We start from the raw sequence: 55,516 nt of genomic DNA on the forward strand, positions 1-55,516 counted from the left end.
CGGACGCCGGACGCCGGACGCCGGACGCCGGACGCCGGACGCCGGACGCCGGACGCCGGACGCGGCGACTGCCGCGCGCCGCCGCTCCCCGGAGGGACCCGGCATCGGCACCGGCGTCAGCCGGGGATGCGTGCGACCCCCGCCAGTCCCCAGGCCTGTTCCGGAGGGATGTAGTCGGCGGCGTCGACCACGGGCGAGGGCTCGGTGGTCCAGTCGTCGCAGTGGATCAGGCCGGGCGGGTCGACCAGTTCCAGGCCGGCGAAGAATCGCGCGATCTCCGCGCTGGAACGGGCCCGGCCGGGCGAACTGGTGTTCGCGTAGAACCGCTCCAGGGCGGCCGCGCGGTCGGGGGCGGTCTCGTTCTCGACGTGGCTGATGGCCACATAGGAGCCGGCGGGCAGCCGCTCCACGTAGCGCCGCAGCAGACCGTAGGGGTCCTGGTGGTCCTGCAGGAAGTGCAGTATCGCGACGAGCAGCAGCCCGACCGGGCGGTTCAAGTCGAGGCGGCCGGTCAGCTCGGGGCGGCCGAGGATGCTCTCGGGATCGCGCATGTCGGCCTCGACGACGCCGGTGATCTCCGCGCGGTCGGCCAGCAGCGCCTCGGCGTGCACCCGGACGACCGGGTCGTTGTCGACGTAGACCACCCGGGCCTCGGGAATGCGCCGGCGCACGACCTCGTGCACCGGGTTCTCCGCCGGAAGGCCGGACCCGATGTCCAGGAACTGGTCGATCCCCTGCCGTGCCATGAAGTCCACCGCCCGGCCGAGGAACCGCCGGTTCGCGCTCGCCATCTTCCTTATCTCGGGTATCTGCTGCTCGATCCGCTCGCCGAGTTCGCGGTCCACGGCGAAGTTGTTCTTGCCGCCGAGGTAGTAGTCGTAGAGGCGGGCCGCGCTCGCTACGGTCGGGACGCCGTGGCCCCCTTCAGCGCTGGAATCGGTGCTCATCGAAGTCCGTCTCCTGAGGGGCGAATCGGTCGTGGGGGTGCACATTGTGCATCACATCGCCGGGTCGGCAAGCGCTTTCTGTAGCGTCGGGGCCGCGGGCGCGGTGGCGCTCGTCACAGCGGGCGGCGGGCCGCCGCCGGTGCGTGGCGGCGGACGGGCATTGCGACGGGAGCCGGGCGGGGCCGATGCCGCAGCACAGCGGAGGCGATCGGAGCCGGGACGGCCGACCGGAGCCGCCGCGCCGGGGACGGAGGTCGCCGCCCGCGCCGCCGCGGGCCGGTTGTGGCCGCGCCCGGATCTGGGCGGGCCCGACGCCGTGTTGTACGCGGCCCCGGGCGGTCCGCCCCGACCGGCTTCCGGGGCGGGCGGCCTACCCGGCGCCCTCGCGCGAGCCCAGGCGCACCCTGCCGCCGGTGGCCTTGTAGAGGGCCCTCGGCAGCAATGAGGCCGGAACGCCGGGCAGATCGCGCAGGCGGCGCTCATAGGAGCCGCCCCGGGTGGCCGCGCGCGGAGCCGCCGTAGGCGCGGACGGCGGCGCCTGCCCGGACCCCTCGATGAAGGCCCTGGCCTCTGCGGAGCCGGGAATCGCCGAGACCGACGCGCTGTCGGCGTGTCCTGCCTGCGGGCCCGACGGATGCTCCGCCGGGACGGGCGGCTGCGCGGGCGCCCGCGCAGCCTCCGCGCCCGCTGCCGACGTGGCCGGCGCGCCGCCGGAGACGGCGTATCCCCCCGAAGGTGCCGACGTCGGCGTCCACTGCTGCTGTGCGGACGGCGCACCGGCGGACGGTGCCGGGTGCCGAAACGCCTGCTGCGGACCGGAGGCCGGTTCCCGGCCCGCGGTCCCGGCGGTCTGCGCCCCGGTCCCGCGATACGCCGCAGTGTCGGCCGGTCCGCTCGGCGGGGCAGCGCTGTAGGGCTCCCCGCCCGCCTGGTGCGGGCGCGGGTCCGGCTGCCAGGCCGCCCGGGACGGCTGCGGTCCGCTCGCCGGCCGGTCGCCGCGGGTCTGCCCCCACCCGCCGTGCGGGGTCTGCGGCTGCGGCCCGCCCGCGCTGCCCGCCTGCTGCGCACCGCTGCGGCCTTCCGGCTCGGGTTGCCGCGCGGATGCGGGGCCGTGGGCCGATTCCGCGTCCTGGGGCCGACCGGTGTTCCGCCGGGCCGAATCCGCGAGCCGCGGAGGCCCACTCGCGGGACCGCCCGGATCGTCCGGGCCCGAGTCGTCGACGGGCCGGAGCCGGATGGTCTGCTCCTCCGGCCGCGGCTCCTTCGTTCCACCGGCGCGGTCGGGCAACGGGGACGCGGTGCCGGAGTGGGGCTGTTGCGGTCCGCTCGGCTGCTGGGGTTGTGGCTGGGGCTGCTGTTGGGGTTGGGGGTGGTGGGGCAGGGTGCCCTGGTCGCGGCCGGTCGCCGCAGGGCCGCCGGGCTGGTGAGGGGCTGCGGCCGGACGGGCCGAAACCTCTGCTTCCGTTCCGGGACGGGCCTGCGATGCGGCGGGCGCGCCGGCCTCCCTGGGGCCAGCCGCCGCGGGGCGCGGCTCCTGTGTGGTGTTCGGGTCGTGCGGCTGCCCACCCGCTCGGTAGCCGGGTCCGGTGCCGCCGCTGCCCGGTTCGGCCGTCGGCGGGACGCCGCCGGGCCGGTTGGTGGCCGGGTTCGGGCGCCTGGCGGGGGTCCGCGTGGAGTCCTGCTGCCGCTGGGATGCGGTGCCGGAGTGGGGCTGCTGCGGTCCGCTCGGCTGCTGGGGTTGTGGCTGGGGCTGCTGTTGGGGTTGGGGGTGGTAGGGCGGGGTGCCCTGGTCGCGGCCGGTCGCCGCAGGGCCGCCGGGCTGGTGGGAACCGGCCCCGGGTTGCGTCGCGTATGTTCCGTGCGGACCGCTCGGGTGCTGAGAGCCGGTCGTCGGGGGTTCGGCCGGCGCCTGGGCGGTTCCGGAGGAGGTCTGGGCGCCGTCGGCTGGACCGGACGCGCCGCGGCGCTGCAGCGGGTGCGTCTGGTCCTCGGGCTTCGCCGCCTCGGTGCCGGCGGCCTGCGGCGTACCCGCCGCCGCGCTGGACGGGGCGGTGGGTGGAGTGTCCTGGCGGCCTCCCGGCGCGTGGGTGCCCGGCCGGTACGGCGCCCCGGTGCGGTCGGCGGCCGGGGAGGGAGAACCGCTGTCCGGCGCCGGGGCGGGAGCGGGGCGGTCGGCGCCGCCTTGCGGAGCGCCACCGGCCTGCCCGCGGCCGGTCGCCGGATACGCGGACTGCGGCTCACCGGTCTCGCGCATGCTCTGCCCGGAGCGGGGCGCGCCCTCGCGGGCGCCCTGGGCGTCGCCGCCCTGCTGCCGTCGCGCGGCGGACGGGCGCAGGGAAGGCGGCTGGGTCTGCCCCGCGGGATCGTCGGAGCCCCCGCTCGCCGCGCCTTCCGAGCCGGGGCGCCGCAGCTGGACCGTCTGGTCCTCGGGCCGGGGCCCGCCGTAGGCAGGGGAGCCGCCCGACGGGTCCTGCGGCGATGCGGGATGCCCCGCCCCGGGGCCGTGGGCACCGGTCGCCGGCTGCGGTCCGGTTGCGGGATGGGCGTTGCCTGGGTTTTGCGGCCCGGTGGTCGGATGCGCGGGGCCGGCGCCGGCGCCGGTGGCGGGTCCAGGGCCGGTGTCGTGGGCGGTATAGGGCGCTTGCTGGCCCGTCGCCGGGCGCGCAGGGCCCGCGCCCGCGGCGCTGCTCGGGTCTTGGGGGCCTGTGGTGGGGCGTGCGGGGTTCTGCGGGACGTGCGCGGGGTCCGGGTTCGCGGTCGGGTGGTGCGGTGGGGACTGCGGCATGCCTTCGTGGGGTGCGGCCGCGGTCCGTGCGGGGTCGTTCGGGTTCTGGGGCCCGGTGGTCGGGTGTGCGGCGTTGGGCGTCTGAGGGCCCGTCGCCGGGCGCGCAGGGCCCGCGCCTCCGGTGCTGCCCTGGTTCTGTGGGCCCGCGGGCGGGTGCGCCGCGCCGCTGGCCGCGCCGGTGTGGTGGGGGCCGGTTGCGGGATGGGCGTTGCCGGGGTTCTGCGGTCCGGCGGCCGTGCTGCCGGGGCCAGAGCCGGTGCCGCCGGCTCCGGCGGGGGGCTGGGGGCCTGTCGCGGGAGGTGTGGGGCCGGGGTTGGGGCCGTAGGAGCCGTGCGGGTCTTGCGAACCCGTCGCCGGGCGGGCGGGGGCGGAGCCCGCGGGGTTGGTGCGGCGCTGCTGCGGGTGGGTCTGGTCCTCTGGCTTGGCCTCTGCGGAACCGCCGGGCCCTCCGGCGCTTTCTGCCGCCCACGGGCCGCCCGGTCGCGCGCCGCCCGCGGGAGTGACACCGGCGCCGGTGCCCGCGCCGGTGCCCGCCGGTCCGGCTCCCGCCGCACCGCCGCCGCTCCCCGGAGCGCCGCCCGGCCGCCGGTACGGGTCGGCGCCTCCCGCGTCCCCGTGCGCCGCGGGCCGGCCGCGGACCGGGGCGGAAACGTCGTCCGCGTGTGTCGGCCGCCGTGTCCCCGGCTGCGGGCGGCCACCGCCGTATGGGCCCTGCGGCCCCTGGTAACGGGCATACGGCGGCGGAGGCGCGTCGAAGTCCGCATACGGGGAGGCGCCGCCGTCCGGCTCCTCGGGCGCGCTCGGAGCCGGGGACCGCTCCTGCGGCTCCTCGTTCTCGCCGTACTGCGGGTTCTCTCGGTTCGGCGATCGGTCGGGCATGGTCGGGCACCCCCGGGCGTCGGTTCGGGGCGGCGCCGTCAACGCTCCCCGTCGGACATCGTCACACGGATCGGGCCGGTCGGGCTCCGCCCCGCCGCACCCGACGCACCCGCCTCACAGCGACCGCCGCAGGCACTCCGCGGCGATCCGGGTCGCCGTCGCGTGCGTCGCGGCGGAGATGCGCGAAGGGTCGATGCGCGTGCCCTCCGCGAGGTGGCGGTCGAAGCCGAGCCGGAACACCTCCGCCCCGCTCTCGCGCAGGATCGCCGCCGAGCCCCGGAAGTCGAACGCGCGGTCCTCCCCGCGCGTCTGCTCGGTGAACACCACGACGATCCGGCGCGGCAACGACTCGGCACCGTTGGCGGTCATCCAGTCGAAGGCGCGCCCGATGCTCGCCGCACCCTCCCGGGTCGAGGGCACGACCAGCACGTGCGCGTGCGCGCTCGCCTGCGCGGCGCGGTTGAGCCCGTCCGACACGTCGGCGGCGCGGTCGATCACGGTCAGGCCGAAGAAACGCGTCAGCGGCAGCACGGCGGTCTGGTAGCGGTTGGCGTCCAGCGCCCCTTGCGCGATCTCCTCCTGCAGCCTGGGCAGCAGCCACAGCCCTTCGCCGACCCGCTCCAGGCACTGGGCGACCTCGTTGAAGGAGTCCGACTCGATCGTGGCGCCCGTCAGCCCGGGCGCCCCCGGTTCGGCCGCACCCAGCCGCGGACCCAGCCCGCTGTTTCCCGGCCCCAGGTCCAGTGCCAGCACGCGGTCGTAGCGGTAGTGCGCGAAGGCCAGCGCGAGCAGCGCGGTCACCGTGCTCTCGGCCGCCCAGCCGTGCGGCCGGCTCACCACGACGCGGCGGCCGGTGATCACCGAGCGCTGCAGCTCCCGCCCCAGCCGGACGGGCGCCAGGACGTCCTCGGGCGGCCGAAACGGCCGCGCCGCGCCCCGGCCGACGCGGCGCAGCAGCGAGTCACCGTGCCTGGCGGCGCGGGGCGCGGCCCTGCCGGCGGACGGTTCCGCGCTGTCGTGCATCGTCTGGCCTCCGGGAGAGTGTGCCGACGCTGGGTCGCAAGGGTCAGAACGTGTTGATCAGGCGCTCGAAGGTGCCGAAGGAGCCGATCGCCACCGGGATCAGCACGACGACGGCGACGGCCTCGAACCGGTTGGCGATCCTCCGCAGCCGTGCCCGTGTGTGCTCGGGCTGGTCGAAGGCCAGCACGACGGCCGGGATGAGCAGCACCGCCACCAGGACCCCGATCGCGGGCCACAGCGCCCACGCCGACCGGTCGACCCAGGCGTCCGCCAGGGCGACGACGATCGCCAGCGCCGCCGCCATCAGCGGCGCCTTCTGCAGGATGAGCGGGAACAGCCGCGACCGGCTGCCCACGACGATCGCGAGCAGGCCCGCCAGCGCCGCCGTCCACCCGTTCAGGTCGGCGGCGAGCCCCATCCCGGCCACCCCGGCCGAGACCGCCGCCGCGACCGTGGCGATGGTCATCGTGCGGTGCGCACTCGCCAACGCGGTCATGACGTCGGTGCGCGCCACGGCCGAACCCGAGCCGCGCCGGTCGTCCAGCGCCGTCAGCCCCGACATCCCCATGGCGAAGCGCAGGATGAGGCTGAGGACCACCACGCACACCATCGCCATGACGGCGCCCACCTGCGACAGCTGCAACCCGAAGGCCGAACCGCCGGCCCACATCGCGGTCAGCGACAGCGTGACGGCGCCGCCGATGATTCCGCCGCGCCCCAGCGGGGTCGTCACGCCCAGGCCGATGACCGCGGTTCCGACGATGCCCGCCAGTCCGCACCACAGCACCCAGCCGGGCCAGCCGAAGCCCGCCGCGGCCAGCCACACCGCCTCGCCGGCCAGCGCGCCGCCCGCGATCGCCAGCGCGGTGCCCGCCGGCTCGCGCCAGGTCGCGGCCAGGGTCCAGCCCAGCGCCATCAGCACCGCCGCGCCGCCGCCCAGCGCCAGGGCGCCCGCCGTGCCGCCGGTGCCCGTCCACAGCAGGGAGCCCGCGGCGAGGACGAGCGCGGCAACGGCGAACGTCGCGCTCCACCGCCGCGCCGCGGAATTCCACCGGCCCAGGTCGCCGTCCAGGACGTCCCCGACCGCGTCCGGAACCTCGTGGACGACGGGGGCCGGGACCGGCTCGTCGACGCGTACGAGCCGCAGCACGTCGCCGTCGGAGACGCGGCGCTCGGCCAGCGTGGAGTCGCCGTCGAGGTGCACACCGGAGGCCGTGGCCAGGTGCATGGGCAGGGCGGGGTTGCGCCCCTGGTCGCCCAGCAGCTTGAGCACCTCGGGCATCAGCGCGCCGATCGGCTCCTGAGCCGGGAGGACGGCGTCGACACGGCGGTTCTCACCGACGAGTGTCACGCGGCTCCAAGACGTCATCGAGCCCTTTCCCATCACTACTTCGCTGCGGTGCCCCGCGTCCGGCGCGGGAGCTTGGGGGTGCGGCGCCGCGGTCGCGGCGGCGGTTCAGGCGGGCACCTCGCTCGCCTCGACCCGTTCGAGGTAGCCGTTGCCCAGCAGCCAGCGGATACTCACCAGCGCCGGAGGCTGGATGAAACCGCCGGCCTCGACGGTGAACCTGACGCCTCCGCCCGGGTTGGCGCCCTCGCTGGGGGACAGCGAAGCGTCGACCTTGAAGGGGTGCGTCACACGGTATCGGTGGTACCCGCCGGAGTCCGCGTCCGCGTCCGCGTCCGCGTCCGCTTCGGCGCCGGCGTCCGCGCTCTCCGAGGGTGCGGACGCCGTCGGCGCGGGTGTGCCGGAGGGCGTGGCGTCGGGTGCGGGGCTGGTGTCGGACGGCGCCGAAGGGCGGGCGATCTCGGGCAGGCCGCGCTCACCGAACGGCTGGCCGTCGGGGAAGAGCAGCGAGCCGCTCTCCTGACCGAAGGTGTCCACGAGCATGCCCGGCTTCAGCGTGGCCTTGACGCCGTCGCCGCTGCCCTGGCGGATCTGCGCGCCGACGTCGTCGACGAGCGTGGCGGTCCGCTTCGCGGCCTTGCTCTCCTCGGAGGTGCTGAGGGGCCGGGGATCGGCGTCGACGAGGACGAGCTCGCCGTAGAGCCATCGGGCGGCCTCGTCCTCGGTGGGGAAGTCCGCGCCGGTGCGGCCCTGCTCGTATTCGACGATGCCCGCCGAGAAGCCCCGCTCGTTCTCGGTGATGAGGTAGTAGCTGGTGGCGGTGCCCGTCGCGGGCCGCGGCTCGTCGGGCAGCACGTACAGCTCGGGCGGCACTCCGGCGCTGCCGAGCTGGGCGGCGAGCATGTCCATGGTGACCTCGGCGCCCACCCAGTCGGCTGGCACGGGTGCCGACGGTGCGGGCGGAGGCGGCGACTGGGCCTGCTCCTGGGCCTGGGCGGCGTCCTCCTGGCTGCTGAGCTGGCTCTGCAGGAACGACCAGCCCACGCTGCCCGCGCAGACCACGGCGGAGATGACCAGCCCGGCGATGATCTTGGCGACGTTCTCGTCGAGCCTTCGGCGGGTGCGCTGCGGACCGAACAGGACCGCCTCCCGGAGCCGCTTGCGGCGCACGGCGACAGACTCCAGCAACTGGCTGTCGTAGTCGCGGGCCATCAAGCCTCCTTTGCGGAGCGGGCTGCGGATACGGTCCGTGCTCGCGGGAGGGGCCCGCGTGGCGGCCGCAGGGCGTACGAAGAGGGCACCCGCAAGAGTACGGGGCGGGGGCGCATACCGGGCCGCGCGCCCCTGCGGCGGGTGCGCGCGGCTGAGGCGGTGCCGTGCCGCGCCCGAAGGCTCCGGCGGCCGTCGGTCGGCACGGTGCCGGAGGGGCGCGGCGCTCGGCGCGCCGAGCGCCCCGGAAGGCCGCAGGGGCAGGGGCCGGAGGAGGCTGCGCCGGCGCGCCGCGGCGATCGCCGATGGGCAGGCGCGGGCGCCTGCGCGGTCGGACCTGCAGGTCAGATGCTCTGCACGGCCGTGCTCGCCCTGGACAGCGAGGTCTGGGCGGTCTCGTCGTTGTTCTCCAGGGTCGTGCGCACGAGCCGGATGATCTCACGGACCTCCTCGGCGGCGTCGTGCCACTTCTGCTCCTTGGCGCTGTACTCCTCGTCGACGCCGTCGGCGATGAAGTCCGCCATCGCGGAGGTCACGTCGCCCTGGTGCTCGCCGATCAGGCTCTCCAGGCGGGTCATGACCGTTTGGATGTTGGTCTGCGCCTCGCCCGAGGCGCCCAGGTCGTAGCTGTTGCGTCCCATGCTCATGTGGGGTCCTCCTCAGCCGCTGCCGGGTCAGGCCGTGCGGAACTTGGCGGCGTCGAAGTTCGCCGCGCCCATGTTCTGGTTGGCGTCGTCGGCCATGGTCTGGTTACCGGACATGAAGGCCTGCTGCATGCCGCCCTGGCCCTGGTTGATGTTGGTCAGACCGGCGTTGAGCTCGGCCGTGATCGTGTCGGCGCGGCTCTTGAAGGAGTCGAACGCGGCCTTGCCGGCGCCGTTGAACCGGTTGGCCAGGGGCTCGGCGGCGTCGATCAGCTGGGTGATCAGGCTGCTGAGCTCGTCGCCCGTGCCCGAGGTGTTGCGGGTCAGGGTGGTCAGCGTCTGATCGCCGAAGTCCCAACGTGACATCTGTTCACCTGCTCCTCGGTTACCTGCTGTCTTCCGCGGTTGGACGCCTCCGCCGGGTCGCCGGTTCCGGCGATTAGGCGCAGACGGTAAAGAGGGAGGAACCGCCGCATAATTATATGGGTCATAATGACGATCGGCAGTCGGCTGCCGCCGGTGGGTGAAGCACCGTTTCTGGGGAGCGACCGCATGAAGTTCGAACACCTCGATCCGGCCGAACCGCCCGCTGAGGACGCTTTCGGCGCCCACGGCCGCCCGGGTGGAGAGCCGCCCGAGCCCGTCGCCGACGCTGCGCCCGAGGCGGCGGAGCACGACGAGGGCACCGGCCCCGACGACGAGGCCGAGGCCGGCCGAGAGGCCGACCGGGACCCGCAGGCGCGCCTGAAGGCGTCGACCAGGAGGCTGTCGGCCCAGGTGAAGCTGGGTGCGGCGCAGATCGACGACAGTCTCACCAAGCTGTCGCACCGGGTCGCGGAGCTCCAGATGGCCGAAAGCGGCCAACGACCGGGGAGGCCCCCCTCCATCTTCCGCGCGGACCGCTTCGCCGCAGGTCGGAACGGGAGCCGTGCGGGCGCCGACGGCTCGGGGGCGGCCGCGCGGCCGGTGTCGGCCGAGCCCGGCCGAAGCGCGGGCGGCGGAACGGTGGAACCGAACGCAGACAGTGAGCGCCCAAGCATCCGAGACCGGCGTTGAGAGGACGGGAGGGAACAGGCTCATGAGCGGCTGGGATATCCAGGCCCCCGAGGTGAGCGGCGTCATGCAGACCGTCGGCGGGCATGTCAACGGCGGCGACGGCGAAGGCGGCCTGGTCGCCAAGATCGAGACGTTCGGCGGGCACGTCGGCGATGCCGGGACGGCCGCCGCCAGCGGTCCCATCGGCACCGCGCTGGAGGAGTTCGTCGGCGAGTACGGTCCCTCGCTGGAGGAGATGGTGCTCAAGAGCGGAAGCTGCATCAAGGGCTGCGTCGACGCCACCTCCGCCTACCTCGACGGCAACCTGCAGATGGCCTCCGACGCCCAGGGCAACGCCGGCAGCATCGAGGAACTCGACCTGTAGGGCTGCGGGCGGCCGCCCGCAGGGGCGGCGGGGCCGGGCCCCGCCGCGCGCCGGGTCAGCTGCGAACACCCCCCGCGGCGGTCGACGGCGACCGCCCGAGACGGGCCGCCGAGGTGCCCAACCCGGACGGCCCCCACGAGAACCCCGCCCTCGGATCCGGGGCGTGCTTGCGCCGCAGGTAGTCGCCCTTGTAGCGGAGGCACGCGCGGTGCCACTCCAAGATCCCCGACATCCAGTACTTGAGCCCCTCGGCATGGCCGGTGATGACCGCCCGGGCGCGGTCGTCGAGCTCCCAGGCGTCGAGGAGGTCAGGGAGCCCGGTGGCCAGGATGTGCTCGAACTGCTCCATGCGGGCGCGCGCGAGGTCGACGACGATGTCGCGCGCGGTCTCGCGGCCGACGTCGAGGAAGTTCTCCGTGACCAGGACCATGTTGTGGACCTCGCCCTCGAACTCGATCTCCTTCTGGTAGGAGTACAGATCATTCAGGAAGCACGCGTAGTCCTGCGCGGCGGTTTCGAGTTCGCGCAGCGTACGAGTCTCGTAGATCCCCTCGGGGATCTCCTCGTCGTGCGCGAGGCGCGAGAGTCCGATGGTCATGTCCGAGCCGAAGGTGCGCCGGCGCATCTCGATGTAGTCGACGGGATCGGGTACGCGGTTCAGTGCCTGGTTGTGCAGCTCCCACAGCCAGCTTTCGACCATGACCTGCACCGCGGTGCGGAAGCTGCGGCGCGCCTCGGGCCTCATCGGGCCCGCGGTGCGCAGCCACAGGTCGGCCAGGCCCCGTTCGAGTGGATTGGCGGGCTCGGGGGCGTCGTCCTCCTCGGTGTCCAGCGGCATGAACATCGGCAGCCGCTCGGTCTGGAGCTTGGCGGCTTCGAGGTTCCGGGTGGCGCCGAACCACCGGGGATAGGCGTCGTCGCCGTAGGTGCCCCAGGCCAGCCAGTCGCTGGAGAGGTAGAGCTGCTCCCGCTCGGCGTCGGCGTGGATCATCGACGCGCAGTAGGCGAGGTCGAGGTCGAGGAAGTCCTGCTCGTTCCAGACCGCGCCGGTGCCGGTGCCGGGTACGTGCTCCAGCATGCCCATTTCGCGCGCCCAGCCGACCGCGTAGACGCGGGCGTCGTCCAGGTAGGGGCTGCGGACGAGGGCGAACGGCATGTACATCGGCTCGCACTCCAGCTCGCCGACCTGCGGGAGCAGCGGCTGGGCGTGCTGGCGCGACCTGCGGCGCAGGCCCGGCTCGACCGAGGACAGGGCCGGGCGCGCGGCCGAGGTGCCCAGGCCGGTCGGTCCGCCGAGGCCGCCCGAGCGCGCGGCGGCGCCGTCGTTCATGTACCGGCTGGAGCGGGCGTGCCATTCGTGCCCGCCGGCCTGCCAGTCCTGCAGGCCCTTGGCGAACGCGGCGACGGCCGCCTGCCGGCCGGGCGGCAGTCCGCGCTCGGCCATCAGCGCGGGGGTCTCGACCAGGGCGGTGTCCTCGAACTGCAGCATCCGCGAGGTGAGCAGGTCGTTGACCAGCTCGGCGGCCTCCTGCGTGGAGCAGTCGAAGAACCGCTCCAGGACGAGCACGGCGTTGGAGTTCTCGCCCTCCTCGCGGACCTCGCGCTGGTAGGAGAACAGGTCGTTGCGCAGGTGCACGGCGTCGGCGAAGGTGTCGACGAGCACGGATACCGGCCGCGAGCCCGCAAGCTCCGGCGGGACCTCGGCGCCCGCGGCGACCTCGACCAGGTTGGCCGACCAGGGCGCTCCGCCGACCCGGCGGCGCATCTGGATGTACTCGATCGGGTTGGCCACGCGGTTGCGGTTGATGTTGTCGAGCTCCCACATGGACTCGACCATCAGGTTGTGCGTGCTGAGGATGAAGCGCCGCCGCCAGTCGTCGGACATGTGCGGCACGGTGCGCCGCCAGAGGTCGCGCAGCCCCGCCTCTGCGGCGTTGGCGGGCTCGGGCGGGTCCTCGCCGTCGGCGGTCATGAAGCGTTCGAGGCCGTCGACGTAGTCCTGGCCGCCGGCGAGGTCGCCGGTGTACTTGAACATCTCCAGGAAGTGGTCGTCGAAGAAGAACACCCACACGTACCAGTCGGTGATCAGGTCGAGGGTGAGTCCGTCGCAGTCGGGATGCGTGTAAGCGCACAGCAGCGCGTAGTCCATGACGGCGAGGTCGTGCTCGTCCCACACCAGTCCACCTCGGGGCGCCGGGGTGTCGAGCATGCCCATCCGGCGCGCCCACTCCATCGTGTGCCGGCGGGACCGTTCGACGTGCTGATTGATCCGGGCCGGGTGCGACAGGTAGAAGTCGGGCAGTGTGAACGCGTCCATCCGCGTACCTACTCTCGTCGACCTGCGGGTGCTATTTCACCCTCCGGATCTTATTGGTGGCGTTCGGTCGCATGCGGAGGTGCTGATTCGCGATTGCGCAAGGTGAGGCAGACGTGGCGGCGGAGGAAGCCTGATATGCGTGGAGCAGGCGATTCGCGGCTTTCCCCGGGTGGTGTGCCTCCGCAGGCGAGCGGTGGCATTGCGCGAATGGAACGGAGAATGACGGTGTCTGCGGTAGCGCGGTGGACGACCCGGTGCACCCCCGGGCCGACGGATCGTCGGCCGCGCGCCGGTTCCCTTTCAAGGTGCGTGCGACGTGGGAATCGGCAGACCGCGAACGACGGTATGCGCTGGCCGGAATCGGACGGCCGGTACCGGGAGACCCGGAGCGAATGGTCTCCTGACGACGACCCCCTGCCCTGCGGTCGTGCGCGCGTGAGTGACGAGAATCGGCGAGTTCCGGCGGTGCGGCTTTGAGCGGCGTGATCAATCCAGAAGAGGTGCCCGTCCCCCAGGTCGACTGCGACGCGGTCGAGACAGCGGGGGAGAACCTCAAGGGCGACGGCACCGACGTCTCCCAGGCGGGGCAGGACATCAAGTCCTCCTGGAAGGGACTCGAAGGGATCTACGCCGCCCCGGAGGCGGAGACGCTGTTCGCCGCGATCGACCCCGTGGCCTCGAAGGGCGACGACTTCGACGAGGCGGTCACCAAGGTCGGCACCGCGCTGATCACGTTCGCCGGCGAGGTCCGGCCGATCAAGGCGCGGCTCAAGACCCTGAAGGCCGACGCGGAGTCGTTCGTCTCCGACATCGAGGGCGACGACGACTGGCGCGAGGACGAGGACAAGGTCAACGAGCACAACGACCTGAACAACGACATCCTCCAGGCCCTGTACGAGTACCAGCGCGCCGAGCGCGACTGCGCCAATACGATCACGGCGCTGTTCGGCGGCACCACGTTCGTCGCGCAGGACCCGGGAGGCGGCGGCGACCTGGGGCCCGACGAGGAGGCCTACGGCACGTCCGAGGCGCTGAAGGACGTCGAGACCCCCTGGGCCAAGCCGCAGGAGTACGACGCCCCCTGGTACGAGGACGCGTGGGACGGCGTGAAGGACTTCGGCGTCGGCATCGCCGAGGACCTGGGCAGCCTGGTCGGCCTGTACGGCGAGAACGGCTGGGGCGTCAGCTCGTGGAGCGAGTGGGGCACCAACCTCAAGAACAACTGGGGCGACACCCTCGCCGGCCTGGGCAGCCTGGTCGGGCTTTACGGCGAGGACGGCTGGGGCGTCAGCTCCTGGGGCGAGTGGGGCAGCAACCTCGGCAACGGCTGGAAGGAGTTCGCCCACGCGATCGTGCCCTGGCGCGAGTGGGGCGACCGGCCGGGGTATGTCATCACGCAGAGCGTTCTCAACGTCGGCAGCATGTTCGTGGGCGGCGCCGGCGTGGTCAAGGCGCTGGCCAAGGGGGCGCGCAAGGTCGGGGGCGACGGCTCGCACGACTCCGGCGGCGACTCCAACGGCGACGGTTCCGACCAGCAGCAGGTCAACACCCAGGAGCTGCAGTCGGTCGGCAACCGGCCGGGGCAGCAGAGCACTCAGGACCTGCAGAACCAGCTGGACGACCTCGACATCGACCAGCAGCAGCTCGACGGTATCCAGAACTCGCTGGACGAGGCCGAGGGCTTCGACACCCAGCCGACCCCCGTCGGCGGCGGCGACCCCGTCGACGCCGGCGGGAACCGCCCGGGGGGAGACGGCGGCTCCGGCGGGAACTCCGCACCGGACGGCGACAACACCCCGCTCGACCCGGTGGACACGGACCCGGTGGACGGCGTCGACAACGACGCTCCGGACGGCGACGGGACGCCGGACGGCGACACGGTCCCGGAGGGCGACACCACGCCCGAGGGCGACAGCGTTCCGGAAGGTGACACGGTCCCGGACGGCGACAGCGTTCCGGAAGGCGACACGGTCCCGGAGGGCGACACGGTTCCGGAGGGCGACACGGTTCCGGACGGGGACGGCACTCCCGACGGCGACGGGACACCGGAGGGCGACACCACGCCCGAGGGCGACACGACGCCGGACGGGGACGGCACCCCCGACGGCGAGGGGACACCGGAGGGTGAGACGGTCCCTGAGGGTGACACGACGCCGGACGGGGACGGCACTCCCGACGGCGACGGGACGCCGGAGGGCGACAGCGTTCCAGAGGGTGACAGGGTCCCGGAGGGTGAGGGCGAGACGGCGTCGGAGGGCGACGGCGTTCCGAAGGGCGATGGCGCCCCTGACGACACCGAGTCTCCGAAACACGACGGCGGCGACCAGGACGCGGAGGGTGAGCAGGACCTCGAAACCGCAGCGGACAACGACGGCTCCGCAAACGGGTCGGAAGATCCGCACGATCCGGCAGACGAGCCCGGCGGAGACGAGGATCCCGCCGGCGCGCCGCCGTCCGGACAGGGCACGAACCCGAATTTCTACGAGGACGACGGAACACACGCGGCCCGTTTGGCCGCATGGGAGTTGTACAACAACGTTCCAGCGCACATCCGCGACGCCACCGTCGCCTTCATGCGGCAGGTGCCCAGCGGAGGCATCTCCATCGGTGATGCTCCGCTCACGCAGCTTCCCGGCGGCGATGTCCTCCCACAGGGGACACCGAACGGGTGGCCCGCGGGCTCCTCATTCGACGATGTGGCCGGAGTGTGGGAGCCGCAGTCGCGTCGCCTGCTGATCAGCACATCGCGCGCGTCGGGAAGCACGTCCGTGCCTCTTCACGAGTTCGGCCACGCCGTCGACAATTCGCATGGCTGGCACAGTTCTTCTCAAGAATGGTCCAATATTCAGCAGCAAACCGCCGGTGCCTTGCAGTCCAAGAATACTTTCAATCCCTATTACAATGCACCCAAGGAGTGGTGGGCGGAAAGTTTTGCGGCCTGGTGCAAGGGGTGGGACACAATGGTTAAGCACTCGCTTGACGACCATAAGGTCGCTGGCATATTGTGGGATTACTTTGAGCGCACAATGGGAGGTCCGTAATGGCTCGCTTGGACAGTGACGGGGTGACCGTGCTGGTGCCCACCTGCGGTGAGCTGCCCAACGGCACCCTGTGGGACGGCGTCGAACGCCTGCAGCCGGGAGATGACGGCTACGACGAGGCGCTCGCCGAAGCTCAGCTCCGGGCACGGATCGAGGCCCGGTCACCGCGGACCGAGCCGTCTGAAGAAGAACTGGACGAGGCCATTACAGCGTTCAAGTTCGAATAGTCGGGCAACACGTCTCCCCGGCAGGCCTCGTGCCGCGCCGGCCCGGAGGATTCCGCGGAGCACGGGCATTGCGGCGTCTTGGTACTCCAGTCGTCGATCGCGATCAGGCCGGTGCCTCCCCCTCCGCCCGAGGTCGTCCCGGCCCGCCTGGGCCTGCCTACCCCTCCCCTGGTGCGCCCGGTGGCGATCCGCCAGAATCTGCTGCCATGGTGCGACGAATTCGCGGTGACCCCGATGTCCCGCCCTACGCCGGAAGCCCGGAGCAGCGGGAGGCGAAGCGAAAGCGGGACGAGCGCCAGGAGGCGCACCGCCGCTTCGTGGCGAAGGCGCTGGAGGTCGCCGACTTCACGGGGTTCAGCGAGGCGGGGGACGTGCCGCCGCACATCCGGCGGCTCGCCGAAATGAGTGCCGCGACGATGGCCGATCCGCAGACCATCGCCGAGTGCCTCAACGAAGACGGCCCGTGGGACCCCTTCGAGGTCGTGTCCTGCATCGAGAGCCTGTGGCCGCATTCCGGGTACGCCGACTGGCCCCGGGAACTCGGGACCTATCCCGGCTACCTCGGCGGCCTGCGCGACAGGTTGGGCGGCGGCCCGCCGCGTGCCTCGGCCTCGGTGCGGCTCGCTCCGCGCCGCTTGCAGACCCGGTGCACCCGGTGCGGGGCGCAGTGGCCGTCGGGCTGGCCGGGGACCGAGCGGGAGCCGGCGTACCCGGACGAGCCCGCCACGGGGTGCCCCGACTGCGGCTGCCCGTGGCTGCGTTCCGCCGAGCGAGTACGCGAGCACAGCGTCGTCGACCTGCACTGGATGCTCGACCGATTCGCCCCGGCGGACCCCGGTCCGTGCCCCGTGTGCGGCGCGGAGCGCGTGCTCGCCAACGCCGGCTACGCCTCTTGGGCCGTGATCCGGCAGCTCGACTGGGCCTGCCCCGACGCCGACCCGCTGGCCTGGCCCGATCCCTTCGACCGCACGGGCAGGAAGGCGGCGGCCGCCGAGCATTACCGCGCCGCGGTCGAGCCCGCGGTGTGGGAGTCCGAGGCGGCGCACCACGCCTACTGGCTGGCGGTGGACATGCTGCGGCTCGCCGCCGCGGCGGGTGAAGAGACCGAGCCGCCCCCCGGCGCTGTGTACGAGGCGATCGACGGCAGCGGTGGGCGCTGGGTCCGCGACGAGGCGGGCTGGCGGCCGACGGACGGGGCCGACGGGACCGGATGACCTCCACGCGCGGCGCCGGGCGCGGCTCTCCGGGCGGGTTGTGCCGAGCCCGCGGTAAGGGCGGCAGGAATGCTCCGAGACCCACACGAATGCCGTCACCCCGGAGGCCGCGGCGGCGGGTCTCGGCTCACTGCGAGAGCAAGGCGGCCCGCCGCCGAGCGCGCGGTGCCCTTGTCCGCCGGGGCCGGTCTCGACGGCACCCTGTCGAACCCCCCGGCGCACGCGCGGCCGGGCCCGCCGCTGCGCCGGAGCTCTGCGGGGCACCCGGGGCGAGGGCCTCGGTCTGCCTGTCAGCTGTCGAGTGCCGAGTCCGGGAGCGAGGCGAGGGTCCGGCCCACATCCTCCAGGTCGTCCGCCGACAGGCCGGGCCAGCCGTGGACCGACGCGCGCCAGCGGGGCGGAACCGCCGAGGCGCCCCAGCGGGCGCCGAGGAGGGCGCCGGCGATAGCGGCGACGGTGTCGGTGTCGTCGCCCGCCCGTACGGCGTTCTCCAGTGCGGCCGCGAGGTGGTCCCCGCCCTCGCCCTGTGTCGTGGCGACCGCCGACCAGGCGGCCTGCAGCGCCGGTACCACGAACCCGTTCGGGGAGAACGCGTGCGGCGGCGCCTGCTCCGCCTCGTCCAGCCGGGCCGCCCAGTGGTCGCGGCGCCCGGCCGGGAGCAGGTCCAGGCCGGCGCGCACGCCCGCGAAGCCGCCGCCGCCGACCGCGCGGCGGACGCCCTCGCACCACAGGACGCACGCCTCCTCGGCGAGCGGGTCGGCGTGGGTGAGCCTGCTGACCAGGCGCGCCGCGGCTGCGGTGCGCTGCGGGTCGTCCGGGAAGCACAGCCCGATCGGCCCGGTGCGCATTAGCGACCCGTTGCCGGCGCTGGGCACACCCGCGTCGTAGCGCTCGCGCGCCGCCGCGAGCATCGCTTCGGCCACACCGGGCGATCCGCGCTTCGACGCCGCCGCGCCCAGGACCGCTCGGGTCTGGTTGCCGATGTCGCTGGCTCCCTCGAACATCCAGGTCAGGAAGTTCTCGGCGACGGCGTCGAGCGCCCCGCCGCCGACGGCGCCCGCGCCTTCCGCGGCGCCCGCGTAGGGCGCGCCCGCGAACGCGCGGGCGATGCAGGCCGCCATCTGCGTGTCGTCGCTGTACTCGCCGGGACGGTAGGGGCCCAGCCCGCCGCCGGCCATCTCGGGGCGCGTGTCGGGCCCCAGGCGCGCCGCGAACTCGTAGGGTACGCCCAGCGCATCGCCGCAGGCCGCGCCGAGCAGCACGCCCGCCGACCGGTCGAGCCGCTCCTGCTCCTGCTCTCGTGCGCGGTGGCTGTCGCTCACGCAGATCCTTCCTCGGGGGTTCGGGCCGGGGTGCGGCGGGACCGGACCGGCGCGGGCGCAGCGGGCTCAGCCCGCCCGCCCGGCGCCCTCCGGCTGGAGATGGGCCATCAGCGTGCGGAACGCGTTCCAGGCCTCGGGATCGGTACCGTCGCCGAGCGGATACCACATCGCCGGAGCGCGTTCGGGTCCCACACGCTCCCCCGGAGCGGGGGCGCCTTCGGCGTGGGCGATCCCGATCTCGGCGACCGTCTCCGCCCCGATCGCCATCCCCACCGGCACGGGCACGCCCGACCACACCGGCGGGTAGGTCAGGTCCGCCCGGCCGGCGAACCGCTGGACGGTCATGCTCGTCAGCGCCCCGCGGTCGGCGAACTCCCGGCACACGCCGCGCAGCCGCTCCAGCGCGGGATCCACCCCCTCCGGGTAGCCCACGGCGAAGGTGACGACCTCCTTGACCCCTTCGACGACGCGCGTCGACCGGTGGGTGCCGATGAACGGGCGCTGCGCGGTCCCGGGCCCGGTGAAGACCGTCCACGTCGACTGCGGCGACCGGCGCCGGCACAGCGCCGTCAGCCGCGCGGTGTCCCAGTGCGACAGCGCCGGCTCGCTGGTGCCCCAGCCGGCCGGGTCCGCGCCGCCGAACGCCTGGGCCAGCAGTTCGATCCCCGTACCCAGGACCAGGCCCTCGCGGGCCTTGTGCCGCAGCCGCAGGTCGATCCAGAGCTGGCTGCCGGGTTCCCGGACGGGCCGCATGAACGTGGGCGTGGGGCCGTGCTGCACCCGGTGGCTCTTGCCCACCACGAACCCGGCCCGCCGGTCCCAGGCCAGCGGCACGCCGGAGAACCCGTCGAAGTAGCCGCTGCCGTCGGACTCCTCGACGACCCACCGCGCCTTCGGGTTCTGCAGGACGCTGCGCAGCGGCAGCGTGAGACGCGTATCGGGGGAGGTGAGCACCTGCAGCGACCTGTCGTCGGCGCCGCAGGCGGACAGCGCGTCGGTCAGCCACGACGACAGCGGCACCACGTCGCGGTCCTGCACCACGACGGCGGCCTGCTCGGTGGCGGTGTCGACAGCGGGGTGGTCGGCGACCACGGTCACCCCCTCCCCCCGTCCGCGCCGCCGGCGTCCGCCGCCGCGTCGGCGCCGGCCGCTCCCGGTGCCGGCGGCGCGGACGGGCGCTGCGGCCAGACCGCACCGCCCAGCCGTCCCGCCAGGGCGTCGGCGAACCGGTGGGCCAGCGCGGCCGCGTCGTCGCCCGCCCCCGGCGCGCGGGCCTCCACCCACCAGCACGGGTCGGGCATGTCCGCGGCCGCCCGGGCGCCGAGCAGCCGGGCGACCTCGTCGGGCACCTCGACTTTCTGGCCCGCCTCGATCGCCAGCAGCGAGCGTCCGGAATCGTCGGTGAGCCGGAGGACGGCGCCCTCGCCCGCGCCCACGACCTTCAGATCGGGCCCCGCGTCGACCATGGCGTCCACCAGCGCCCGCACGTCGGGCGCGCGCCGCACCAGCGCGACGACGTCGTATGTCACCGGCTCTCATCTCCCGTCCCGGTATCCGCGTCCAGAATCGCCGTCTGCATGAGACGCGGGGACCGGCCGCGGCGGATCCACCGTCCTCGACCGGGCGGCTGGTAGTTGGCGTAGATCTTGGGGAAGAGCTGCCCCTCGCTGCGGTCGCCCGACATCAGCAGGGAGCTGGCGCCGGTCTCGCGCATGGCCTGCACGAGCGGGTCGTACAGCCCGCGCCCGGCGCCCGCCACGCGGCGGCCGAGAACGAAGTGCAGGCCGATGTCGCGCCCGTTGGACACGAACGGCACGAACGGGGTCAGCGGCTTCTGGCCGGCGGTGGTGAGCAGGTCGTAGTCGTCGACCAGGACGACGATGCGGGGCCCGCCGAGCGTCCCGGTATCGGCCGAATCGGGGTCGGCGTCATCGGGCATGCGCCCTTCCAGCTCCTTGGCCACGCCCCCGGCCAGCCCCTGGCACATCCGCGCGTTGCTGGCGTAGCCGCCCAGATACGCCTCGGGGATGACGTTGCGCAGCGTGCGGCGCGGGTCCATGACCGCGAACACGACCTGGTCGGAGGGGTAGCGGGCGATGAGCCCCTCGGCCACCAGCCGCAGGAGGTTGGTCTTGCCGCATTCACCGTCGCCCAGCACCAGCAGGTTCTGATCGCGGTCGAACAGGTCGAGCAGCACGGGTTCGAGACCCTGCTCGTCGACGCCGATCGGCACCTGGGTGGGCTCGGTCTCGGGGCCGGGCAGCGTCGCCGCGGGCAGCAGGTGCGGCAGGATCCGTACGGGCGGAGCCGTCGTCCCCTTCCACGCGGTGCCGATGGCGCGGCACGTCTTCTCCACGACCTCGCCGAGGTTGTCGTCCTCGGCCAGCGAGTCCACACGCGGCAGCGCGACCTGGCCGAACAGCTTCTGGTCGGTGAGCGCCCGGCCCGGCGTGTCGGCGCCCAGGGTCTCGGCGAGCTTGCGGTCCACCGAGGAGTCGGAGGGGTCGTTGAGGTGCAGCTCCAACTTCTGCCCGAAGTTGGACTGCATGGCGATGCGGACGTCGTTCCAGCGCAGCATGGCCGCCACGACGTGGATGCCGTAGCCGCCGCCGCGCTGGAGCAGGTCCTTGACCGCGTCGTCGATCTCCTCGAAGTCGCTGCGGATCGCGCCGTAGCCGTCGATCAGCAGGACGACGTCGGCGCTGGGCAGATCGGGCACCTCGCCGCGCGCGTGCATGCGGCGCAGCTGCTGGATGGAGTCGATGCCGCGGTCGCGGAACACCTCCTGGCGCCGCTCCAGCATCGCGCGCACCTCCTCGACGGTGCGGCGCACGCGCTCGGCGTCGGTGCGCGCGGCCACCCCGCCGACGTGCGGCAGGTCGGCCAGGGCCTGGAGCCCGCCGCCGACCAGGTCGAGCGCGTAGCAGGAGACCTGGTCGGGGGTGTGCGTCAGCGCCAGTGAAAGCACCATGGTGCGCAGCAGCGTGGTCTTCCCGGTCTGCGGGCCGCCGATGATCGCGAAGTGCCCGCCCGAGGCCGACAGGTCGATGCTCCAGGTGCCCTGCCACTGGCGGGCGGCGTCGTCCAGCAGCCCGACCGGGACCTGCATCGGCCCGGGCGGCTGGGGCAGCCGCATGGCCTCGTCGGCGATGCGCACCGGGCCGGTCACCGCGTCCAGCGTGGTCGCCGACGGCAGCGGCGGCAGCCACACGCTGCGGGTGGGCTCGCCGACCCGGGTCAGCTGGTCGACCATCACGTCCAGCAGGGTGGGGCCCACGGTGCGGTCGGGCAGCGCCGACTCCTCGTCCTCGGAGGAGTCGGCCTGGGCGCCCTGGTGGGCGGCCCCGGCGCCGTTGTAGGCCGTGTAGGGGTACACCGGCGGCGGCCCCTCCCGCTCGTCGGCCTCCTCGGCGGCCACCTGGCCGCGGTAGGCGCCCGACACGTAGCCCGCCTTGAACCGCTGGTAGACGCTGGTGTCGACCTTGAGGTAGCCGAAGCCCGGCAGCGCCGGCAGGTGGAAGGCGTCGGGGGTGTCCAGGACCGTGCGGCTCTCCTCCTCGGAGAACGTGCGCAGGCCCAGCCGGTAGGACAGGTAGGTCTCCAGGCCGCGCAGCTTGCCGCTCTCGATGCGCTGGCTGGACAGCAGCAGGTGGACGCCGATGCTGCGTCCGATGCGGCCGATCGACAAGAAGAGCTGGATGAAGTCGGGGCGCGCGGTCAGCAGCTCGCCGAACTCGTCGATGATCACCAGCAGGTGGGGCAGCGGCGGCAGGCTGGGGTCGTGGGCGCGCTTGTAGTGGTAGTCGCCGATGTTGGCGACGTTGCCCGCGTCGCGCAGCACCTGCTGCCGCCGCTGCACCTCGCCGGAGAGGCTGGAGTAGGCGCGCTCGATCAGCGCGGCGTCGTCCTCCAGGTTGGTGATGACCCCTGCGACGTGCGGCATCTCCTCGAAGGGGGCGAAGGTCGCGCCGCCCTTGTAGTCGACCAGCACCATGCTGACCCGCTCGGGCGGGTGGGAGGCGGCCAGGGCGATGACCAGGGTCCGCAGCATCTCGCTCTTGCCGGAGCCGGTGGCGCCCACACACAGCCCGTGCGGTCCCATGCCCAGCTGCGCGGACTCCTTGAGGTCCAGGATGATCGGCTGGCCCAGGTCGTCGGCGCCGATGGGCACCCGCAGGAAGCCGCGCTCGCTGCGCGGCGCCCACAGCCGGGCCACGTCCATGTCACCGGGGTCCTCCACGCCCAGCATCGCGGTGAAGTCGGAGCTGCCGCCCTCCGCGGCGGCCTCCTCGACGGACTCGCGCGAGAGGCGCAGCGGCGCCAGCATGCGCGCCAGGCCGGTGATGTCGCCGATCCCGACGCCGTCGACGGTGCCGACGGCCGCCGCGCCCGCGGGGTCGTCCCTGCGCAGGTCCTCGATCCGGACCCGGTCGCCCTCGACGGTGATGCGCACGCTCACGTCGCCGGGCTCGTGGATCTGCGCGGCGGCGAGGTGCACGACGGTAGCGCCCAGCGCCGCGGGCGGAACCGCGTCGTCGGGGCGCACCAGCTCCTGGGCGACCGAGCCGTGGGTGTCGTGCACGACCAGCAGGCGCCGCATCGTCTGGTAGGCCTCGCGCTTGCCCATGCCGCGCCGCAGCTCGGCCGCGAAGTCGGTGCGGGCGCGCAGGTCGTCGGCGAGCAGCGTGCCGAGCTTGGCGGGGGTGGGCGCGATCAGCCGGGCGTAGGCGCCGTGCTCGCGGCGCTCGTGGTCGAGCGCCTGCGGCAGCCACTTCACCCACTCCCAGTCGGCTGCCGCCGACGAGGGGTGGGCCACCGCGAGGGAGACGTCCTCGGGCGCGTGGAACACGGCGAACTGCGCGAGCAGGGAGCGCATCGCCCGCAGCACGTCGGCGCGCTCGCCGATGACGCTGATGTTGCCGGTCATGTCCAGCGGCAGGGTCAGCGGCATCTCGGGCACGTGCTCGAAGCGCCGGATCGCGGCCTGGGCCTCCGACAGCATGAACGGGTCGGTGGGGGTGAGCGCCGACCCGCGCTCGCCCAGCCGCAGCGGCTGGCCCGGCATCGACCCCGTGCCCAGCCGCACCCGCAGGAAGTCGCGGTCCCTGCGGCGGCGCTCCCACAGCCGCGTGGGGTCGCGCACGACGTCGTAGAGCGCCGCCGGCGGAGGGTCGAGCAGCTGTGCGTACTCGCGGGCCGCGTCCTCGCGGCCGCTGAGGTCCTCGCGCAGCTCCTCCAGGTACTCCAGGTAGAGCTCGCGCTGGTTGCGGCGCTGGCGCGCGGCCTGGCCCCGGCGGGAGAGCAGCATGCCCAGTGCGGCGCACAGCGCGATCACCAGCACCAGGGCGCCGAGCGCCATGAACGCGGGGTTGCGCAGGACCATCATGACGGTGAGCGAGCCCATCATGGCGATCATCGGCAGAATGGACATGAGCTGGTTGCCCTGCGCATTGCCGTCGGGCAGGGTCGGCGGCGCCTCCACGTCGTAGGGCTCGCGCTGGGGCGAGGGGTGGACGGTGCGTGCCGGCCGATGCACTACGCGGGTGGTCACCAGCGCTCCTTTCCGCCTGGACGGGGACGATCCTATTCGGCGCGACGGGTTCCTCCCCTACCGTAATCGCGAGCGGTCCGGGCGGCGCGGGCCGCGATCCGCCGGTGGCGGACGCGGAGGGAGCCGCGCAGGCGCGCCGCGCGTCAGAGCAGGAGGGAGGGGACGGTCCGTGCACGAGCTGGAGATCGCCGGCGACGTCCACGCGCTGCTCGAAGGCCTGCTGCCGGTCTCCCTGCCCGGCGCCGGCTTCGACCGGGAGGCCTCGGCGGTGGTCCTCGGGTTCGGCTGGACCGAGCTGAGCGCGTCGACCTGGGGGCTGCTGGAGCGCTGCGCGGCGGCCGAGCGGGCCGAGTGGCCAGGAGTGGTCGACTCCTGGCTGCGCGAGACCGCCGACCGGGCCGCGATGGCCGTCGCCGAGATCGAGCTGCTGGGCGACGTGCGCGAGCTGCTGCGCATCCGCCTGGTACCGGCCATGTCCGAGGAGCGGCGCCGCGAGCTGGTGTGGACCCCGGCCGGCGCGCACTTCGACGCTCTGGTGGTGGTGGAGCACCCCGAGTACGGCGCACCGCTGACCCGGCACCGGGCCGGGCTGCTGCAGCTGCGGCGGCTGGGCTACGCCCTGCGCCAGACGCGCGAGCGCGAGCTGGCCGACGTCGTCGACTTCACGCGCCCGCTGGCCGCCGGGGGCGAGGTGCGGGTGGTCACCAAGCCGGGCAGCGCCTATGTGACGGTGCTGCTCAGCGAGCTGGACGAGCTGCTCGCCGAGGAGGACGGCGACGCCGCGCTGGTGGCGGTGCCGCGCTTCGACACGCTGATGGCGTACCCGCTGGCCTCGCGGGCGGCGCTGAAGGCTTTGCCCGCGTTCGCCGCGGAGGCCGCCGCACTGCACGAGAAGGCGGAGGAGCCGTGCTCGCGGCGGGTGTACCTGTGGCGCGCGGGAGAGCTGGCGGCCGTGGACCCGCGGCCGCGGCGGGCGCGTGCGCAGGTGAAGGCGGTCCTGCGGGAGACCGGCCTGCTGCGCCGCAGGAGCAAGAGCGCCCGCGGCGGGCGGAGCGCGGGCGGCGACCGGGAGGCGTAGCGGGCCGCCGTCCCGGACCACCCGCGAGAACGGGGCAAGGACCCGCCGGAACCGTCGACGGGGCGCCCCGTAGGCGAGAGGCGCAGGAAAGGCACGTGGCGCGACGGGCTTGGGGCGCCGGCCGATTGGCCGCATCAGGCCGCAGCCCCCGGATGTGGCCGCACACTTATCGTCGTTCCCCGCCGTCCCTGCAGCCCCGGCAATATCGGCCCGCACCCCTCTTCGGGTTCGCGGCACCGCAATCGGAGCCCGAACAGCGCCGCGGGGCGGGGGGATGGGGTTCCGGGCGTACGTTCCGCCACCGATCGGCTTCCGAGCAGGTCACGGGACACGGGTTTCGGTCACGACGTGCCGCGCCATTCGGGTTGGGACACTGGACCCGCGGCGGGACTATCGGCTCTCCTTTGGGTATCCGCCGGGTATCCGGCGAGTGGCAGGGCTCGGAGGGGAGGGGCGCGTGCTGGACGGCGATTGGCTCGCAGAGACCGGGGCGGAGATCCGCGGCGTCCTGAAGGTGATGGTGGACGCCGGGTGGCTTCCGGGCGGGACCGCCGTAGTCGGAACCGACAGCATGTGGGAGTTCGTGTCCGTCGGAGGGATCGGCGAGACCGTCGGCGACCACCCCGCGGCGCCCGACGTCCGCTACGACGTCGCGAGCCTGACCAAGGTCATGGCCACCTGGCCGCTGATGGGGCGCGTGGTGGCCGAAGGGCTCGTCGGGCTCGACGCCCCGCTGGGCTCCTACTTCTCCGGCGGCCCCTTCCCGGGAGGGCAGGTCACGGTGCGCCAGATCCTCACCCACACGTCGCGGCTGAACCCGGTCACCTGGCTGGAGCGCTACGTCGGCACCGAGCAGGACCTCGCCGAGGCGATCCTCGCCGAGCCGCTGGACGAGGAGGGCTACCGCTACATCGACCGCGGGTTCATCCTGCTGGGGCTGCTGCTGGAGCGGCTGCTGGGCGACCCGCTGGACCGGTTGGCGGGCGAGCTGTGGTCGGTGGCCGGCATGCCCTCGACCACCTACGGCCCGCTGTCGCGTTCGCCGGCGGTGGCGCCCACCGAGCGCCGCATCCCCGGCACGGCTCCCACCTGGGGCGTCGTCCACGACGAGGCGGCCGCGCTGATGGGCGGCGTCGCCGGCCACGCCGGGGTCTTCACCACGGCCATCGACCTGGGCGTGTTCGCCCGCGACCTGCTCCGGGTGCACGACCGCTCGCGGGGGCGGCGGGACGCGTTCTCCGAGTACCTCCGCCAGAGCTGGCGCCCGCAGGTGCCGGCGGACGAGCACTTCTCCCGCGGCCTGGCCTGGCTGGTCACCGACGACGGGCTGGTGTACCACCACGGCTACACGGGGGTCAGCCTGTTCCTGCACCCCGCTACCGGCCGCTACGTCGGCCTGCTCACCAACGCCGTCCACCACGGCCGCCGGCGGACCGGCCTGTTCGACCTGAGGGCGGCGGTGCGGGCCTCCTTCGCCGGCTGACGCGCCGAGGCGCCGGGGCGCCGGGGCGGGCCGGTGCCGAGCGGGACCGGGACGGCGTCAGGGCGGGTGCGCGCCGTTCGGGTGCTCCGGCGGCGCCGCATCGGGAGCGCGGTGGAGCCGCCGCCAGGCGAGCAGGCCGCCGACTCCGGGCACGAGCGCCGTGCACCGGGCCGCGGCGCCGGCGCGCTGCTCGCGCCAGACCGCGACGACGACGAACAGGTAGGCGCAGCCGTGGGAGGGGCCCAGCACCGAGGACACCGCTTCGAGGTGGACGGTCGCCAGGTTGGCCAGCATGAGGGCCAGCGTGGCGAGCTCGGCGTGCGCCGCGATGCGCAGATGGAGCAGGCGCACGGTCAGGCGCTCGTGGTCGAGCCGGGGCGGACGATCATCAGCACGGTGACGACCACCCACAGCAGGTTGAACACGCCGGTGAGCATGGCCAGGCGGGCCGGTGTCCGGGCAGCGGCGGCGGGGTCCGGGGCCTGCGCGGCGGCGAGCGCCGCACCCTGGTCGGGCAGGATCCGCAGGGCCAGGACGGCGGCGGCCGCCGCCGTCAGCACGATCGAGGCGACCAGCCACGGGCTCGTGAGCACGCCGAGGCTGCTCGCTGTGGCGAAGCCGAAGACGGGCACCGCGATCCCGACCGCCGCGTAGACGCGGCAGATGCGGTGCAGGATCCGCAGGCCCGTGACCGCGGCGCCGTCGCCCGGTGCGCTGTAGGCGCGGCGCAGGGCGGCGGGGAACATGCTCGCGGCGACGGCGACCGGTCCGACCGCCAGGACGGCGGCCACGACATGCAGGGAAAGGAAGAGCTTCGTCATGGCGGTCAGAGCTCCGCGGCGGCGGGGTCGGTGCGCTCGGCGCGGCGGTGCCCGGCGACCTTGGAGGCGGGGAGGCGGCCGGCAGCGGCGGTGCGGGTCAGCGTGTCGCCGTCGACCTCCGCCGCGAAGGCAAGGTTGAGCCGTATGGGCTTGGTGACGGCCTGCTTCCAGGTGAGCCGGTCGCCGTCCAGGACGAGGCCGGTCAGCGGGACCTCCTCTCCCGCCCCGTGGGCGGAGCCGGTCAGGACGCCGTCCTCGCGCCGGAGTTCGAGTACGGCGCTGATCGTGCCGACGGGAGTGGAGACGGACAGGTCCCAGGTGCCTTCGACGGGCATGCTGCTGCTCTTTCTGACGGAGCCGCGGGTGCGGCGCGATGCGGGGCGGCGGGCGTCCCGCGCGTAGCGGCGGGCGGGTGGGGCTGCGAGGGCGCGGAGGTAGGGGAGCGCGGAGGCGGAAGGGCACGCCCGTGGGGGCACGCGGGTCCGAAGACGCGGAGCCCGCGCGGGATCAGAAGGCGGCGGGGGACAGGCCCCGGTCCCGCCACACGGTGCCGCGGCGCTCGTGCTCGAAGAGGTCCTCGACGGCGTGCGCGACACGCGGACCGACCTCGCGCTCCAGCATGTACAGGGCCAGGTCGAGGCCGGAGGTGACGCCGCCGCCGGTCACGAGGTCGCCGTCGTCCACGACGCGGGCCCGCACCGCGCTGACGCCCGTGGCGTCGAGCATGTCCAGGCCCAGGTGGTGGGTGGTGGCGTGGCGCCCTTCCAGCAGCCCGGCCATCGCCGGGATGAGGGAGCCGCCGCACACTCCGCAGACGGTCACCCGCGGGTCCCGCAGCGCCTCGGCCAGCAGCGCGGGCAGCTCCGTGGTCCGCGTGCGGGCCAGCAGCGTCGGTATGTGCTCGTCCTGGTGCTCGTCGCCGATCCGCCCGGCGGCTCCCGGCACCAGCACCAGTCCGGGGCGCGTGGGGTCGAGCGCCGCCGCGGCGCGCAGGGACAGACCGCCAGAGCCGCTGACCACCTCGCGCGGCCCTTCGGCGGAGACCAGCTCGACGCTCACCCGGCCGCCCGATGCCGAGCCGCCGGCGTGGAACACCTCGAAGGGGGCGATGACGTCGAGGGGGTCGAAGCCGTCGAAGAGGACGATCTGGGTGTGCATGAACAGGGTCCTTCGCACGCTGCGGATGCGGCCTGAGCCGATGTCGCAACCGACGCTAGCGGGCGGCGACCCCACCGCCCAGTGGCGCGAGTGACACCTTCCAACGGAAAACCGACAGATCCAACGACCGGCCCGTGAGCTGGGACGAGAGTCGCACTACGGTCGCCGCGGCTGGGCGGTACCTCCGGCGGAGGGGTATCTTCTGGCCATGCACACTGTCGCCGTCCTCGCGCTGGACCGGGTGATCCCGTTCGACCTGTCCACGCCGATCGAGGTGTTCACCCGCACGCGGCTCCCCGACGGGCGGCCCGGCTACCAGATCCGCGTGTGCGCCGAGCGAGCGGAGGTCGACGCGGGCGCCTTCACCCTGCACGCGCACTGGGGGCTGGACGGGCTCGACGGCGCCGACACGGTCATCGTGCCCGGGACCGCCGCACCCGCCGCCCCGCTGCCGTCGGCGGTGCGCGACGCGCTGCGGGCGTCGGCCGCGGACGGTACGCGCATCGCCTCCATCTGCTCGGGCACCTTCCCTCTGGCGGCCAGCGGGCTCCTCGACGGCCTGCGCGCCACCACCCACTGGGCGGCGGCCGACGCCCTGGCCGCCGCGCATCCTGCCGTCGACGTCGACCCCGGTGTCCTCTACGTCGACAACGGGCAGATCCTCACCTCGGCCGGCGCCGCGGCCGGTCTCGACCTGTGCCTGCACATGATCCGCCGCGACTACGGCTCGGCCGTCGCGGCCGACGCCGCGCGGCTGTCCGTCATGCCTCTGGAGCGCGAGGGCGGGCAGGCGCAGTTCATCGCGCACGACCACGCGCCCGCGCCTCAAGGGTCGGTCCTCGAACCGCTGTTCGCCTGGCTGCAGGACAACCTGGCCGCCGATCTGACCCTGGCCGACATCGCCGCCCGCGCCGGAACCAGCACCCGGACCCTGATCCGCCGCTTCCGCGACCAGACCGGCACCACCCCGCTGCAGTGGCTGCACCGCGCCCGCATCCGCCGGGCGCAGCACCTGCTGGAGACCACGCAGCACTCCGTCGAGCGCATCGGCGGCCAGGTCGGCTTCGGCTCCCCTACGGCCTTCCGCGACCGCTTCAAGCGGACGACGGGTGTCAGCCCGCACACCTACCGCCGCAGCTTCGGCTGAGAGGGGCGCGCTCCAAGCACCGCGCGGTAAGAGTCAGAGGTCGCCGCTCTTCACGCCTGAGATGAACTCGTGCCAGGCGTCGGGGGGAAAGGGGAGGGTGGTGAGGTCTCTGTGCTGGGTGTCGCGGACGCGGACGGCGCTCTGTTCGGTACGGCATTCGAGGCACTCACTGCCTGCGTTGGAGTAGCCGGACTTGCTCCATTCGCCGTTGATCATGCGTGTTGAGCCTTCCTTATCAGGTCGACCGAGTCTGCTGGGGAGAGCGCCCAGCCTTGCAGGATGCCGAAAAGGGTGGAGAACCGCTGCACTTCCCGGGGGTTGTCGACCAGACCACCGCCGCTGGCGCTTTCAGTGAACGCAAGTGGTAGCCGGTCGGCGAAGGAGATCAACGTGAAGGCTCCTGATGCCTGGGCGATGTGGGTCGGCACGCCGTCGGGAACGACATATATACGCAACTGCCCTGATTCTGTCAGGTGGACCAGGTGGCAGAGCTGCTCGGCCACTGTCTCGGAGTCGCCGAGGCAGCCCCGGATCACCGCCTCCGGGACAACAGCCGAGAGCGCTGGGTCCCCCGCTTGCAGAAGGCGCTCGGCACGCTTGGTCTTGAGGGCCCAGATCGAATCGATCTCGCCGGGCTGATCCAAGGGGCGGCCGTATGAGAGGACGGTACGCGCGTAGGCGCTCGTCTGCAGTGATCCCGGTATCAGCGATGGATGATGGATCCGGAGCTCCACCGCAGCAGCCTCGGCATCCTCGACGCGCCTGTACCAGTCTGGATCTGCCGACCTGCGCGTGACATCCGACCAGCGGCGGAGTAGGGAGCCGTTGGTACTGAATGCCTGGTCCAATTCTCCTACAGTGTCCCTTTTTGGTACTCGCGTAGCTCGTTCAAGCTTCGAGAGCATTCCGGGGGTGATGGAGAGCAGGATTGATGCATCATGCAGTGACATTCCTTTTGACGTGCGGATACGTCGAATCTCTCGTCCGAATGCGACCCAGTCCGAATGCTGTCGCTCTGCCATGGCCCAAGTCTGTACCAAAGGAATTCACTGCGGTACTGCTTTGGACAAATCTGCGACGGCCGAGGGCAATCTGTGGAGCATCGCACCCAGGTTCCCGGACGCTGGTGACAAGCAGGACCCCGGCGGGTGCGGAGACACCCCCGGGGCATGGTCCCCAGCTAAAACGGAGCTGACGACATGGCGATCCTATCCGTCCCGTTCAGTCTCTTCCTCCGGCTCGTGCGGCCCTCGCGCGGGCTGCACGCCGCTCCTCCGCGGTTCGCGAGGTTCGAGCCGTGACCGCCGCGCCTCTCGTCCCGCGCACGCCGCACGACATCCCGCCCGGCGGCGGCGTCCGCTCCCGCGACGGCTCGCTGCGCTGCTCTCGGCCGGTCCCTCCCCTGGAACGGGGGTGGCGACGGTGACCGAGGAACCCGGTACGCCCAGGCTCGCCCACCGACGGTGGGACTGCCGGCTGTGTAGCCGTCCCAGCAGCGGCGACGCCTGCAACTACTGCGGCAACCCCTGGGAGGCCAACCTGTCCCTGCCCCCGCTGCCGCACCACCTGCCGCACCACCTGCCGCACGACCTGCCGGCCGCTCCAGAGCGCGGCAGGGCGCCCGCGCCCGCGCGCCCGTCCGCGCCCCCGCACACGACCCGGCCGCGGGGGCGCGCCCGTCCCCGGGCCGCGCGTGTCCGCGCCTTCGTGCTCGCCCTTCGCCCCGCGCCCCCGGACGGGGGAGGCGAAACGCCGCCGTGAGCATCGAACTTGTTCCCGGGACCGCACTCGGCGGCGAGAATGACCGCAGGGACACGGTCGACGCAGTACGGCCGACACACCCGCGCTGAACCTTGGAGGCAGGCATGACGTCCGGGCACCACGCCGCGAACCCCGAACACGGGTCCACGGACCCGACCTCCGATCCGACTCCCGATCCGGATTCCGATGCGGCTTCCGACCCCGGATCCCTGAAAGCCGAACTCCTGGAGCTGGAGCACCGGGGTTGGCGCTCCCTGTGCGACGGCACCGGCTCCGAGGTCTACGGCTCGCTCATGACCGAAGACGGGGTGATGGTCCTCGCCCACGGCGAGGTTTTCGACCGCCCGACCGTCGTCGCCTCGCTGCGGCACGCGCCTCCGTGGTCCGGCTACGAGATCACCGACGAGCGCCTGGTCGGCCTGGGACCCGGCAGCGCAGCACTGGTATACCGGGCTACCGCCTACCGCGAGGACCCCGGGTCCGAGTTCACCGCGCTGATGTCCAGCGCCTACACGCGCCGTGATGGCACGTGGCGCCTCGCCCTCTACCAGCAGACCCCGGTCCCGCCGCCCGCTCGCGGCGCCGAAGGGGCGTGACCCTGCGCGCCGACACCATGGGGACGGGCGACCGGTGCCGGGGCCGACCCGGTGCCGGGCCGAGACTCCTCCGTTCCTGCGCCGCGGATACAGCGGACACCAGGGCGAGCATGGTGTCCGGCCGACCGACCGACCGGACCGCTCCGCCCCGGACCGCGAGCGGAGGCCCGGGCCCGGTCACCGGTCCTCGATCGCCTCGCGCAGCGCGGCGAGCAGGTCGGCGATGCCCGGCGGGCCGTCGACGACCAGGTCGGCTCGTGCGGCAAGCTCGGCGACCTCGTCGGAGCCGCTGCACACGGTGATGCCCGGGAGGCCTTTCTCGCGCAGGCGCTCCACGGCCTCGAAAGCGGCCAGGTCGCCGAGGTCGTCTCCGGCGTAGAGAACGGCGGCGCCGTCGCCGGCGTCGGCCGCGACGCCGGCCAGTGCGGCGCCCTTGTCCATTCCGGCGGGCCGCAGCTCGATCACGCGGCGGCCGGGCTCGACGGTGAGCCCGGCGCGCTGGGCCAGTGCGGCCAGCGGAATGCGCAGGGTCTCCAGGGCCGCGTCGGGGTCGGCGGCCCGGCGGGTGTGCACCGCCAGCGAACGGCCCTTGTCCTCGATCGCGGTGCCCTCGTGGGCTCCGGTCTTGCGCAGCAGCTCGGGAAGCTCCTCGCGGACCAGAGCGACACCGGCGGGCGGCTCGGGTGCGGTGACGCGGCCGTACTCCCAGCGCTCAAGGCCGTAGTGGCCCAGCACCAGGACGCCGTCGACGTCCGCGAGGCCGCCGTACTCGACCGCCACCGCGGCCGGCCGCCCGGTGATGATCACCAGGCGGCCGACCAGCGGCGCGAGGCGGGAGAGCTCGGCGGTCACGCCCGGATAGGCGCGTGCGTCGGCGGGATCGGAGACGATCGGTGCCAGCGTGCCGTCGAAGTCGAACGACAGCACGGCGTCGGCGGGACGCTGGACGATCCGGTCCAGCGCGGCCGCACCCTGCTCGGAACCGGGTGTGGGCAGAGGCATGAGCGGTCGTCTCGTTCCCGTTCGGGGTTGCGGGCGAAGGGAGTGGGCTGTGTCGTGCGGGTCGCGCCCTGACACGTCCCTCATCTGGAGTATGCCCTCGGATTGCGCGGCGGTCGTCGTGCGCCGCCGTGCGTCGCTGAACGTGCGCCGCTACAGCTGGATACCCAGTTGGCGGGCCGTGCGCCGCCGGCGGCGGTTGGCGCGCAGCCGGCGGAGCCGCTTGACGGTCATGGGGTCGAAGGCGAGGGCCTCGGGGCGGTCGACCAGCCCGTTGAGGAGCTGGTAGTAGCGCGTGGGAGAGAACCCGAACTCCTCGCGGATGGCCTGTTCCTTGGAGCCCTCCAGCTTCCACCACTGGCGTTCGAAGGCCAGGATGCGTTGTTCCCTCTCGTCGAGCTCGCGCTCCTCGCTGGAGGAAGCCGCGGGCGTCTCCGCTTCGCTGGGATGGGCGGAGGGTTGCTGATCGAATAGCCCTGGATCTGACATTGGGCGCCTCCTCGTCCGGATTGGCGCGACTCATGGTAGCGACTTCCCGTGGGGGGTGAGGAGGCGAACAATCATGATGGGGCCGCGGGGTAAGTGTTCCCTGTCCTCGGAGCCCCGCGGTCGGGCGCGGCGTCCCGGGCCCGGCCGCCGTGTCGGCCGCCGGACCGCCGAACTGCGCGTACGTGGAACAATGACCCGGATACCCGCCGAGGACGGGCCACGTGAGTCGGGGCTGGGGGTTGAGTGTTGGGCGTTACCGGCGTATCTGTGATCTGCCGCAACCGCGCCGCCGCGCGTATGGCCGGGGCGGTCGCGTGCGCGGTCGCGCTGCTGGCCCCGCCGGCGCCTCCGGTCGCCGCGAGCGCCGACACCGGCGGCGAGCTGCGGCCCGAGCAGTGGGGGATGGACGCCGTCGGCGCCGCCGATGCGGCCGACCGCAACGACGGCGGCGGCGTGCTCGTGGCCCTGCTGGGCGGCGGAGTCGACGCCTCCCACCCCGACCTCGGCGACGGCTTCACCGAGGGGGACGCCTTCGCCGCCGGCCCGGGATCGGGGGGCGGCGCGACACCCCTGGCCGGGATCATCGCCGGACGCGGGCACGGCCGGGAGTACACCGGCGGCGTCGTCGGCGTGGCCCCCGGCGCGGACCTGCTGTCCGTGCGCGTGGCCGAGGGCGGCGAGGACGCGTCCGACGCGCTCAACCAGGGCATCCGCTACGCCGTCGACGAAGGAGCCCAGGTGGTCCTGCTGCCGTCGGAGCCCGCGAGCGCCGAGCCGGACGAGGCGGTGGCCGCCGCTGTCGGCTACGCCAACCGCAACGGCGCCCTCGTCGTGGCACCCGCCGGCGAGGGCGGCTCCGCCTACCCCGGCGCCTACGAGGGCGCGATGGCCGTCGGCGCCGTCGGCGAGGACCTCGCGCTCACCGGCGACTCGCCCGCATCCGGCGTCGACCTGGTGGCCCCCGGCGCCGGGATCCGCGCTCCAAAGGCGGGCGGCGGCTACACGACCGCCGAGGGCACCGCTGCGGCCGCAGCGTTCGTCGCGGGCGCCGCCGTGCTGGTGCGCGCCGAGTACCCCCAGCTGCGGCCCGGCGAGGTCGCCGACGCGCTCACCTCGGGCACCCGCGACGGCGCGGCGGGCGCACAGGCCCCCGGCTACGGCGCGGGCGTGCTCGACGCCCCCGCCGCCATGGAGCGGGCCGCCTCCTCCGCTGAGGGCGAGCCGCTGTTCGACGAGGGCTTGGCCGACCAGCCCCGCGAGGAGGGGTCCGGGCTGCCGGTCTGGGCGCTGTGGACGGTCGGCGCGCTGCTGGCCGTGCTCGTGGCCCTCGTCGCTGCGCTGCTGGTCCGGCGCGCCGGTGCGAACCCCTACGACCTGCCTTCCCGCCGGTCCGGGCGCGGACGCGGAGGCGCCGAGGACCAGGGGGAGCGCGACGACCGCGAGCCGGTCGGTGCGGAGGCCCGCTCCGGCGGCACGCGGCGCACTCCGGCGGCGCGCCGCCGCGGCGGGCGCCGGCGGCGCTGAGACCGGTGCCGCTGCTCGCCGCGGCGTGCAGCTCCGGGCCGGGTCCGGCCGGGCTCCCCGGTGCGGTGGTCCGGTGCGGGAGTGCCGACCGCGCCCGGCGGCTCCCGTGCGCAGGCTTCCGCGAGAACAGGCAGGCGGCGCGGAGCGCGTCCCCGGGGGCGGCGACTCGACCGGCGTCCGGCGCCCGGCGACCGGCGGGCGCAGAGCGCCCCCGCGCACCCGCGTACCGCCGCCAGCCCCGGCGACGCCGGGGATCCCGGCCGCCGAGCACCTCCCGCGGCGTCCCAGCCGTGCCGTTGAGTGACCGCGGGCGAGCTGTACGTGGCCTCTGAACAGGCGTTTTCCCCGATGGGCGCCTTGACGAAGGGCGCCGGGCATAGAAGTCTGGCGGAATGTCCCCCAACGAGTCGACCGACCGGTCGCCCCTATCCCGCACACCCGGCGTCCCTGCGCCCCTCCCCTCGCGGCGGGGAGGCGACGTCGCGCAGGCGGCCGCAGCCGCGCTCGCCCCGCCGCCGCACTTCGTCGACGGCCGGGTGGTGGTCGTCGAGGCCGACCCGAAGTGGCCCTACCTGTTCCAGCGCGAGGCCGACCGCATCCGCGGGGCGCTGGGCGCCGCCGCGCTGGAGGTCGAGCACGTCGGATCCACGGCGGTGCCCGGCCTGAGCGCCAAGCCCTGCGTCGACGTGCTGCTCATCGTGCCCGACCCCGGCGACGAGGCGGCCTACCTGGCCCCGTTGGAGGCCGCGGGCTACGCGCTGTGGCACCGCGAGCCCGAGGCGGACGGCCACCGCGTGCTGCGCGGCCCGGACGTGAACACCAACGTGCACGTCTACGGGCCCGGCGCAGGAGAAGCCGAGCGGCTGCGGCTGTTCCGCGACCGCCTGTGCGCCGACGCCGGAGACCGCGAGCGCTACGACCGCACCAAGCGCGAGCTGGCGCGGCGCACCTGGGACAGCCTGGACGACTACACCGACGCCAAGGCCGCCCTGGTGGAGGAGATCATCGGCCGCGCCCGCGAGTCGGCGGCCGCGCGCGCCGAGTGACCGCCGCGGCGCACCGCCCGGCCGGGGCGCCGGCCCGCGCTGCTCCGGCGCCCGCGTGCGCCCGCCCGCTGGGGGAGCGCGCTACCTCAGGGCACGCAACTGCTCCTCGAACCAGCGCTTGGGCGGCAGCGCTGTGCCACTCTCGACCAGGCGCTCGCAGCGCGCGCGGCGCTTGTCGTCGGGCATCTCCAGCGCCTTGCGAAGCGCGCCCGCGGTCTGGCTGATGTCGTAGGGGTTGACCAGGAACGAGTTGGCGCCGAGCTCGTCGGCCGCACCGGCCTCGGTGGAGAGCACCAGCGCGCACCCGTCGTCGGAAAGCGCCGGAGCCTCCTTGGCCACCAGGTTCATCCCGTCGCGGATCGGGTTGATCAGCAGTACGTCGGCCATGCGGTAGGCGGCCAGCGAGCGCGGGAAGTCGTCGGTGAGCTCCAGGACGAGCGGAGTCCAGTCGGCGGTGGCGAACTCCTGGTTGATCTCCTTGGCCACCCGCTGCACCTGCTCGGTGTACTCGCGGTACTCCGGCACGTCGCCGCGGCTCGGGTAGGCGAAGGCCAGATGGGTGACCCGGCCCTGCCATTCGGGGTGCTCACGCAGCAGCTCGCGGTAGGCCTCCATGCCGCGCACGATGTTCTTGGACAGCTCGGTGCGGTCGACCCGCACGATGAGCCTGGTGTCGCCGACGCGCTCGCGCAGGGCGGTCCGCCACTCCTCGACGTCGGCCGCCGCCGCCCGCCGGCGCAGGCTGTCGGCGTCGGCGCCCAGTGCGTGCACTCCCACGTGGACCAGCCGCCCGCCGAACTCCACGGTGCGCCGGTCCCAGTCGACATCGATCGGCAGGAACGTCTCGCAGCAGTGCAGGAACGCCTCGGCCCAGCGGCGGCTGAGGAAGCCGAGGTGGTCGGCGCCGAGCATGCCCTCCAGCAGCTCGCGGCCGACCTCGCCGGGCAGCATGCCGAAGTACTCCGGGGGCGCCCACGGGGTGTGCGAGAAGTGGGTGATGCGCAGGTCGGGGCGGCGCTGGCGGAGCATGCGGGGCACCAGGGCCAGGTGGTAGTCCTGCACTGCCACGCGGGCGTTGTCGGCGGAGCCGGTCAGCAGCGCTTCGGCGAAGGCGGCGTTGTAGGAGCGGAAGCCCTCCCACTGGGCGCGGAACGCGGCGTCGAAGCGCGGCTTGTTGGGGGTGTCGTAGAGCATGTGGTGCACGAACCACAGCGTCGAGTTGGCCACGCGGGTGTAGGCGTCGGTGAAGGTGTCCGGCGGGATGTCGAGCATGCGCACGCGCATGCCGCCCAAATCGAAGCCGGCCAGGTCGAGCCGCGCCTCGGGAGCCCGGGCGGCGGCCGTGCGGTCCGCCTCGGACAGGGCGGCGCACACCCACAGCGTGTCGGTCGTCTCCGCGACCGAGCTCAGCCCGGACACCAGGCCGCCCCCGCCGCGCCGGTAGTCGAGGGAGCCGTCTTCGCCGATCGAGAAGGACACCGGTCCCCTGTTGGAAGCCACGAGGATCTGCGCCTTGTCCACCTGATCGTCCACCTCTCACCTGTCACCGTGAATCGCGCCCGACGTCTCATTGCACTACACCGGTACCGCTGACAACAGGGCCCGCTGCGCAAAGGTGTCATAGGTCTCGCCTGCCCGGGCCCCGTGCAAACCCGCCGGTTCCCCGCGGTCCCGGGGGAGGGCGCGCCGAATCCGGCCCCGGCGGCGCGGCGCCGCAGGTACGGGCGCCACTACCCCGGCGCAGCGGCGTCAGGCGTGTTACCCGGATCACTCTCCATGGAAATTCGGACGAAACGTGAGCTACAGTGGCGTGCGGATTCCGCTGCGCCCCCAGTGCCCAACTGCGGATCCCGACAACTTCATATTGCTCATCCAGAGGGGTGGAGGGACCGGCCCTGCGAAGCCCCGGCAACCATCTCGGTTTGCGCTACTCGCGATCCTGCGAGGCGGCCGAGGCAGGTGCCAACTCCGGCCTGGGGCCAGATCGGTCAGCCAGGAAAGATGAGGGGAGACGCCTCGCATGGCGATTACCGCCACGGAAACGGACACGCCCTCCGCCCGCGCCTTCGGCCCCGCCGCCGCGCTGTCCTGCCGCGAATGCGGCGAACGCTACGACCTCGCGCCCCGCTTCGCCTGCGAGTTCTGTTTCGGGCCTCTTGAGGTGGCCTACGAGTTCGGCGAGGTCACCCGCGAGGCCATCGCACGCGGTCCGAACAACGTCTGGCGCTACGCCGGCCTTCTCCCGGTGCCGGGCAACGTCGCCGAGCTGCCGAACATGAACCCCGGACTGACGCCGCTGGTGCGCGCCGACCGGCTGGCCGCCGAGCTGGGGATGCGCTCGCTGCACGTCAAGGACGACTCCGCCAACCCCACCCACTCCTTCAAGGACCGGGTGGTGGCCATGGCCGTCGAGGCCGCCCGCACCTTCGGATTCCGCACCCTCTCCTGCTCCTCCACCGGCAACCTGGCCGGCGCCGTGGGCGCCGCCTCGGCCCGCGCCGGGTTCCGCTCCTGCGTGTTCATCCCCGCGGGCCTGGAAGAGGGCAAGGTCGTCATGGCGGCCGTCTACGGCGGCAAGGTCGTGGCCATCGACGGCACCTACGACGACGTGAACCGCTTCTGCTCGGAGCTGATCGGCGACCCGGCCGGCGAGGACTGGGGCTTCGTCAACGTCAACCTGCGGCCCTACTACGCCGAGGGCTCCAAGACCCTGGCCTACGAGATCGCCGAGCAGCTGGGCTGGCGCCTGCCCGAGCAGATCATCATCCCCATCGCCTCGGGCTCCCAGCTCACCAAGATCGACAAGGGCTTCCGCGAGCTGATCGAGCTCGGCCTGGTCGAGGACCGCCCCTACAAGGTCTTCGGCGCCCAGGCCACGGGCTGCTCACCGGTGGCCGCCGCCTACGAGCAGGGCCACGACGTCATCCAGCCGGTCAAGCCCGACACCATCGCCAAGTCGCTGGCGATCGGCAACCCCGCCGACGGCCCCTACGTCCTCGACGTCTGCCGGCGCACCGGCGGCGCGGTCGCCCGCGTCGACGACGCGGCGGTGGTCGACTCCATCGCGCTGCTCGCCCGCACCGAGGGCGTGTTCGCCGAGACCGCCGGCGGTGTCACCACCGGCGTGCTGCGCAAGCTGCTGGACGAGGGCACCCTCGACCCCCAAGCCGAGACCGTCGTGCTCAACACCGGCGACGGCCTGAAGACCCTGAACGCCGTCGAGGCCGGGGTCACCGCGACCATCAAGCCCTCCCTGGACGTGTTCAAGGAGGCCGGGCTGCTCTAGAGCGCCCGGACAACCCCCGCAACCGCCGGCCGGCGAGCGAGTCAAGGAGTTACCGCAGTCATGAGCGTCAGTGTCCGCGTCCCGACCATCCTGCGCACCTACACCAAGGACGAGGCCGAGGTCAGCGCCGAAGGCGAGACCGTGCAGGCCGTGCTGTCCGACCTGGAGGCCAAGTACCCCGGCATCAAGGCGCGCATCGTCGACGACGCCGGGAAGATCCGCCGCTTCGTCAACGTCTACGTCGGCGACGAGGACGTGCGGTTCGCCCAGGGCCTGGACACCCCGACCGCATCGGGCACCCAGGTCTCGATCATCCCGGCCGTGGCCGGAGGCTGCTGACCCCGGGCCCTGATCCCGGCGCGCCCGGCCGGATCCGGCCGGGCGCCCAGCCCGCGCCCCGCCGCCCCCGAGGGCGGGGCGCGGGCTTTTCCGCTTCCGGCCGCGAGGCGTCATTGACCTGCGGGTAACGCCGTGGCGAAGTCTGGTTAGGGCATTTGCACTCGCCTAGGGGGAGTGCTAATAATGGGGTCGCTGGCACTCTGACAAGCTGAGTGCTAAACCCTGGTTCGAGGCGATGAGGCCGAGGTCCCCGGCAGAGGGGTTGCCGGAAGCACCGCGGCCGTCCGTCGCGGGCGTCGGCTCGTACCTTCGCGTATCAGCCCGGTCTCGGGAGGACAAGAAGTCTATGGCAGCCAAACTGATCGCGTTCGACGAGGAGGCCCGCCGCGGCCTTGAGCGCGGCATGAACCAGCTCGCTGACGCTGTGAAGGTGACGCTCGGCCCCAAGGGCCGCAACGTCGTGCTGGAGAAGAAGTGGGGCGCCCCCACCATCACCAACGACGGCGTCTCCATCGCCAAGGAGATCGAGCTCGAGGACCCGTGGGAGAAGATCGGCGCCGAGCTCGTCAAGGAGGTCGCCAAGAAGACCGACGACGTCGCCGGTGACGGCACCACCACCGCCACTGTGCTCGCGCAGGCCATGGTGCGCGAGGGCCTGCGCAACGTCGCGGCGGGCGCCAGCCCGGTCGGCCTGAAGCGCGGCATCGAGTCCGCCGTCTCCCGCATCAGCGAGGAGCTGGCCAACCTGTCCAAGGAGGTCGAGACCAAGGAGCAGATCGCCTCCACCGCCTCGATCTCGGCCGGCGGCGACGTCCAGATCGGCGACGCCATCGCCGAGGCCATGGACAAGGTCGGCAAGGAAGGCGTCATCACCGTCGAGGAGGGGCAGACCTTCGGGCTGGAGCTGGAGCTCGCCGAGGGCATGCGCTTCGACAAGGGCTACATCTCGCCCTACTTCGCCACCGACCTGGAGCGCATGGAGACGGTGCTTGAGGACCCCTACATCCTCATCGCCAACCAGAAGATCTCCAACAACAACGAGTTCCTGCCGGTCGTCGAGAAGGTCCTGCAGGCGGGCCGTCCGCTGATGATCATCGCGGAGGACCTTGAGGGCGGCGCGCTGCAGACGCTGATCGTCAACAAGATCCGCGGCAACTTCAAGTCCGTCGCCGTCAAGGCCCCGGGCTTCGGCGACCGCCGCAAGGCCCAGCTCGAGGACATCGCGGTCCTGACCGGCGGCCAGGTCATCACCGAAGAGGTGGGCCTGAAGCTGGAGAACACCGAGCTGGACATGCTCGGCCGCGCCCGCAAGGTCGTGGTCACCAAGGACGAGACCACCATCGTGGACGGCTCCGGCGAGGCCTCCAACATCTCCGGCCGGGTCAACGAGATCCGCAACGAGATCGAGCGCACCGACTCCGACTACGACCGCGAGAAGCTGCAGGAGCGCCTGGCCCGCCTGGCCGGCGGTGTCGCGGTCATCAAGGCCGGTGCCGCCACCGAGGTGGAGCTCAAGGAGCGCAAGCACCGCATCGAGGACGCGGTGCGCAACGCCAAGGCGGCCGTCGAGGAGGGCATCCTGCCCGGCGGTGGTGTGGCCCTGCTCCAGGCCGGCGTCCCGGTCTTCGAGAAGCTGGACCTGCAGGGCGACGAGTCCATCGGCGCCGACATCGTCCGCCGGGCGATCGAGGAGCCGCTGAAGCAGATCGCGATCAACTCCGGCCTTGAGGGCGGGGTCGTCGCGGAGAAGGTGAAGAACATGGAGGCCGGCGTCGGGCTGAACGCCGCCACGGGCGAGTACACCGACCTGTTCAAGGACGGCGTCATCGACCCGACCAAGGTCACCCGCTCCGCGCTGCAGAACGCGGCGTCCATCGCCGGTCTGTTCCTGACGACCGAGGCCGTCATCGCCGAGAAGCCGGAGAAGGCGGGCGCCGCTGCGCCCGACGCCGGCGGCATGGGCGGCATGGACTTCTAAGGCCTCTCGGCCAGAGGTCGGCGAGTCCGGTACGCGAACTCAGCCACCTGCGACGAACGGGCGGTCCCCACTGCGGGGGCCGCCCGATTCGCGTTCGCGGTCCGATCGCGCCATCGCGGCCGCTGCACCGCGTCGGCCCGGTCGGCCGGTGGTAGCGTCTTTCCCGCCTCCGCGGTGCGCGGGCGCAGCTCCGCCCGGATCCGCACGCCGGTGCGCGAGCACGCCGCGCCGCACCGCGGAGTAGGCGGGCAGACCAGCACAGGAGGCCACGATGACCGCATCAAGCGTCCGGCCCGAGGAGCCCACTGCGGTGCTCGGCGCGATCGAGGAGGCCACCGGCCGCCTGCTGCGCACCGCCGCCGCCGCGCGCCCGGACCGGATCTCCGACCCCTCGCTGCTTCCGGGATGGACGCGCGGCCACGTCCTGGCCCACGTCTCCCGCAGCGCCGAGGCGATGATCCGGATCCTGGAGGGAGCCCGCGAGGGTGTCCAGGCCGACATGTACGCCAGCGCCGAGGCGCGCGAGCGCGACATCGAGGACGGCGCCGGGCGGGCTCCCGAGGAGCAGGCGGCCGACCTCGAAGCCACCGCAGAGCGGTTGGCCGAGGTCGTGCGCACCATGCCCGAGGAGGCCTGGACCTTCGAGATCCGCCACCGCAGCGGCCGCGTCTTCCCGGCCGCGCGGGTCGTGTGGATGCGGTTGGCGGAGGTGGAGTACCACCACGTCGACCTGGACCTCGGCTACACGCCGGGCGACTGGCCCGCCTTCTTCACCGGCCCCGAGCTGGAGAGCCTCACCACGCGGTTCGCGGCCGACGAGGAGCTGCCGCCCGTCCTGCTGCGCGACACCGCGAGCGGGGCCGAGTACCGCATCGGCGCCGCCGCCGGCCCGGCGGTGACCGCGCAGGGTTCGGCCGGCGAGATCCTGGCCTGGCTCTCCGGCCGCGCCGACGGCTCCCGCCTCACGGTCCACCGCGGCGGCACCCCCGTCGAGGAGCCCGCCGCCGTTCTCCCTTCGCTCCCGCCCATGCTCTGACCCGCCGCGCCGCACGCCCGGCGGCCTCCCCGGGCCGCGTCGGCCGCGGACGCGCACCCCGGTGAAGGCGTCGCCGAACACCCATGGGCGCGTCTCGGAGTGCTCGATCGTCTCGGCGGGATGGCCGGGCGAGAACTCCGCCGCCGCACAACGGCGCCGGAAGGCCCTCGGGCAGCGCTGCGCCGGCCGCGCCCGGGTTCACCGCGATGCGGGTCCGGGCGCGCGCCTCGCCGGTGCAGGCCGTCGCGCCCAGGAGCGGCTCCGCGACGCGGAGCCCGGTTCGGCCGAGCAGGCGGTTGCGGGACGCAAGCCGATCGTTCGGCGGCCCGGCGGCCTGTGCCCGCCGGCCGCGGGGCGGCGCAGGCGCTCAGGCGACGGTGCGCGCGCTCGACTCGAACGGGCCCGTTCCGACACCCCAGCAGACGATGCGCCGGGGGCGGATCAGGATCCAGGCGGGGCTGAAGGGGAACGAGGCGCCCAGGCGCGCACCGGTCTCCTCGCCGCCCTCGGTGCGGGTCTCAGCGCGCCCGCTGACCTCGATGCCGCGCGGGGTCCACGGGTCGACCGAGGCCAGGTCGTCGACGACGACGGCGACGTCGGGGTTGGCGGCGGCGTCGCGGAACTTCTTGCTCGGCGCCATGTCGAGACCCCCCACGGCGAGGCCGTCGTTCTCCGGGTCGTAGAAGACGCCGACCGGCTTGACCCGGGGCCGGCCGTCGGAGCCCACTGTGGCCAACCGGCCGAGGGGCTGCTCGTTCAGGTACTCGATCTCGGTCTGAGTGAATGCGCTCATGGCGGGCCGCGCTCCTTGTTCCCTGCTGTGTGCGGTGCCGCCGGCGGACTCGGCACGGCGGCACCGCCACTGTGGCCACAGCGCCGCCGGCGCAGGAAGGCCGCGTTGAGAGTGGTAGTGGCAGGGACACGCCGGCGGCGAAGGACGCACCTACACTTCGGCCATGGGCGAGAACGATCTTGGCGGGTTCATGCGGCGGCGCCGCGAAGCGGTCACCCCCGGCGAGGCCGGGTTCCCGGTCGGCGGCGGCAGGCGCCGCACACCGGGTCTGCGGCGCTCCGAGGTCGCCACGCTCGCCGGTGTCAGCGTCGAGTACGTCACCCGGTTGGAGCAGGGCCGCGACCGCCGCCCCTCCGGGCAGGTCCTCGGCGCCCTGGCCGACGCCCTGCGGCTGTCCCCCGTGGAGCGGCTGCACCTGTACCGGCTCTCGAAGGACGGCGGCGGCTCCCAGTGCACCGGCGAGCGGGCGCCCGCGCCGTCGGTGCGGCCCACCGTGCGCGCCCTGCTCGACCGCCTCGACCCCGAACCCGCCGTGCTGGTCGACCGCCGCTGCGACGTGCTCGCCACCACGAGCGGGTTCGACCGCGTCGCCGGCCCCCTCGGCCTGCTCGACGGCGACCCGCCCAACCTGGTCCGCTTCGTATTCACCGACGGCCGCGCGGGCACCGCCCTTCCCGACTGGGAGCGGGTCGCCGACGAACTGGTCGCCGACCTCCGGTTCGCCACGATGCCCGCCGACCCGGAGGTGGCGCGCTTCGCCGAGGAGCTGTCGGTCACCGGCGGAGCGGCGTTCGCCCGGCGCTGGACCGAGCCGCCGACCCTGCCGGTGCGCACCGGGGTGCGCCGGTTCGCCCACCCCGAGGTCGGCGAGCTGCGGCTGGCCTACGAGACGCTGGACCTCTCCGACACCGACGTTCTGCGTCTGGTCGCCTATCTGCCGGCGGACGAGGCCGCGTCCGCGGGGCTGGGGCGCCTTGTGGGGCGCGCTCCCGGGAGTCTGCGCGCGGTATCGGGTTGAGCGGGCGCGCCGCAGGTAGGCGGCGGAAAATCGCAGGTCAACGCTTAACCGGTTAAGTATCGACGGTCGAATGCGCTCAGGTGTGCCGGTCGCAACAATGGACGGATATGATGCCCGTCACTTTCGCGATCGTCCTGTTCGAACTCCGGAACCGAGGGGGACGACCCGCGGGAAACCGGCGCTATGCGCCCCAGTGTTTCCTGGTGAAAGGCACGACGTGCGGTATTCCGATTCCGCGCACCACGACGATTCCGCTCGCGGGCGTGGCCGCCGCCCGCGGGGGCGACGCCGTCCCGGAGCCGGGCGTACGTACCCCCGACCGGCCGGACGCGCACACCGACAGGCGCGCGCCTACACCGGTCCGGCCACCGTGCCGGGGCCGGAGTCGGAGTCGGGGCCGGTCGCCGGCCCGGCCGCGAAGAGGCCGGCCGCCGTGCGGACGAACAGGTCGACGGCCGGCCCGGTCGGCCCTTCGGGCCAGGCGAGCACGGTCCGGTGGGCGCTGGCGTCGGCCACCGGCACGTACACGACGTCCGGGCGGGGGTTGGCACCGGCGACGTGGCGCGGTACCAGGGCGACCGCCTGCCCTAGCCCGACCACCTCGATGACCTGGGAGATGTCGTGGACGAGCGGGCCGTGGGCCGCATCGGCGCCGGCGGGGGCGGCGGTGGCGGCCCGGTCCCGGCCCGACCAGTACCGCCGGGTCGCCTCGGTGTCGCCGGGCCAGCGCGGCAACGGCTCGCCGGCGAGGTCGGCGCAGCGCAGTGCAGTGCATCCGGCCAGCCGGTGGCCGGCGGGCACCGCGGCCACCCGCTCCTCCGAGCACAGCGGGCGCACCCGCAGGCCCTCGGTGTCGAAAGGCGTGCTGAGCAGGGCGAGGTCGGCTTCGCCGCTGCGCAGGGCCGCCTCCTGGGCGCGGTAGCCGGTGACGGCGATGTCGGTGCGCGCGGCGCCGGGCAGGCGTGCGTAGGCGTCGGCGATGCGCCGCAGCAGCCGCGTGCCGTGGCCGGGCGCCGCGGTGATGGTCAGCGCCGGGGCCGCCCGGCCCGCGCGCCGGGTGCGCCGCGACGCCGCGGCGGCGGCGTCCAGCACCTTGCGTGCCTCGCTGAGCAGAGTGTCGCCCGCGGGTGTCAGCCGGATGGAGTTGTGGCTTCGATGGAACAGGGGCGCGCCGAGGCGCCGCTCCATCTGCCGGATGGCGCGCGAAAGGGGCGGCTGGGAGATCCCCAGGCGTTCGGCGGCCCGGGAGAGATTCAGCTCCTCGGCCGCTGCCAGGAAGTAGCGCAATTCCCGTAGGTCGAACTCCTGCATACCTTTAGGGTAGCCTATCCTTCACAATCGGTATTTCCCGCGGAGCGGGCCCGCCTGTTCGAATGGACCGGTCCCCTGACAAAGGAGAACCGATGAAATTCCTGGTCCGCTCGGACGCGGTGCTGACCGACGCCGTGGTCCTGCTGGTGCGGCTCTGCGTCGGCGTCGTCTTCATCGCCCACGGCTGGGACAAGGTCGCCGGTCAGGGTGTCGGCGCGATCGTGCAGAGCAACCGCGAGCTGGGGATTCCCCTGCCCGAGCTGAGCGGGGCCTTCCTGGCCTACGGTGAGCTGATCGGCGGCGCACTGCTCCTTCTCGGCGTCGCCACCCGCGCGGGTGCGGCCGCTCTGACCGTGATCATGGTCGGCGCCTGGGTCTTCGTGCACAGCGGAAACGGACTCATGCTGGACGCCGGCGGCTTCGAGTACGTGATGGTGCTGGCCGCCGTCAGCCTGCTGATCCTGGCCCACGGGCCGGGGAGGTTCAGCGTCGACTCCGTGCTGGCCTCGGCCTTGGGCGGTGGCGACGGCGGGCGCGGACCGCGCGCGGCCCGTACCGCCGAGGACCGGGCCGAAGCGGCCGGGTAGGCGCGTCCGCCGGCCCGCCCCGGGCATCGGCTCCGCCGTTGTGGCCGGAGGGGTTCGGCCGTGCGTGCTCCCTCCACCGCCTTGCGCCTTCCGCGCGCGTGCGCTCGCCGCCCGTGCGCGGAAGGCGCGGCGCACGGTCCGCCCTCGGCTCCTCAGTCGATCTCGCCGCGGCCCTGCAGTTCGTCGAGGACGCGGCGCACCGCCGGCGCGCAGAGGGGCCGGTCGGCGTGCGCGAGCCAGGCGAGGTCGGCGATCTCGGCCGCAGGGGCGGGTTCGCCCGTGTGCTCGGCGGTGTAGCAGGACAGGCGCACCCGCGTGCCCTCGGGGTAGCCGTCGGCGGCCTCGTCCACGACCGCGAACGGCGCCAGGGTCGCGGTACGCAGCGCCACTCCCACCTCCTCGCGGGCCTCCCGCGCGACGGCGGCCCCGTCGCTCTCGCCGGGCTCGCGCTTGCCGCCCGGCAGGTAGTAGAAACTGCGGCCGCGCGTGCGTACGCACAGCAGCCGCCGGCCGCTGACGTGCACCCAGGCGAGCGCGTCGATCACGGGAGTCGGGACGGCCCCCGTCTCGGGTGGTGGCATGAATCCGACTGTAGGGCGTGTTGGACGGGTCGCCGTCCTGTTGCGCGGTGCCCCGGCACCGATCTCGCCGCGTTCGCGTCCGTCGGCAGCAGACCCGCCCCGGCTCCTTCCCCCGCCGTGCGGGAGCGGCACCGGTGGCTGCCGCGGCGCCCCGCGCCGCAAGATCAAGGCGTGGTCCTCCCCGCGGCCCTCCGCGGGCGCCGAGCGGGGCGTCCCCAGCGGCGCCCCCGGGCGCAGCCGGCCCTTCCGGTCCCTGACGCGGGCGCCGGGTGCGTGCGGTGCGGCGTACCGCGGCGCCCGGTCGCGCGGCACAACAGGTCCCGCTGAGCCCGGTGCGTGCCCGCACGGCGGGGTGTAGCCTCCTCCAACCATGTCCGAATCGCCTGTCTCGGGGGAATCGTGCGTCGACGTACTCTGGCCCGGGGCCGACCGCTCACCGCAGTGGCGCTCGCGGTCGCGGTCGCGGGATGCGGGCCGGTACCGGAAGCCGGGGAAGACGCGCCCAGCGGGCGGACCGAGCCCTCGGGCGAGCCGGCGCAGGACGCGGAGTACCGCGACGACTTCAACGGCGACGGCTACGCCGACCTCGCCGTCCTGGCTCCCGGCTCCGGGGCCGGTGGGGCTGTCGGCGCGGGAAGGGTGGTCGTCCTCTACGGATCCGCCGACGGCCCCGACCCCGGCACTCGGCAGGTGATCGACCAGGGCTCCGCGGGGGTGCCGGGGACGCCCGACGCGCGCGACGGGTTCGGCGCCACCGCGGCCGCCGGCGACTTCGACGGCGACGGCTACGCCGACGTCGCGGTGACGAGTACGTGGGAGGACCACGCCAAGCCCGAGGACGGCGCTCTCACGGTGCTGTGGGGCGGTGAGGCCGGGCTCAGCGGCGGGACGGCGGTGGACGGCTCCGTTCTTCCCGACCACGTCGAGGACCTCGTGAGCGGAGACTTCGACGCGGACGGCGTGCGCGACCTGGTCGCCTACCGCTCGGGCGACGGCTCCGTGCTGCTGAAAGGCCCGTTCACCCGGGAGGGAGGCGTCGCCGGGAAGCAGTCCGTCGCGCTGGGGAGCCTGGACCTGCAGGAGCTGGTCCCCGGGGACCTCGACGGCGACGGCGGAACCGATCTGGTCGTCATGAGCTCGTTCGAGGAGATGGGCGAACCCACTGCGGTGCTGCTGTCGAGCCCGTCCGGCCTGAATGGGGCCGACCGGAGCCTGGCGCCGGCGACCACCGGGGCGATCGGCGACATGAACGGCGACGGCTACGGGGACCTCGTCATGCGCGAGGTTCCCGAGGGCGTCATCGAGAACCTGCCCGGCGACCCCGGCACGCTCAAGGTGTTCTACGGCGGCCCGGGCGGCCTTTCCGGCAAGGCCACCGCGTTCACCAGGGACAGCGGCTCGGTACCGGGGGAGGGCAACGACAGCGCCGGGTTCGGGTTCAAGCTCGGCGCGGGCGACGTGGACGGCGACGGCTTCGCCGACGTGCTTGCGGCGACCGGTATCGAGGCCCGGGGCGGCGAACCGATCGGCGACCCGGGCGGCGTCGTCGTCCTCAAGGGCGGGCCGGACGGGCTGACGACGGCGGGCTCGTCCATGGTCGACCAGGACAGCGCGGGCGTGCCCGGACAGGGGGAGGACGGCGACGGCTTCGGATGGGCGGTGCGCCTGGCGGACTTCGACGGCGACGACCGGATGGACCTGGCCGTCGGCGCACCCGGCGAGAACGAGGGGCGGGGCGCCGTGTGGACGCTGCGCTTCACCCGCAACGGCGCGGCCGCCACCGGCGCCGTCGGTCCGGACGTACTCGGCGTTACCGGCGGCGAGGTGAAGCTGGGCGGGGCGTTCGCGCGCTGACGGGCTCCCGCGGCGATGCGGGAGCCGAGCCGTAGACCGCGGGCCCGGGAACCCGCGGTCCCGCGCAGGCGTCCAAGACGTTCGTGCAGGATCTGTTCAACACAGCGCCGATCGTGGTGAAGCAGCCCAAGCGCTTCTTCATCGACGAGTCCGAATACCACTGCTACGACGGCCGCGGCCGCCACATCGCCCACGTCCACGAGATCGGTCTGGACGGCGGCATGCAGGCGCTGCGCCTTTTCGCGGGCAACACCGCCGGCTTCGCCCGCAAGGTGATGGTCGACGACGCCTGGCGGCGGCCGCGCCTGTACATCGAGAAGTCCTGGGCGATGTTCACGGCGACCACGACCGTCGCGCTGCCGGACGGCCGTCCGATCGGCTACATCGACCAGGACTTCACGTTCTTCAAGGCGGGGTTCCGGCTGCTCGACCCGTGGAAGCGGCACCTGGGCACGATCTCGGGCAACTTCATGGGCTTCGACTTCCAGATCACCGACGCCAACGACCACGAGATCGCGCGGGTCGACCGGCGCCTGCCCGACTTCGGCGAACTCTTCACCGCCGCCGACACCTACGTCCTGTGGCAGCGCTACCCCACCCTCCCCGAGCCGCTGAAGACCCTGGTCGTCGCCTCGGGCATCACCATCGACCTGGTGCTGATGGAGGGCAAGCGCTAGCCGGCCGCCACCTGCGGCCGGCGGGTACGGCGCGGCGGGGCCGACCGCTCGCGTGCGTGCTGTGCGGCCGGACCCGGGCGCCGCTGCTGCGCCGGCGCCGCCGCTACCCCAGCTTGTCCAGCTGGGCGCGGTCCTCCTCGCCGAAGCGCTCTTCGAGCGCCTCCGGCGAGGCGTCGACGTCGATGCGCTCGACCGGCATGCCGCGGGCGGTCTCGATGGCGCCGAGGCGGCGCAGCGCGCGGTCGGCGGCGTAGTCCATCAGCTCCTTGTCGGAGAGCATGTACCGCTTCTCCTCTTCGTCGGGCTCGGGCTCGTTGCTGCGCTCGACGACCGCGGTGACGTGCGGGAGCAGTTCGTTGAGGCGCTCGGTGACCACGTCCCAGGTGCGGGCGTCGGCGGCGACGTGGCGGCGGCAGGTGAAGGTGCCCCAGGCCATGTGCCGCCGCTCGTCGTCGCCGATGCGCTTGATGATCTCGCGCATGCCGGGGAAGATCCCGCGGGCCGTGCAGATGTGGTTCCAGGAGTGGTAGCCGGTCAGGGCCAGCGAGCCCTCGATGATGTGGTTGTAGGTGACCGAGGCGCGCACCTGGTTGGCCGGGCTGGGATCGTCCGCCAGCGCGTTCAGGGCGGCGGGCAGCTCCGAGTAGAACAGCGCGCGGTAGCCGGCGTTGTTCTCGACGAAGGGGTGCAGGTCCTCGGTGATTCCGACCGCGTCCAGCCACATCCGGAACACCTGGACGTGCTTGGCCTCCTCGAAGGCGAACTGCGTCAGGTACATCTCGTCGCCGAGTCGTCCCTCGGCGGCCATCGCGCGGATGAACGGCTGGATGTCCTCGGTGACCGCCTCCTCTCCGGCGACGAAGAGCGCGCACAGCCGCATGATCCGCATCCGCGGGCCCTCGGACAACTCCGCCCAGTCCTGCGCGTCGCGGCTCATGTCGATGTCGGCGGGGTTCCAGAACTTGGCGTTGCCCTTGGCGAACAGCCGCAGCGGGAAGGAGTCCCAGTTGAGCCCCCTGGCACGCAGCGAGTGGAAGCCCTGGCGCTGTTCGGGGGGAAGAGTGGGAGCGGTGTCGGCGGAATCGGTCATAGGGGGGCACCTCCGAGTCGGGTCGCCCCCATCATTGGACCCCGGTCGCGCGTGTGTAAAGGCGTGGCGCGGGGCCGCCGCGGACCGCGATACGGTCGGACATGCGCCCGGCGGCGGCGCCTCGTACATCCTCGGAGGTCCGGGGGCACGCCTTCGGCCCGCGGCGGGCGCCCCGCGTGTTCGACCGCGCATTGCCTGTTCGATTACCGGAGGAACGGGAGACAAACGTGTTCTGCGGCGATCCGGAGAGTTCCGGCTACGCGTCCTGCGCCGAGCAGGAGGGCCTGTTCGCGGTCGCGTCGCTGATTCCGGCGATGCTCGCTCTGGTGCTCATGGTCGCCGCGTTCGCCACGCCCGCGGTGCGCAGGAACCCGACTCTGCGCACGCAGACGCTCGGCTACTCGCTGATCGCCTGGTGCCTGGCCGGGTTCACCATCGTGCTGGGCGCGCTGCCTCCGCTGTAGCGCCCACCGTCCTACCCCGGCGCTGCGGACACCCGGGGAATCAGGCCTGCCAGGACGGGTCGCGTCCGATGAAGGCCATGAGCCTGTCCTGCGCAGAGGCTGTTGGGGCGACGGGCACCGCGGGACCGAACTGCCCGCTATCGCGCAGTAGCCGATCCATCGGCTCCATGGCCGCCAGCGCGGCGCCGGCGCGCTCCTGTCCAAGATCGGGCTCACGCCCGAGCGCCTTGGCGAGGTCCCAGGAGTGCATCCAGACATCGGGAGTGTAGAACTCGTCGATCGCCTCGTCCACGGGCTTGTCGCCGGTGTGCGGATTGCTGAGCACCCTCCCGGCGGGGTCGTCGAGGATGGCTTGGATGTCGGTGACGTGCCGCTTCCAGGCAGCGACCGGATCGGCGACGACGTGCAGCTCCGGGAGCTCGATCCCCGCCCCTTGAAGGAAGCCGCGGGACCATTCGACCAGGTGCTTCACGATGTCCAGGGCCGTCCACTCCGCGACCGGGCTGGGCCGCGCCCAGTCCCCGGCCGAGGCGGACTCGACCAGCGAGGTGAACCGGGCCGCGTCGTCGGCATGCCGCTGAGCCGGGCTCGTGGGCGCAGACGCCATCTCAGGCCTCCTTCGCAAGCAGCTCGTCGAGCTTCTCAAAGCCCTCGATCACACCGACGTCCATGCCGCTGGACACGATGCCGTCGCGGGTCGTGAAGTCCTCCACCACGCTCAGCACGGTCAACCGAGTGCGCCCGCCCGCAAGCTCCGCGAAGGTCAGGATCTCCAGCGCGACGCCGTCAGGCGCGCCTTCACAAGTGAAGGTCCGCACGATCCGCTCGTGCGGTCGAACCTCGTGGAAGCTGCCGAAGAAGGAGGCGATCTCCTCGCCGTCACGATCGTCGGCGAAGGCCCATTCGCCACCCGTCCGGGCGTCCCATCGGGTGATCCTCGTGGCCACCGAGCGCGGCCCGACCCACTGTGCGTAGAGTTCCGGGTCGACGTGGGCGCGGAACACCTGCTCGGGAGCCGCGTCGAACTCCCGGACGATCTCGATCGCCGGAATGTTCTCATCCACCACGATCCCGGTCCCGTGCGTGATCATGGTCATGACACATCCTTCGCGCCGGTTTGCTCTGGAACCTCCTCGTCGCCCATCCGGCCCAAGAGGTCATCGAGGCGCCGATAGCGCTCCTCGGCCTGCCGGCGATAGCGCTCGATCCACTTCGTCATCAACTCGAAGACCGACGAGTCCAGGTGGACCGGCCGGCGCTGGGCGTCCTTGCTGCGGGTCACGAGTCCGGCATCCTGGAGCACCTTCACATGCTTGGAGATCGCCTGGAGGCTCATGTCGTGCGGCTCCGCCAGTTCGCTCACGGTCGCGTCCGCACCGGCCAGCCGGGCCACCAGGTCACGCCGGATCGGGTCGGCCAGTGCCGCGAACGCCCGATCGAGCCGTTCCGTGCTGTCGTCCACCGATCTTCCTCAACGTCGCGGTTGAATACGATGCTAGGTCGCCGACCGCAGATCGTCAACCAGAAGGTTGATAAACCTCAAGCCCCCGCTGTGCAGGGGGCGGCTGCCGCGCACCGCAGTGTGCTGCCTGTCCGGACTCGGCGGATGCACCAGGCGCCGGTGCCCAAGAGCCGGGCGGCTGGGAAGCGAACCGCGATGCCGGGCCGGGCCACCCCATCACCGGTCTAGATCTCGTCGCCGGCCAGGACGTCGTCGGCGTCGGCGATGCGGTAGGCGTAGCCCTGCTCGGCCAGGAAGCGCTGCCGGTGGGCGGCGAAGTCCTGGTCGATCGTGTCGCGGGCGGTCACGGCGTAGAAGCGGGCGCTGCGGGAGTCGGACTTGGGGCGCAGCAGACGGCCGAGCCGCTGGGCCTCCTCCTGGCGGGACCCGAACGATCCCGACACCTGGATGGCCACACCGGCCTCGGGCAGGTCGATGGAGAAGTTGGCGACCTTGGAGACCACGAGCGTGCGCAGCTCGCCCGAGCGGAACGCCTCGAACAGCCGCTCCCGTTCCTTGATCCGGGTCTCGCCCTTGATCACCGGCGCCTCCAGCGACGCGCCCAGCTCGTCGAGCTGGTCGATGTAGGAGCCGATGACCAGCGTCTGCTCGTCGTGGTGCCGGCGCACGAGCTCGCGCACCACCTCGGTCTTGGCGGCCGACGAGGCGCAGAAGCGGTACCGGTCCTCGGGGTCGGCGGTGGCATAGGCCAGCCGCTCGGACTCGGAGAGGTTGACCCGCACCTCGACGCAGTCCGCGGGGGCGATCCAGCCCTGGTTCTCCATCTCCTTCCACGGCGCGTCGTAGCGCTTGGGCCCGATGAGCGAGAAGACGTCGCCTTCGCGGCCGTCCTCGCGAACCAGGGTCGCGGTCAGCCCCAGCCGGCGCCGGGCCTGCAGGTCGGCGGTCATCCGGAAGATGGGGGCCGGCAGCAGGTGCACCTCGTCGTAGACGATCAGGCCCCAGTCGCGGGCCTCGAACAGTTCCAGGTGGCTGTGCACGCCCTTCTTGCGCGCCGCCATGACCTGGTACGTCGCGATGGTGACGGGGCGGATGTCCTTGCGGGTGCCGGAGTACTCGCCGATCTCGTCCTCGGTGAGCGTGGTGCGGCGCAGCAGCTCGGTGCGCCACTGGTGCACCGAGACGGTGTTGGTGACCAGGATGAGGGTCGTGGACTCGGCGAGGGACATCGCCGCCGCCCCAACGATGGTCTTGCCGGCGCCGCAGGGCAGCACCACGACGCCCGAGCCGCCGGCGTAGAAGCTTTCGGCGGCCTCGCGCTGGTAGCCGCGCAGCTGCCAGCCGTCCTCGGCGAGGTCGACGGCGTGCGCCTCGCCGTCGACGTAGCCCGCGTGGTCCTCGGCGGGCCAGCCGAGCTTGAGCAGCGCCTGCTTGAGGTTGCCGCGCTCGCTGGGGTGCACGGCGACGGTGTCCTCGTCGACCCGTTCGCCGAGCATGCCCTTGATCTTCCTGGCGCGGACGACCTCCTCCAGCACGGCCTTGTCCAGCGCGTGCAGCACCAGCCCGTGTATGGGGTGGGTCTGCAGGCGCAGGCGGCCGTATCGGTCCATCGTCTCGGCGATGTCGACCAGCAGGGAGTGCGGGACGGGGAAGCGCGAGTAGTGGATGAAGGCGTCGACGACCTGCTCGGCGTCGTGGCCGGCGGCGCGCGCGTTCCACAGCGCCAGCGGGGTCACGCGGTAGGTGTGCACGTGCTCGGGGGCGCGTTCCAGCTCGGCGAAGGGGGCGATGGCGCGGCGGCACTCGTCGGCCAGTTCGTGGTCGACTTCCAGCAGCAGGGTCTTGTCGGACTGGACGATCAGGCAGGACACACGTACCTCGCAGCAGGGGTCTCGGCGGCGGCCGCCTCCGCGAGGCGGGCCACGGCGTGCAACGCCGAGGCGGTCGGCGGTATGCCCGCGGGCGCCGCCGGGACAACCCTATGCGCAGCGCGGGGGCGGCGGTACGGGAACCGGGGAACGCCGCCGGCCGGGGGCGGGCGCAGGCGGGGCGGGCGCGGGCGCGCGGCCGGGTGGCCGCGTCGCCTACAAGGAGAGGACCACCATGATCGCCGCGATCAGGATCACCGCCATCAGTCCCAGGTAGACGAGGATGCACGCCCACGTGTAGCGGATGTAGCGCTCGACCTCCATCGGCTCGTGCAACCGGGCGAGCGCCACGATGCCGAACGCGATCGCGGGCACGTTCACCAGCAGGGTCAGCACCGGGAAGCCCAGCAGGAAGAACAGCACCGGGCAGAGCAGCGTGAGCATCGCGCACACCAGCGCGGCCACGGCGCTGCCGACGCGGGCGGGAGGCTCCGAGGGCGGTGTGAAGCGCGGCTGCGGAGCGGGCATGCCGCCCATCGCGCCCGCGGCGCGGTGCTCTCGCTCGTAGGCGGCGGCCGGCGCGGGGGTGAACGGGTCGCGCGCGACGGGGTCGGCGTGGGAGGCCGCGCCGTACGGCGGCGGGTAGCCGCCGGACGCCTGCTGCCCGAGGTCCCAGTAGGAGCTGGGCCGGGTCCAGAAGTCGGTCATCGGCTTCCGCCTTTCGTGGTCGCCCCGGTGGGAGAGCCCCGCGCCCGCCGGGCCGGCCGGGTTGCCGCGGTGCGGTCGGGCGGGCCCGGTCCTGCCAGCAAGCGTAATGCGCCCGGCCCCGCCCGCGCCAAGGGCGGTCGTGCGCCTGGCCGGAGGCCGCGGGGGCGCGTCCGCGGCGTCCACAGCGCCGTCGGCAGGAGGCGCGGCAGGCGCCGGGCGACTAGGCTGCTGCCTCGTGCATACGGACTACCGGCTCCGATCAGGAGTCCCTTCGGTGGAGGATTACCGGCGGCTGCGGACCGAGGCGGACCTCTCGCCGGTGTCCCGGGAGCAGGCGGTCGCGGCGCTGCCCGGCTCGTGGGCGGCGTGCCACGCCGTGGCGGCGAACGGAACCACGGTGGGCATGGGCCGGGTGCTGGGCGACGGGGGCTGGTA

50 protein-coding genes and 1 riboswitch (1 of these 51 cut by a window edge) are annotated in these 55,516 nt (G+C 73.4%); of the genes, 21 read left to right on the forward strand and 29 right to left on the reverse strand.

The features are described from left to right. Positions 1 to 116: 116 nt before the first annotated feature. The 6 genes from ABEA15_RS10105 to ABEA15_RS10130 form a co-directional block, all read right to left on the reverse strand. Entirely contained in the window at positions 117 to 947 is an 831-nt protein-coding gene (locus ABEA15_RS10105) for an SAM-dependent methyltransferase (protein WP_345556414.1), read from the reverse strand. Between the two features lie 3,778 nt (positions 948 to 4,725). Beyond that, positions 4,726 to 5,634, reverse strand: a complete 909-nt coding sequence (locus ABEA15_RS10110; RefSeq protein WP_345556415.1) for a MinD/ParA family ATP-binding protein — start codon at positions 5,632 to 5,634, stop codon at positions 4,726 to 4,728. A gap of 43 nt (positions 5,635 to 5,677) precedes the next feature. Further along, on the reverse strand, positions 5,678 to 7,003 hold the full coding sequence (eccD, locus tag ABEA15_RS10115; protein WP_345556416.1) for a type VII secretion integral membrane protein EccD: 1,326 nt from the start codon (positions 7,001 to 7,003) through the stop codon (positions 5,678 to 5,680). A gap of 87 nt (positions 7,004 to 7,090) precedes the next feature. After that, positions 7,091 to 8,194 carry a TNT domain-containing protein gene (locus tag ABEA15_RS10120; RefSeq protein WP_345556417.1) on the reverse strand — a complete coding sequence of 368 codons (1,104 nt, stop codon included), beginning with the start codon at positions 8,192 to 8,194 and terminating at the stop codon, positions 7,091 to 7,093. Between the two features lie 341 nt (positions 8,195 to 8,535). Further along, complete coding sequence (locus ABEA15_RS10125) at positions 8,536 to 8,832, reverse strand: pore-forming ESAT-6 family protein (RefSeq protein ID WP_386698803.1); 297 nt, start codon at positions 8,830 to 8,832, stop codon at positions 8,536 to 8,538. Between the two features lie 33 nt (positions 8,833 to 8,865). Further along, on the reverse strand, positions 8,866 to 9,201 hold the full coding sequence (locus ABEA15_RS10130; protein WP_344142613.1) for a hypothetical protein: 336 nt from the start codon (positions 9,199 to 9,201) through the stop codon (positions 8,866 to 8,868). 186 nt (positions 9,202 to 9,387) lie between these two features. On the opposite strand from ABEA15_RS10130, the gene ABEA15_RS10135 reads away from it, so the two are divergent. Together ABEA15_RS10135 and ABEA15_RS10140 are read left to right on the forward strand one after the other, a co-directional pair. After that, positions 9,388 to 9,891 (forward strand): hypothetical protein, encoded by a 504-nt coding sequence (locus tag ABEA15_RS10135; RefSeq protein WP_345556418.1) that lies wholly within the window; start codon positions 9,388 to 9,390, stop codon positions 9,889 to 9,891. A gap of 22 nt (positions 9,892 to 9,913) precedes the next feature. Next, positions 9,914 to 10,255, forward strand: coding sequence for a DUF6507 family protein (locus ABEA15_RS10140; RefSeq protein ID WP_345556419.1), 342 nt, complete (start codon positions 9,914 to 9,916; stop codon positions 10,253 to 10,255). Positions 10,256 to 10,310: 55 nt separating this feature from the next. On the opposite strand, the gene ABEA15_RS10145 is transcribed toward ABEA15_RS10140, so the two are convergent. Next, positions 10,311 to 12,572: a terpene synthase family protein gene (locus ABEA15_RS10145; RefSeq protein WP_345556420.1), complete on the reverse strand. Its 2,262-nt coding sequence runs from the start codon at positions 12,570 to 12,572 to the stop codon at positions 10,311 to 10,313. Positions 12,573 to 13,054: 482 nt separating this feature from the next. On the opposite strand from ABEA15_RS10145, the gene ABEA15_RS10150 reads away from it, so the two are divergent. The 3 genes from ABEA15_RS10150 to ABEA15_RS10160 all read left to right on the forward strand — a co-directional run bounded on the left by ABEA15_RS10150 (position 13,055) and on the right by ABEA15_RS10160 (position 17,054). Then, complete coding sequence (locus ABEA15_RS10150; RefSeq protein WP_345556421.1) at positions 13,055 to 15,613, forward strand: anthrax toxin lethal factor-related metalloendopeptidase; 2,559 nt, start codon at positions 13,055 to 13,057, stop codon at positions 15,611 to 15,613. After that, complete coding sequence (locus ABEA15_RS10155) at positions 15,613 to 15,840, forward strand: hypothetical protein (RefSeq protein WP_345556422.1); 228 nt, start codon at positions 15,613 to 15,615, stop codon at positions 15,838 to 15,840. The genes ABEA15_RS10150 and ABEA15_RS10155 overlap by 1 nt, the downstream gene beginning before the upstream one ends. 206 nt (positions 15,841 to 16,046) lie before the next feature. Beyond that, positions 16,047 to 17,054 carry a hypothetical protein gene (locus tag ABEA15_RS10160; RefSeq protein WP_345556423.1) on the forward strand — a complete coding sequence of 336 codons (1,008 nt, stop codon included), beginning with the start codon at positions 16,047 to 16,049 and terminating at the stop codon, positions 17,052 to 17,054. Positions 17,055 to 17,344: 290 nt separating this feature from the next. Here ABEA15_RS10160 and ABEA15_RS10165 read toward each other — a convergent pair whose 3' ends face one another. From ABEA15_RS10165 to eccCa, 4 genes are all read right to left on the reverse strand, one after another. After that, positions 17,345 to 18,376 carry an ADP-ribosylglycohydrolase family protein gene (locus ABEA15_RS10165; RefSeq protein ID WP_345556424.1) on the reverse strand — a complete coding sequence of 344 codons (1,032 nt, stop codon included), beginning with the start codon at positions 18,374 to 18,376 and terminating at the stop codon, positions 17,345 to 17,347. Positions 18,377 to 18,442: 66 nt separating this feature from the next. Next, entirely contained in the window at positions 18,443 to 19,474 is a 1,032-nt protein-coding gene (locus ABEA15_RS10170; RefSeq protein ID WP_345556425.1) for a DUF6177 family protein, read from the reverse strand. After that, complete coding sequence (locus ABEA15_RS10175; protein WP_345556426.1) at positions 19,471 to 19,905, reverse strand: hypothetical protein; 435 nt, start codon at positions 19,903 to 19,905, stop codon at positions 19,471 to 19,473. The genes ABEA15_RS10170 and ABEA15_RS10175 overlap by 4 nt, the downstream gene beginning before the upstream one ends. Further along, positions 19,902 to 23,927, reverse strand: coding sequence for a type VII secretion protein EccCa (gene eccCa / locus ABEA15_RS10180; protein WP_345556427.1), 4,026 nt, complete (start codon positions 23,925 to 23,927; stop codon positions 19,902 to 19,904). Before eccCa ends, ABEA15_RS10175 begins: the two co-directional genes overlap by 4 nt. 169 nt (positions 23,928 to 24,096) lie before the next feature. On the opposite strand from eccCa, the gene ABEA15_RS10185 reads away from it, so the two are divergent. Next, positions 24,097 to 25,005, forward strand: a complete 909-nt coding sequence (locus ABEA15_RS10185; RefSeq protein ID WP_344142626.1) for a hypothetical protein — start codon at positions 24,097 to 24,099, stop codon at positions 25,003 to 25,005. A gap of 457 nt (positions 25,006 to 25,462) precedes the next feature. After that, a complete protein-coding gene (locus ABEA15_RS10190; RefSeq protein ID WP_345556428.1) occupies positions 25,463 to 26,488 on the forward strand; it encodes a serine hydrolase domain-containing protein in 1,026 nt (341 codons plus the stop codon). 57 nt (positions 26,489 to 26,545) lie between these two features. On the opposite strand, the gene ABEA15_RS10195 is transcribed toward ABEA15_RS10190, so the two are convergent. The 4 genes from ABEA15_RS10195 to ABEA15_RS10210 form a co-directional block, all read right to left on the reverse strand. Continuing rightward, positions 26,546 to 26,839: a hypothetical protein gene (locus ABEA15_RS10195; RefSeq protein ID WP_345556429.1), complete on the reverse strand. Its 294-nt coding sequence runs from the start codon at positions 26,837 to 26,839 to the stop codon at positions 26,546 to 26,548. 2 nt (positions 26,840 to 26,841) lie between these two features. Then, a complete protein-coding gene (locus ABEA15_RS10200) occupies positions 26,842 to 27,309 on the reverse strand; it encodes a DUF2269 family protein (RefSeq protein ID WP_345556430.1) in 468 nt (155 codons plus the stop codon). A gap of 5 nt (positions 27,310 to 27,314) precedes the next feature. Further along, positions 27,315 to 27,644 (reverse strand): hypothetical protein, encoded by a 330-nt coding sequence (locus ABEA15_RS10205; RefSeq protein WP_345556431.1) that lies wholly within the window; start codon positions 27,642 to 27,644, stop codon positions 27,315 to 27,317. A 172-nt stretch (positions 27,645 to 27,816) separates the two neighbouring features. After that, positions 27,817 to 28,467 (reverse strand): DJ-1/PfpI family protein, encoded by a 651-nt coding sequence (locus ABEA15_RS10210; protein ID WP_345556432.1) that lies wholly within the window; start codon positions 28,465 to 28,467, stop codon positions 27,817 to 27,819. A gap of 208 nt (positions 28,468 to 28,675) precedes the next feature. Here ABEA15_RS10210 and ABEA15_RS10215 point away from each other — a divergent pair, with 208 nt between their 5' ends. Beyond that, the gene (locus ABEA15_RS10215; RefSeq protein ID WP_345556433.1) at positions 28,676 to 29,614 is read left to right on the forward strand and encodes a GlxA family transcriptional regulator; all 939 of its coding nucleotides are present in this window, start codon (positions 28,676 to 28,678) and stop codon (positions 29,612 to 29,614) included. Between the two features lie 33 nt (positions 29,615 to 29,647). On the opposite strand, the gene ABEA15_RS10220 is transcribed toward ABEA15_RS10215, so the two are convergent. Next, complete coding sequence (locus tag ABEA15_RS10220; protein WP_345556434.1) at positions 29,648 to 29,830, reverse strand: DUF397 domain-containing protein; 183 nt, start codon at positions 29,828 to 29,830, stop codon at positions 29,648 to 29,650. After that, positions 29,827 to 30,636 carry a helix-turn-helix domain-containing protein gene (locus ABEA15_RS10225; RefSeq protein ID WP_345556435.1) on the reverse strand — a complete coding sequence of 270 codons (810 nt, stop codon included), beginning with the start codon at positions 30,634 to 30,636 and terminating at the stop codon, positions 29,827 to 29,829. The genes ABEA15_RS10220 and ABEA15_RS10225 overlap by 4 nt, the downstream gene beginning before the upstream one ends. Before the next feature lie 843 nt (positions 30,637 to 31,479). Between ABEA15_RS10225 and ABEA15_RS10230 the strand changes: the two genes are divergently transcribed. Continuing rightward, entirely contained in the window at positions 31,480 to 31,971 is a 492-nt protein-coding gene (locus ABEA15_RS10230) for a nuclear transport factor 2 family protein (protein WP_344142637.1), read from the forward strand. A gap of 177 nt (positions 31,972 to 32,148) precedes the next feature. Here ABEA15_RS10230 and otsB read toward each other — a convergent pair whose 3' ends face one another. Both otsB and ABEA15_RS10240 read right to left on the reverse strand, forming a co-directional pair. Further along, positions 32,149 to 32,973 carry a trehalose-phosphatase gene (otsB, locus tag ABEA15_RS10235; RefSeq protein WP_345556436.1) on the reverse strand — a complete coding sequence of 275 codons (825 nt, stop codon included), beginning with the start codon at positions 32,971 to 32,973 and terminating at the stop codon, positions 32,149 to 32,151. Positions 32,974 to 33,123: 150 nt separating this feature from the next. Further along, positions 33,124 to 33,459, reverse strand: coding sequence for a DUF3263 domain-containing protein (locus ABEA15_RS10240; protein WP_344142639.1), 336 nt, complete (start codon positions 33,457 to 33,459; stop codon positions 33,124 to 33,126). A gap of 267 nt (positions 33,460 to 33,726) precedes the next feature. Between ABEA15_RS10240 and ABEA15_RS10245 the strand changes: the two genes are divergently transcribed. Then, positions 33,727 to 34,983 (forward strand): S8 family serine peptidase, encoded by a 1,257-nt coding sequence (locus ABEA15_RS10245; protein WP_345556437.1) that lies wholly within the window; start codon positions 33,727 to 33,729, stop codon positions 34,981 to 34,983. Between the two features lie 392 nt (positions 34,984 to 35,375). Continuing rightward, a complete protein-coding gene (locus ABEA15_RS10250) occupies positions 35,376 to 36,029 on the forward strand; it encodes a GrpB family protein (RefSeq protein WP_344142641.1) in 654 nt (217 codons plus the stop codon). Between the two features lie 81 nt (positions 36,030 to 36,110). On the opposite strand, the gene ABEA15_RS10255 is transcribed toward ABEA15_RS10250, so the two are convergent. Further along, positions 36,111 to 37,550 (reverse strand): alpha,alpha-trehalose-phosphate synthase (UDP-forming), encoded by a 1,440-nt coding sequence (locus tag ABEA15_RS10255; protein ID WP_345556463.1) that lies wholly within the window; start codon positions 37,548 to 37,550, stop codon positions 36,111 to 36,113. 344 nt (positions 37,551 to 37,894) lie between these two features. Next, a riboswitch (SAM riboswitch) is annotated at positions 37,895 to 38,037 on the forward strand. Between the two features lie 12 nt (positions 38,038 to 38,049). Between ABEA15_RS10255 and thrC the strand changes: the two genes are divergently transcribed. The 4 genes from thrC (at position 38,050) to ABEA15_RS10275 (ending at position 42,668) form a co-directional block, all read left to right on the forward strand. Continuing rightward, on the forward strand, positions 38,050 to 39,315 hold the full coding sequence (thrC, locus tag ABEA15_RS10260) for a threonine synthase (protein ID WP_345556439.1): 1,266 nt from the start codon (positions 38,050 to 38,052) through the stop codon (positions 39,313 to 39,315). Between the two features lie 60 nt (positions 39,316 to 39,375). Further along, positions 39,376 to 39,654, forward strand: a complete 279-nt coding sequence (locus tag ABEA15_RS10265) for a MoaD/ThiS family protein (protein WP_311546692.1) — start codon at positions 39,376 to 39,378, stop codon at positions 39,652 to 39,654. A 346-nt stretch (positions 39,655 to 40,000) separates the two neighbouring features. Then, the gene (gene groL / locus ABEA15_RS10270) at positions 40,001 to 41,632 is read left to right on the forward strand and encodes a chaperonin GroEL (protein WP_344142644.1); all 1,632 of its coding nucleotides are present in this window, start codon (positions 40,001 to 40,003) and stop codon (positions 41,630 to 41,632) included. A 271-nt stretch (positions 41,633 to 41,903) separates the two neighbouring features. Further along, a complete protein-coding gene (locus tag ABEA15_RS10275; RefSeq protein ID WP_345556440.1) occupies positions 41,904 to 42,668 on the forward strand; it encodes a maleylpyruvate isomerase family mycothiol-dependent enzyme in 765 nt (254 codons plus the stop codon). A 367-nt stretch (positions 42,669 to 43,035) separates the two neighbouring features. On the opposite strand, the gene ABEA15_RS10280 is transcribed toward ABEA15_RS10275, so the two are convergent. Further along, complete coding sequence (locus ABEA15_RS10280) at positions 43,036 to 43,461, reverse strand: PPOX class F420-dependent oxidoreductase (protein WP_344142648.1); 426 nt, start codon at positions 43,459 to 43,461, stop codon at positions 43,036 to 43,038. Between the two features lie 163 nt (positions 43,462 to 43,624). Between ABEA15_RS10280 and ABEA15_RS10285 the strand changes: the two genes are divergently transcribed. Continuing rightward, positions 43,625 to 44,479 (forward strand): helix-turn-helix domain-containing protein, encoded by an 855-nt coding sequence (locus tag ABEA15_RS10285; protein WP_345556441.1) that lies wholly within the window; start codon positions 43,625 to 43,627, stop codon positions 44,477 to 44,479. 351 nt (positions 44,480 to 44,830) lie between these two features. Here the strand turns inward: ABEA15_RS10285 and ABEA15_RS10290 are convergent, their stop codons facing one another. Beyond that, positions 44,831 to 45,790 carry a LysR family transcriptional regulator gene (locus tag ABEA15_RS10290; protein WP_345556442.1) on the reverse strand — a complete coding sequence of 320 codons (960 nt, stop codon included), beginning with the start codon at positions 45,788 to 45,790 and terminating at the stop codon, positions 44,831 to 44,833. A 92-nt stretch (positions 45,791 to 45,882) separates the two neighbouring features. Between ABEA15_RS10290 and ABEA15_RS10295 the strand changes: the two genes are divergently transcribed. Then, a complete protein-coding gene (locus tag ABEA15_RS10295; protein WP_345556443.1) occupies positions 45,883 to 46,377 on the forward strand; it encodes a DoxX family protein in 495 nt (164 codons plus the stop codon). Between the two features lie 152 nt (positions 46,378 to 46,529). Here ABEA15_RS10295 and ABEA15_RS10300 read toward each other — a convergent pair whose 3' ends face one another. Beyond that, positions 46,530 to 46,958, reverse strand: a complete 429-nt coding sequence (locus ABEA15_RS10300; protein ID WP_345556444.1) for an NUDIX hydrolase — start codon at positions 46,956 to 46,958, stop codon at positions 46,530 to 46,532. A gap of 399 nt (positions 46,959 to 47,357) precedes the next feature. On the opposite strand from ABEA15_RS10300, the gene ABEA15_RS10305 reads away from it, so the two are divergent. Both ABEA15_RS10305 and ABEA15_RS10310 read left to right on the forward strand, forming a co-directional pair. Further along, a complete protein-coding gene (locus tag ABEA15_RS10305; RefSeq protein ID WP_345556445.1) occupies positions 47,358 to 48,812 on the forward strand; it encodes an FG-GAP repeat protein in 1,455 nt (484 codons plus the stop codon). An 83-nt stretch (positions 48,813 to 48,895) separates the two neighbouring features. Beyond that, complete coding sequence (locus ABEA15_RS10310) at positions 48,896 to 49,489, forward strand: phospholipid scramblase-related protein (RefSeq protein WP_345556446.1); 594 nt, start codon at positions 48,896 to 48,898, stop codon at positions 49,487 to 49,489. A gap of 103 nt (positions 49,490 to 49,592) precedes the next feature. On the opposite strand, the gene ABEA15_RS10315 is transcribed toward ABEA15_RS10310, so the two are convergent. Beyond that, positions 49,593 to 50,579 carry a R2-like ligand-binding oxidase gene (locus tag ABEA15_RS10315; RefSeq protein ID WP_345556447.1) on the reverse strand — a complete coding sequence of 329 codons (987 nt, stop codon included), beginning with the start codon at positions 50,577 to 50,579 and terminating at the stop codon, positions 49,593 to 49,595. Between the two features lie 227 nt (positions 50,580 to 50,806). Here ABEA15_RS10315 and ABEA15_RS10320 point away from each other — a divergent pair, with 227 nt between their 5' ends. Further along, a complete protein-coding gene (locus ABEA15_RS10320) occupies positions 50,807 to 51,043 on the forward strand; it encodes a hypothetical protein (protein WP_311546682.1) in 237 nt (78 codons plus the stop codon). A gap of 40 nt (positions 51,044 to 51,083) precedes the next feature. Here the strand turns inward: ABEA15_RS10320 and ABEA15_RS10325 are convergent, their stop codons facing one another. From ABEA15_RS10325 to ABEA15_RS10345, 5 genes are all read right to left on the reverse strand, one after another. Beyond that, positions 51,084 to 51,650, reverse strand: a complete 567-nt coding sequence (locus ABEA15_RS10325; protein WP_345556448.1) for a maleylpyruvate isomerase family mycothiol-dependent enzyme — start codon at positions 51,648 to 51,650, stop codon at positions 51,084 to 51,086. Between the two features lies 1 nt (position 51,651). Next, a complete protein-coding gene (locus ABEA15_RS10330) occupies positions 51,652 to 52,140 on the reverse strand; it encodes an SRPBCC family protein (protein WP_345556449.1) in 489 nt (162 codons plus the stop codon). Beyond that, entirely contained in the window at positions 52,137 to 52,505 is a 369-nt protein-coding gene (locus ABEA15_RS10335; protein WP_345556450.1) for an ArsR/SmtB family transcription factor, read from the reverse strand. The genes ABEA15_RS10330 and ABEA15_RS10335 overlap by 4 nt, the downstream gene beginning before the upstream one ends. Positions 52,506 to 52,729: 224 nt before the next feature. Further along, a complete protein-coding gene (locus ABEA15_RS10340) occupies positions 52,730 to 54,376 on the reverse strand; it encodes a DNA repair helicase XPB (protein ID WP_345556451.1) in 1,647 nt (548 codons plus the stop codon). 213 nt (positions 54,377 to 54,589) lie between these two features. Continuing rightward, the gene (locus ABEA15_RS10345) at positions 54,590 to 55,081 is read right to left on the reverse strand and encodes a hypothetical protein (protein WP_344142666.1); all 492 of its coding nucleotides are present in this window, start codon (positions 55,079 to 55,081) and stop codon (positions 54,590 to 54,592) included. Between the two features lie 274 nt (positions 55,082 to 55,355). Here ABEA15_RS10345 and ABEA15_RS10350 point away from each other — a divergent pair, with 274 nt between their 5' ends. Beyond that, positions 55,356 to 55,516 carry the beginning of a GNAT family N-acetyltransferase gene (locus tag ABEA15_RS10350; RefSeq protein WP_345556452.1) on the forward strand. Its footprint extends 217 nt past the window's final position, so 161 of the gene's 378 nt are visible here — the first part of the coding sequence; the start codon lies at positions 55,356 to 55,358; its stop codon lies off the right edge, out of view.

Source organism: Streptomonospora halophila (assembly GCF_039542725.1).
Lineage (GTDB): Bacteria > Actinomycetota > Actinomycetes > Streptosporangiales > Streptosporangiaceae > Streptomonospora > Streptomonospora halophila.

What these genes read in the sequence shown, in the direction of transcription:
- ABEA15_RS10105 (WP_345556414.1), bottom strand. Translation starts at nt 947, where the DNA reads ATGAGCACCGATTCCAGCGCTGAAGGGGGCCACGGCGTCCCGACCGTA.
- ABEA15_RS10110 (WP_345556415.1), bottom strand. Translation starts at nt 5,634, where the DNA reads ATGCACGACAGCGCGGAACCGTCCGCCGGCAGGGCCGCGCCCCGCGCC.
- eccD (WP_345556416.1), bottom strand. Translation starts at nt 7,003, where the DNA reads ATGACGTCTTGGAGCCGCGTGACACTCGTCGGTGAGAACCGCCGTGTC.
- ABEA15_RS10120 (WP_345556417.1), bottom strand. Translation starts at nt 8,194, where the DNA reads ATGGCCCGCGACTACGACAGCCAGTTGCTGGAGTCTGTCGCCGTGCGC.
- ABEA15_RS10125 (WP_386698803.1), bottom strand. Translation starts at nt 8,832, where the DNA reads ATGGGACGCAACAGCTACGACCTGGGCGCCTCGGGCGAGGCGCAGACC.
- ABEA15_RS10130 (WP_344142613.1), bottom strand. Translation starts at nt 9,201, where the DNA reads ATGTCACGTTGGGACTTCGGCGATCAGACGCTGACCACCCTGACCCGC.
- ABEA15_RS10135 (WP_345556418.1), top strand. Translation starts at nt 9,388, where the DNA reads ATGAAGTTCGAACACCTCGATCCGGCCGAACCGCCCGCTGAGGACGCT.
- ABEA15_RS10140 (WP_345556419.1), top strand. Translation starts at nt 9,914, where the DNA reads ATGAGCGGCTGGGATATCCAGGCCCCCGAGGTGAGCGGCGTCATGCAG.
- ABEA15_RS10145 (WP_345556420.1), bottom strand. Translation starts at nt 12,572, where the DNA reads ATGGACGCGTTCACACTGCCCGACTTCTACCTGTCGCACCCGGCCCGG.
- ABEA15_RS10155 (WP_345556422.1), top strand. Translation starts at nt 15,613, where the DNA reads ATGGCTCGCTTGGACAGTGACGGGGTGACCGTGCTGGTGCCCACCTGC.
- ABEA15_RS10160 (WP_345556423.1), top strand. Translation starts at nt 16,047, where the DNA reads ATGGTGCGACGAATTCGCGGTGACCCCGATGTCCCGCCCTACGCCGGA.
- ABEA15_RS10200 (WP_345556430.1), bottom strand. Translation starts at nt 27,309, where the DNA reads ATGACGAAGCTCTTCCTTTCCCTGCATGTCGTGGCCGCCGTCCTGGCG.
- ABEA15_RS10205 (WP_345556431.1), bottom strand. Translation starts at nt 27,644, where the DNA reads ATGCCCGTCGAAGGCACCTGGGACCTGTCCGTCTCCACTCCCGTCGGC.
- ABEA15_RS10210 (WP_345556432.1), bottom strand. Translation starts at nt 28,467, where the DNA reads ATGCACACCCAGATCGTCCTCTTCGACGGCTTCGACCCCCTCGACGTC.
- ABEA15_RS10215 (WP_345556433.1), top strand. Translation starts at nt 28,676, where the DNA reads ATGCACACTGTCGCCGTCCTCGCGCTGGACCGGGTGATCCCGTTCGAC.
- ABEA15_RS10220 (WP_345556434.1), bottom strand. Translation starts at nt 29,830, where the DNA reads ATGATCAACGGCGAATGGAGCAAGTCCGGCTACTCCAACGCAGGCAGT.
- ABEA15_RS10225 (WP_345556435.1), bottom strand. Translation starts at nt 30,636, where the DNA reads ATGGCAGAGCGACAGCATTCGGACTGGGTCGCATTCGGACGAGAGATT.
- ABEA15_RS10230 (WP_344142637.1), top strand. Translation starts at nt 31,480, where the DNA reads ATGACGTCCGGGCACCACGCCGCGAACCCCGAACACGGGTCCACGGAC.
- otsB (WP_345556436.1), bottom strand. Translation starts at nt 32,973, where the DNA reads ATGCCTCTGCCCACACCCGGTTCCGAGCAGGGTGCGGCCGCGCTGGAC.
- ABEA15_RS10240 (WP_344142639.1), bottom strand. Translation starts at nt 33,459, where the DNA reads ATGTCAGATCCAGGGCTATTCGATCAGCAACCCTCCGCCCATCCCAGC.
- ABEA15_RS10250 (WP_344142641.1), top strand. Translation starts at nt 35,376, where the DNA reads ATGTCCCCCAACGAGTCGACCGACCGGTCGCCCCTATCCCGCACACCC.
- thrC (WP_345556439.1), top strand. Translation starts at nt 38,050, where the DNA reads ATGGCGATTACCGCCACGGAAACGGACACGCCCTCCGCCCGCGCCTTC.
- ABEA15_RS10265 (WP_311546692.1), top strand. Translation starts at nt 39,376, where the DNA reads ATGAGCGTCAGTGTCCGCGTCCCGACCATCCTGCGCACCTACACCAAG.
- groL (WP_344142644.1), top strand. Translation starts at nt 40,001, where the DNA reads ATGGCAGCCAAACTGATCGCGTTCGACGAGGAGGCCCGCCGCGGCCTT.
- ABEA15_RS10275 (WP_345556440.1), top strand. Translation starts at nt 41,904, where the DNA reads ATGACCGCATCAAGCGTCCGGCCCGAGGAGCCCACTGCGGTGCTCGGC.
- ABEA15_RS10280 (WP_344142648.1), bottom strand. Translation starts at nt 43,461, where the DNA reads ATGAGCGCATTCACTCAGACCGAGATCGAGTACCTGAACGAGCAGCCC.
- ABEA15_RS10285 (WP_345556441.1), top strand. Translation starts at nt 43,625, where the DNA reads ATGGGCGAGAACGATCTTGGCGGGTTCATGCGGCGGCGCCGCGAAGCG.
- ABEA15_RS10290 (WP_345556442.1), bottom strand. Translation starts at nt 45,790, where the DNA reads ATGCAGGAGTTCGACCTACGGGAATTGCGCTACTTCCTGGCAGCGGCC.
- ABEA15_RS10295 (WP_345556443.1), top strand. Translation starts at nt 45,883, where the DNA reads ATGAAATTCCTGGTCCGCTCGGACGCGGTGCTGACCGACGCCGTGGTC.
- ABEA15_RS10300 (WP_345556444.1), bottom strand. Translation starts at nt 46,958, where the DNA reads ATGCCACCACCCGAGACGGGGGCCGTCCCGACTCCCGTGATCGACGCG.
- ABEA15_RS10315 (WP_345556447.1), bottom strand. Translation starts at nt 50,579, where the DNA reads ATGACCGATTCCGCCGACACCGCTCCCACTCTTCCCCCCGAACAGCGC.
- ABEA15_RS10325 (WP_345556448.1), bottom strand. Translation starts at nt 51,650, where the DNA reads ATGGCGTCTGCGCCCACGAGCCCGGCTCAGCGGCATGCCGACGACGCG.
- ABEA15_RS10330 (WP_345556449.1), bottom strand. Translation starts at nt 52,140, where the DNA reads ATGACCATGATCACGCACGGGACCGGGATCGTGGTGGATGAGAACATT.
- ABEA15_RS10345 (WP_344142666.1), bottom strand. Translation starts at nt 55,081, where the DNA reads ATGACCGACTTCTGGACCCGGCCCAGCTCCTACTGGGACCTCGGGCAG.